The 55,764-nt window shown below is 66.6% G+C and carries 53 protein-coding genes (2 of these 53 only partly in view); 25 read left to right on the forward strand and 28 right to left on the reverse strand.

Annotated elements, in window-relative coordinates; translation table 11 throughout:
• Together AB4Z46_RS21435 and AB4Z46_RS21440 are read left to right on the forward strand one after the other, a co-directional pair.
• On the forward strand, positions 1-1,480 hold the 3' portion of the coding sequence (locus AB4Z46_RS21435) for an arylsulfatase (protein WP_442285553.1). Its footprint begins 899 nt before the window's first position; 1,480 of the gene's 2,379 nt are visible here — the last part of the coding sequence; its start codon lies beyond the left edge, outside the window; its stop codon occupies positions 1,478-1,480.
• A 125-nt stretch (positions 1,481-1,605) separates the two neighbouring features.
• On the forward strand, positions 1,606-3,807 hold the full coding sequence (locus AB4Z46_RS21440; RefSeq protein ID WP_442285554.1) for an Ig-like domain-containing protein: 2,202 nt from the start codon (positions 1,606-1,608) through the stop codon (positions 3,805-3,807).
• Positions 3,808-3,844: 37 nt separating this feature from the next.
• Here the strand turns inward: AB4Z46_RS21440 and AB4Z46_RS21445 are convergent, their stop codons facing one another.
• Positions 3,845-4,432 carry a molybdopterin-dependent oxidoreductase gene (locus AB4Z46_RS21445; RefSeq protein WP_442285555.1) on the reverse strand — a complete coding sequence of 196 codons (588 nt, stop codon included), beginning with the start codon at positions 4,430-4,432 and terminating at the stop codon, positions 3,845-3,847.
• 92 nt (positions 4,433-4,524) lie between these two features.
• On the opposite strand from AB4Z46_RS21445, the gene AB4Z46_RS21450 reads away from it, so the two are divergent.
• Positions 4,525-5,289, forward strand: coding sequence for a bestrophin-like domain (locus AB4Z46_RS21450; RefSeq protein ID WP_442285556.1), 765 nt, complete (start codon positions 4,525-4,527; stop codon positions 5,287-5,289).
• Positions 5,290-5,440: 151 nt separating this feature from the next.
• Here the strand turns inward: AB4Z46_RS21450 and AB4Z46_RS21455 are convergent, their stop codons facing one another.
• Positions 5,441-5,728, reverse strand: a complete 288-nt coding sequence (locus AB4Z46_RS21455; RefSeq protein WP_442285557.1) for a hypothetical protein — start codon at positions 5,726-5,728, stop codon at positions 5,441-5,443.
• Positions 5,729-6,014: 286 nt separating this feature from the next.
• On the opposite strand from AB4Z46_RS21455, the gene AB4Z46_RS21460 reads away from it, so the two are divergent.
• Entirely contained in the window at positions 6,015-6,821 is an 807-nt protein-coding gene (locus tag AB4Z46_RS21460) for a hypothetical protein (protein WP_442285558.1), read from the forward strand.
• Positions 6,822-6,840: 19 nt separating this feature from the next.
• Here AB4Z46_RS21460 and AB4Z46_RS21465 read toward each other — a convergent pair whose 3' ends face one another.
• From AB4Z46_RS21465 to AB4Z46_RS21475, 3 genes are all read right to left on the reverse strand, one after another.
• Complete coding sequence (locus AB4Z46_RS21465; RefSeq protein WP_442285559.1) at positions 6,841-7,128, reverse strand: hypothetical protein; 288 nt, start codon at positions 7,126-7,128, stop codon at positions 6,841-6,843.
• Positions 7,129-7,287: 159 nt separating this feature from the next.
• Positions 7,288-9,630 (reverse strand): phosphocholine-specific phospholipase C, encoded by a 2,343-nt coding sequence (locus AB4Z46_RS21470; protein WP_442285560.1) that lies wholly within the window; start codon positions 9,628-9,630, stop codon positions 7,288-7,290.
• Between the two features lie 32 nt (positions 9,631-9,662).
• Complete coding sequence (locus AB4Z46_RS21475) at positions 9,663-9,878, reverse strand: hypothetical protein (RefSeq protein WP_442285561.1); 216 nt, start codon at positions 9,876-9,878, stop codon at positions 9,663-9,665.
• Between the two features lie 319 nt (positions 9,879-10,197).
• Between AB4Z46_RS21475 and AB4Z46_RS21480 the strand changes: the two genes are divergently transcribed.
• Positions 10,198-10,590 (forward strand): hypothetical protein, encoded by a 393-nt coding sequence (locus AB4Z46_RS21480; protein ID WP_442285562.1) that lies wholly within the window; start codon positions 10,198-10,200, stop codon positions 10,588-10,590.
• Positions 10,591-10,677: 87 nt separating this feature from the next.
• Positions 10,678-11,139, forward strand: coding sequence for a hypothetical protein (locus AB4Z46_RS21485; protein ID WP_442285563.1), 462 nt, complete (start codon positions 10,678-10,680; stop codon positions 11,137-11,139).
• Between the two features lie 28 nt (positions 11,140-11,167).
• Here AB4Z46_RS21485 and AB4Z46_RS21490 read toward each other — a convergent pair whose 3' ends face one another.
• Positions 11,168-12,811, reverse strand: coding sequence for a flavin-containing monooxygenase (locus tag AB4Z46_RS21490; protein WP_442285564.1), 1,644 nt, complete (start codon positions 12,809-12,811; stop codon positions 11,168-11,170).
• Positions 12,812-12,999: 188 nt separating this feature from the next.
• On the opposite strand from AB4Z46_RS21490, the gene AB4Z46_RS21495 reads away from it, so the two are divergent.
• Positions 13,000-13,824, forward strand: coding sequence for a YihY family inner membrane protein (locus AB4Z46_RS21495; RefSeq protein WP_442285565.1), 825 nt, complete (start codon positions 13,000-13,002; stop codon positions 13,822-13,824).
• Between the two features lie 4 nt (positions 13,825-13,828).
• Complete coding sequence (locus tag AB4Z46_RS21500; RefSeq protein WP_442285566.1) at positions 13,829-14,179, forward strand: hypothetical protein; 351 nt, start codon at positions 13,829-13,831, stop codon at positions 14,177-14,179.
• A 27-nt stretch (positions 14,180-14,206) separates the two neighbouring features.
• On the opposite strand, the gene AB4Z46_RS21505 is transcribed toward AB4Z46_RS21500, so the two are convergent.
• The 4 genes from AB4Z46_RS21505 to AB4Z46_RS21520 all read right to left on the reverse strand — a co-directional run bounded on the left by AB4Z46_RS21505 (position 14,207) and on the right by AB4Z46_RS21520 (position 17,811).
• Positions 14,207-15,010 carry an ABC transporter permease gene (locus AB4Z46_RS21505; RefSeq protein WP_442285567.1) on the reverse strand — a complete coding sequence of 268 codons (804 nt, stop codon included), beginning with the start codon at positions 15,008-15,010 and terminating at the stop codon, positions 14,207-14,209.
• Between the two features lie 5 nt (positions 15,011-15,015).
• Entirely contained in the window at positions 15,016-15,852 is an 837-nt protein-coding gene (locus tag AB4Z46_RS21510) for an ABC transporter permease (protein WP_442285568.1), read from the reverse strand.
• Positions 15,853-15,858: 6 nt separating this feature from the next.
• A complete protein-coding gene (locus tag AB4Z46_RS21515) occupies positions 15,859-16,716 on the reverse strand; it encodes an ABC transporter ATP-binding protein (protein ID WP_442285569.1) in 858 nt (285 codons plus the stop codon).
• Between the two features lie 66 nt (positions 16,717-16,782).
• Complete coding sequence (locus tag AB4Z46_RS21520) at positions 16,783-17,811, reverse strand: RNA methyltransferase (RefSeq protein WP_442285570.1); 1,029 nt, start codon at positions 17,809-17,811, stop codon at positions 16,783-16,785.
• A 279-nt stretch (positions 17,812-18,090) separates the two neighbouring features.
• Between AB4Z46_RS21520 and AB4Z46_RS21525 the strand changes: the two genes are divergently transcribed.
• Positions 18,091-18,582 carry a hypothetical protein gene (locus AB4Z46_RS21525; protein ID WP_442285571.1) on the forward strand — a complete coding sequence of 164 codons (492 nt, stop codon included), beginning with the start codon at positions 18,091-18,093 and terminating at the stop codon, positions 18,580-18,582.
• Here the strand turns inward: AB4Z46_RS21525 and AB4Z46_RS21530 are convergent.
• The 8 genes from AB4Z46_RS21530 to AB4Z46_RS21565 all read right to left on the reverse strand — a co-directional run bounded on the left by AB4Z46_RS21530 (position 18,579) and on the right by AB4Z46_RS21565 (position 26,139).
• A complete protein-coding gene (locus AB4Z46_RS21530; protein WP_442285572.1) occupies positions 18,579-18,935 on the reverse strand; it encodes a hypothetical protein in 357 nt (118 codons plus the stop codon). The genes AB4Z46_RS21525 and AB4Z46_RS21530 overlap by 4 nt on opposite strands.
• Positions 18,936-19,004: 69 nt before the next feature.
• Complete coding sequence (locus tag AB4Z46_RS21535) at positions 19,005-19,214, reverse strand: hypothetical protein (protein ID WP_442285573.1); 210 nt, start codon at positions 19,212-19,214, stop codon at positions 19,005-19,007.
• A gap of 47 nt (positions 19,215-19,261) precedes the next feature.
• Positions 19,262-19,660, reverse strand: a complete 399-nt coding sequence (locus tag AB4Z46_RS21540; protein WP_442285574.1) for a nuclear transport factor 2 family protein — start codon at positions 19,658-19,660, stop codon at positions 19,262-19,264.
• A gap of 194 nt (positions 19,661-19,854) precedes the next feature.
• Entirely contained in the window at positions 19,855-21,015 is a 1,161-nt protein-coding gene (locus tag AB4Z46_RS21545) for an acyl-CoA dehydrogenase family protein (protein ID WP_442285575.1), read from the reverse strand.
• Positions 21,012-22,190 (reverse strand): acyl-CoA dehydrogenase family protein, encoded by a 1,179-nt coding sequence (locus AB4Z46_RS21550; RefSeq protein WP_442285576.1) that lies wholly within the window; start codon positions 22,188-22,190, stop codon positions 21,012-21,014. The genes AB4Z46_RS21545 and AB4Z46_RS21550 overlap by 4 nt, the downstream gene beginning before the upstream one ends.
• Positions 22,191-22,221: 31 nt before the next feature.
• Positions 22,222-23,205, reverse strand: coding sequence for a tripartite tricarboxylate transporter substrate binding protein (locus AB4Z46_RS21555; protein ID WP_442285577.1), 984 nt, complete (start codon positions 23,203-23,205; stop codon positions 22,222-22,224).
• A gap of 25 nt (positions 23,206-23,230) precedes the next feature.
• On the reverse strand, positions 23,231-25,348 hold the full coding sequence (locus AB4Z46_RS21560) for an acetate--CoA ligase family protein (protein ID WP_442285578.1): 2,118 nt from the start codon (positions 25,346-25,348) through the stop codon (positions 23,231-23,233).
• Complete coding sequence (locus AB4Z46_RS21565; RefSeq protein WP_442285579.1) at positions 25,345-26,139, reverse strand: enoyl-CoA hydratase; 795 nt, start codon at positions 26,137-26,139, stop codon at positions 25,345-25,347. The genes AB4Z46_RS21560 and AB4Z46_RS21565 overlap by 4 nt, the downstream gene beginning before the upstream one ends.
• An 84-nt stretch (positions 26,140-26,223) precedes the next feature.
• Here AB4Z46_RS21565 and AB4Z46_RS21570 point away from each other — a divergent pair, with 84 nt between their 5' ends.
• Positions 26,224-26,976 carry an IclR family transcriptional regulator gene (locus tag AB4Z46_RS21570; protein ID WP_442285580.1) on the forward strand — a complete coding sequence of 251 codons (753 nt, stop codon included), beginning with the start codon at positions 26,224-26,226 and terminating at the stop codon, positions 26,974-26,976.
• Positions 26,977-27,136: 160 nt separating this feature from the next.
• Positions 27,137-29,092 (forward strand): kelch repeat-containing protein, encoded by a 1,956-nt coding sequence (locus AB4Z46_RS21575; RefSeq protein ID WP_442285581.1) that lies wholly within the window; start codon positions 27,137-27,139, stop codon positions 29,090-29,092.
• 23 nt (positions 29,093-29,115) lie between these two features.
• Here the strand turns inward: AB4Z46_RS21575 and AB4Z46_RS21580 are convergent, their stop codons facing one another.
• The 6 genes from AB4Z46_RS21580 to AB4Z46_RS21605 all read right to left on the reverse strand — a co-directional run bounded on the left by AB4Z46_RS21580 (position 29,116) and on the right by AB4Z46_RS21605 (position 34,161).
• Positions 29,116-30,162: an Ldh family oxidoreductase gene (locus tag AB4Z46_RS21580; RefSeq protein ID WP_442285582.1), complete on the reverse strand. Its 1,047-nt coding sequence runs from the start codon at positions 30,160-30,162 to the stop codon at positions 29,116-29,118.
• On the reverse strand, positions 30,159-31,349 hold the full coding sequence (locus tag AB4Z46_RS21585; RefSeq protein ID WP_442285583.1) for a UxaA family hydrolase: 1,191 nt from the start codon (positions 31,347-31,349) through the stop codon (positions 30,159-30,161). Before AB4Z46_RS21585 ends, AB4Z46_RS21580 begins: the two co-directional genes overlap by 4 nt.
• Positions 31,346-31,639 carry a UxaA family hydrolase gene (locus AB4Z46_RS21590; RefSeq protein ID WP_442285584.1) on the reverse strand — a complete coding sequence of 98 codons (294 nt, stop codon included), beginning with the start codon at positions 31,637-31,639 and terminating at the stop codon, positions 31,346-31,348. The genes AB4Z46_RS21585 and AB4Z46_RS21590 overlap by 4 nt, the downstream gene beginning before the upstream one ends.
• A complete protein-coding gene (locus tag AB4Z46_RS21595) occupies positions 31,639-32,625 on the reverse strand; it encodes a Bug family tripartite tricarboxylate transporter substrate binding protein (RefSeq protein ID WP_442285585.1) in 987 nt (328 codons plus the stop codon). Before AB4Z46_RS21595 ends, AB4Z46_RS21590 begins: the two co-directional genes overlap by 1 nt.
• Before the next feature lie 11 nt (positions 32,626-32,636).
• On the reverse strand, positions 32,637-33,665 hold the full coding sequence (locus tag AB4Z46_RS21600; RefSeq protein ID WP_442285586.1) for a tripartite tricarboxylate transporter substrate binding protein: 1,029 nt from the start codon (positions 33,663-33,665) through the stop codon (positions 32,637-32,639).
• A gap of 61 nt (positions 33,666-33,726) precedes the next feature.
• On the reverse strand, positions 33,727-34,161 hold the full coding sequence (locus tag AB4Z46_RS21605) for a nuclear transport factor 2 family protein (RefSeq protein ID WP_442285587.1): 435 nt from the start codon (positions 34,159-34,161) through the stop codon (positions 33,727-33,729).
• Between the two features lie 142 nt (positions 34,162-34,303).
• Between AB4Z46_RS21605 and AB4Z46_RS21610 the strand changes: the two genes are divergently transcribed.
• The 5 genes from AB4Z46_RS21610 (at position 34,304) to AB4Z46_RS21630 (ending at position 40,294) form a co-directional block, all read left to right on the forward strand.
• Positions 34,304-35,206, forward strand: coding sequence for a LysR substrate-binding domain-containing protein (locus tag AB4Z46_RS21610; protein ID WP_442285588.1), 903 nt, complete (start codon positions 34,304-34,306; stop codon positions 35,204-35,206).
• A gap of 245 nt (positions 35,207-35,451) precedes the next feature.
• Entirely contained in the window at positions 35,452-37,500 is a 2,049-nt protein-coding gene (locus AB4Z46_RS21615) for a kelch repeat-containing protein (RefSeq protein WP_442285589.1), read from the forward strand.
• A 63-nt stretch (positions 37,501-37,563) separates the two neighbouring features.
• The gene (locus AB4Z46_RS21620) at positions 37,564-38,394 is read left to right on the forward strand and encodes a hypothetical protein (RefSeq protein ID WP_442285590.1); all 831 of its coding nucleotides are present in this window, start codon (positions 37,564-37,566) and stop codon (positions 38,392-38,394) included.
• A 63-nt stretch (positions 38,395-38,457) separates the two neighbouring features.
• A complete protein-coding gene (locus tag AB4Z46_RS21625) occupies positions 38,458-38,925 on the forward strand; it encodes a MerR family DNA-binding protein (protein WP_442285591.1) in 468 nt (155 codons plus the stop codon).
• Positions 38,926-39,016: 91 nt separating this feature from the next.
• Positions 39,017-40,294 (forward strand): phospholipase D-like domain-containing protein, encoded by a 1,278-nt coding sequence (locus tag AB4Z46_RS21630; protein ID WP_442285592.1) that lies wholly within the window; start codon positions 39,017-39,019, stop codon positions 40,292-40,294.
• Between the two features lie 123 nt (positions 40,295-40,417).
• Here the strand turns inward: AB4Z46_RS21630 and AB4Z46_RS21635 are convergent, their stop codons facing one another.
• Positions 40,418-41,026, reverse strand: a complete 609-nt coding sequence (locus AB4Z46_RS21635; protein ID WP_442285593.1) for a GyrI-like domain-containing protein — start codon at positions 41,024-41,026, stop codon at positions 40,418-40,420.
• Between the two features lie 311 nt (positions 41,027-41,337).
• Between AB4Z46_RS21635 and AB4Z46_RS21640 the strand changes: the two genes are divergently transcribed.
• The 7 genes from AB4Z46_RS21640 to AB4Z46_RS21670 all read left to right on the forward strand — a co-directional run bounded on the left by AB4Z46_RS21640 (position 41,338) and on the right by AB4Z46_RS21670 (position 47,843).
• Positions 41,338-42,474 carry an ABC transporter substrate-binding protein gene (locus AB4Z46_RS21640; protein ID WP_442285594.1) on the forward strand — a complete coding sequence of 379 codons (1,137 nt, stop codon included), beginning with the start codon at positions 41,338-41,340 and terminating at the stop codon, positions 42,472-42,474.
• Positions 42,475-42,492: 18 nt separating this feature from the next.
• Entirely contained in the window at positions 42,493-43,362 is an 870-nt protein-coding gene (locus tag AB4Z46_RS21645) for a branched-chain amino acid ABC transporter permease (RefSeq protein WP_442285595.1), read from the forward strand.
• A gap of 8 nt (positions 43,363-43,370) precedes the next feature.
• Positions 43,371-44,249: a branched-chain amino acid ABC transporter permease gene (locus AB4Z46_RS21650; protein WP_442285596.1), complete on the forward strand. Its 879-nt coding sequence runs from the start codon at positions 43,371-43,373 to the stop codon at positions 44,247-44,249.
• Complete coding sequence (locus AB4Z46_RS21655; RefSeq protein WP_442285597.1) at positions 44,246-45,007, forward strand: ABC transporter ATP-binding protein; 762 nt, start codon at positions 44,246-44,248, stop codon at positions 45,005-45,007. The genes AB4Z46_RS21650 and AB4Z46_RS21655 overlap by 4 nt, the downstream gene beginning before the upstream one ends.
• Complete coding sequence (locus AB4Z46_RS21660) at positions 45,004-45,717, forward strand: ABC transporter ATP-binding protein (RefSeq protein WP_442285598.1); 714 nt, start codon at positions 45,004-45,006, stop codon at positions 45,715-45,717. The genes AB4Z46_RS21655 and AB4Z46_RS21660 overlap by 4 nt, the downstream gene beginning before the upstream one ends.
• A gap of 1 nt (position 45,718) precedes the next feature.
• Entirely contained in the window at positions 45,719-47,326 is a 1,608-nt protein-coding gene (locus tag AB4Z46_RS21665; protein WP_442285599.1) for an AMP-binding protein, read from the forward strand.
• A gap of 61 nt (positions 47,327-47,387) precedes the next feature.
• Positions 47,388-47,843, forward strand: a complete 456-nt coding sequence (locus AB4Z46_RS21670) for a GNAT family N-acetyltransferase (protein WP_442285600.1) — start codon at positions 47,388-47,390, stop codon at positions 47,841-47,843.
• Positions 47,844-47,881: 38 nt separating this feature from the next.
• Here the strand turns inward: AB4Z46_RS21670 and AB4Z46_RS21675 are convergent, their stop codons facing one another.
• Positions 47,882-48,340, reverse strand: a complete 459-nt coding sequence (locus AB4Z46_RS21675; RefSeq protein ID WP_442285601.1) for a hypothetical protein — start codon at positions 48,338-48,340, stop codon at positions 47,882-47,884.
• A gap of 420 nt (positions 48,341-48,760) precedes the next feature.
• Entirely contained in the window at positions 48,761-49,096 is a 336-nt protein-coding gene (locus AB4Z46_RS21680) for a hypothetical protein (RefSeq protein WP_442285602.1), read from the reverse strand.
• Between the two features lie 137 nt (positions 49,097-49,233).
• Here AB4Z46_RS21680 and AB4Z46_RS21685 point away from each other — a divergent pair, with 137 nt between their 5' ends.
• Both AB4Z46_RS21685 and AB4Z46_RS21690 read left to right on the forward strand, forming a co-directional pair.
• Positions 49,234-50,550 (forward strand): M16 family metallopeptidase, encoded by a 1,317-nt coding sequence (locus AB4Z46_RS21685; protein ID WP_442285603.1) that lies wholly within the window; start codon positions 49,234-49,236, stop codon positions 50,548-50,550.
• Between the two features lie 432 nt (positions 50,551-50,982).
• Positions 50,983-53,613 carry a galactose oxidase-like domain-containing protein gene (locus AB4Z46_RS21690; RefSeq protein WP_442285604.1) on the forward strand — a complete coding sequence of 877 codons (2,631 nt, stop codon included), beginning with the start codon at positions 50,983-50,985 and terminating at the stop codon, positions 53,611-53,613.
• A gap of 131 nt (positions 53,614-53,744) precedes the next feature.
• Here AB4Z46_RS21690 and AB4Z46_RS21695 read toward each other — a convergent pair whose 3' ends face one another.
• Positions 53,745-55,764 carry the 3' portion of a beta strand repeat-containing protein gene (locus AB4Z46_RS21695; RefSeq protein ID WP_442285605.1) on the reverse strand. It continues 647 nt past the right edge of the window, so 2,020 of the gene's 2,667 nt are visible here — the last part of the coding sequence; its start codon lies beyond the right edge, outside the window; it ends in the stop codon at positions 53,745-53,747.

The following is a 55,764-nucleotide window of genomic DNA, read 5'->3' on the forward strand; positions in this document are numbered from 1 at the left end:
CGCCTGGGACGCCATGCCCGATGCGCTCAAGCCGATCCTGCGCCGACAGATGGAGGTCTATGCGGGCTTCATGGAGTTCACGGACCATCACGTCGGCCGACTGCTCGACTTCCTCAAGCGACTGGGTCTTCTCGAAGAGACGCTGGTGTACTACATCGTCGGCGACAACGGGGCTTCCGCCGAAGGCACGTTGAACGGCGCGTACAACGAGATGGCCAATTTCAACGGGCTGGCCGGCCTCGAGACGCCCGAGTTCCTCATGGAGCGGTACGACAAGCTGGGCGGGCCCGAGTCGTACAACCACTACGCGGTGGGCTGGGCCCATGCCATGAACACGCCCTACCAATGGACCAAGCAGGTCGCCTCCCATTGGGGCGGGACGCGCAACGGCACCATCGTCCATTGGCCGAAAGGCATCGATGCCGCGGGCGAGATGCGCTGGCAGTTCCATCACGTGATCGACATCGCACCGACGATTCTCGAGGCGGCGGGCTTGCCCGAACCGGCCTCGGTCAACGGCGTGGCGCAGGACCCGCTCGAGGGCGTCAGCATGCTCTACACGTTCAATGACGCGAATGCGGCGGAGCGGCACGAGACCCAGTACTTCGAGATGTTCGGCAACCGCGGCATCTATCACAAGGGCTGGACCGCGGTCACCAAGCACGGGACGCCATGGATCCTCGTGGGCCGCAAGACCGTCCCCTTCGACGACGACGTCTGGGAGCTCTACGACACGACCAAGGACTGGAGCCAGGCGAGGGACCTGTCGAAGCAGATGCCCGAGAAGCTCCACGAGCTGCAGCGACTGTGGCTCATCGAGGCGACACGCTACAAGGTCCTGCCGCTGGACGACCGGGTCGTCGAGAAGATGAACCCGGACACCGCCGGGCGGCCGGTGCTGATCCGGGGAACCACCCAGCTCCTGTTCGGCGGCATGGGTCGCCTGTCGGAGAACTGCGTTCTCAATCTCAAGAACAAGTCGCATTCGGTCACCGCCGAGATCGAGGTGCCGGCCGCCGGAGCGCAAGGCGTGATCATTGCGCAAGGCGCGAACATCGGCGGCTGGAGCCTCTATGCGAACCACGGCAAGCTCAAGTACTGCTACAACGTGGCGGGCGTGAACCACTACTTCGTCGAATCCGCGGACGTGCTGCCTGCGGGCGAGCACCAGGTGCGCATGGAGTTCGCCTATGCCGGCGGCGGCCTCGGCAAGGGTGGCCAGGTGACGCTCTTCGTGGACGGCAAGAAGGTCGGCGAGGGGGCGGTCCCCTTGACCCAGGCCATGGTCTTCTCCGCCGACGACGGCTGCGACGTGGGCGAGGACAGCGGCGCGCCCGTGTCGCCGGACTACGGCCCCAAGAGCAACGCCTTCAACGGGCGGGTCAAGGGGGTGCAGCTTGCGATTGCCGACGCTGCGCAGAGCGTGGACCACCTGGTCTCGCCGGACGATGCCCTCCGCATCGCGATGGCGCGGCAGTAGGGCCGAAGCCGGACTATCCCTAGCTGGTCGCGGGGCCGACAAGGGGCTATAAAGCCGACGGCGGGTCTCACGCAGCCGACTCGCTCCCAGCCACCCCAACAACAAGTACGGCAAGGAGACGTCCCATGCAGGCTCGACTCAAGGCGGATTCGGAACGCGCCTTCTCCACCCATGGCCGGTTCGTGATTCGCCATGTGGCGCTGGCCGCCTTGATCACGGCACCCGTCTTCGCTTTGGCCGCCGGGGTCAGCGTGAAGCTCGATTTCTCCAGTCCGGCGACCAGTCCGTTTCCGAGCGACCGGTTCACCCAGCCGGACTGGACCCAGAACACGTTCAAGCGCGTGAAGCTGCCGAAGCCGGATTGCGCAGTGATGGTGTCCGATTGCGCGGACATCGACATCATCAACACGCTCGACGGCTTCAATACGCAGCCGCGCATCAGCGTGCCGTTCACCGGTGACATCGACCTGAAAACCGTCAGCAGCGAGACGCTGTACCTGGTGAACCTGGGCGATACGCTCTCCGGCGCCGGCTTCGGCCAGAAGGTCGGCATCAACCAGGTGGCCTGGGACGTCGCCGGCAAGACGCTGGTGGTCGAATCGGATGAACTGTTGCAGGAACACTCGCGCTATGTGCTGGTGGTCACCAACGGCATTCGCGACAAGGCCGGTGATCCCATCGAGGGCGGGGCGTTCGCACGACTTCGCCAGCCGCCCGGCCGCGGCGAGGCGCAAGACCGCGACACGATGGACTATCGCGGGGCGCTGCAGAACGCGGACCGCTCGATCCCGCAGGGCCGGCACCGTGCGGTCGCGCTGAGCCTGTTCACCACGCAGAGCATCAGCGCCGACCTGCTGAAGATCCGGGAGCAGATCAGGCGCTCCACGCCGAGCCCCGTGAACTTCATGATCGGCAACGATGGCTCGGCGCGCGCCGTGTTTCCGGTCGCCAACCTGGCCGCAATCCAGTGGATGCAGCAGACCGGCACGGCACCCGTGTTCACCCCCTCGACCGTCCCGACGTCGGCACTGGGTGTCGTCCCGGGCGCGGTAGGGCGCGTGGCCTTCGGCAAGTTCCGATCGCCCGACTACCAGAACGCGGCCCGAGTCATCCCCGCCACCGGCACCTTGACCGGATATCCGCTGCCCCAGTCGAGCAACGAGCTGGTGGTCGAGCTGTTCCTGCCGAGCGGTGCGCGACCGCCGGGTGGATGGCCGGTCGCGATCTTCGGCCATGGATTCACCGACAGCATGTACGGCGCACCGTGGACCGTGGCGTCGATGTTCGCTTCAAGAGGCATCGCCACGATGGCGATCAGCGTCGTCGGGCACGGTGGCGGCGCCCTGGGGACGCTCAACGTGACGCCCCGGGTGGGCGCTCCGGTCGTCGTGCCGTCGGGTGGCCGCGGCTTCGATCAGGACGGCAACGGCGCGATCGACTCGACCGAAGGGGTCAGTGCGGTCGGGTCGTCGACGATCGTGTCCAGCCGCGACGGCCTGCGCCAGACCGTGGTCGACCTGATGCAGCTCGTCCGGCAGATTCAGGTCGGCATCGATGTCGACGGCGACGGCTCGGTCGACATCGACAAGAACCGCATCTACTACGCCGGGCAATCCTTCGGCGGCATCTACGGCACGATCTTCCTCGGCGTGGAGGGCGCCGTCAGGGCCGGCGTTCCCAACGTGCCGGGCGGCTCGATTCCCGAGGTCGCGCGCCTGGGCGGCTTCCGCGTCCTGACGGCGATCGCGTTGGCAACGCGCCAGCCGCAACTGCTCAACCTGCCGCCGACGCCGAACGTGCCGCCGCCTTTCAATCTGAACTTCAACGAGAACATGCCGCTGCGCGACTTGCCGCCACTGGTGAACAACGTCGCGGGCGCCACCGCGATCCAGCAGGTGCTCGAAAACAATACGTGGGTGCAGCAGTCCGGCAATCCGGTGTCCTATGCCCCGTACATCCGCCGGCAGCCCCTGCGCGGCAACGGCGCCAAGCCGGTGATCGTGCAGTTCGCCAAGGGCGACGGCACGGTTCCGAATCCGACGACCACCGCGATCCTTCGCGCGGGACAGCTGGCGGACCGCGCCATGTACTACCGCAACGACCTGGCGTACGCCGCGACGGATGGGGCCATTCCCAAGAACCCGCACACCTTTCTCACCAATATCGGCAACCCGGCGGCCGCGCCGATGGCTGTCGCGGCACAGGCGCAGATCGCGGTGTTCTTCGCGACGGACGGCGCGCAGGTCATCGACCCGGACGGTGCCGGCCCGCTGTTCGAGATGCCGGCCAGCTTGCCGTTGCCCGAATCGCTCAACTATCTGCCCTGAGCCTGACGGGGACCGCGGTGCATTCCCGCGCCAGCGATCAGCCGCGCGTGACCTCGATGCTGTACAGCCCCCAGGGGCACAGGGCGAACCGCTCCTTGAGCGGCTTGTCCTTGAATGCGGCGAGCGTGTCGGCCTCGTAGATGGCCCACTGCGGGCCCAAGCCGCCCAGCGCGAGCGGCGCGCCGTCCATCTCGGTGGCCACGATCATGCGGTAGCTGCGCGCGTCGGCCATGCGCAGCGGCACGACATAGCCGTCCACCGCCCGAAGGCCGAGCATCACCTCGCCGCCGGCGGGCGCCACGCCCACCGACTCGAGCACGCTGGTCAGCAAGGGGCCCGCGAGCGAATGCACCTTGGCGTCGTACTCGAGCGTCGCCTTGATTCGAACGACCGGCAGGCGGCGCAAGGCCTCGGCGTCGAGCACGTACGCCTTGTCGAACTTGACTCCGTGCTTGACCAGCAGCTGATCGAGCGCCGGATCGACGGGGCCGCGGTTGGTCTTGCCTACCGCCCCGCTGACGGTCAGGAGGCCGGGACCCTGACGCGGTGGGTCAGCGGCCAGGGCGCCAGCCGCGGGCCATAGGCCGGCGAGGGTCGCGGTCCCCAGAAAGCGTCGTTTGTTCATCACGGGATTGTGGAGCGGTACGCTTGCGATCGTCCACTGCCCACGGCGTCGACGCCGGACTTGCCCGCCAACCAGCCCAGGAGACCGAACCCATGAGCCCCATCCTCGTCGGCCTGATCGTATTCGCCTGCACCTTTTGCGGGGCGCTCGCGGGCATCACGCTCCACCGCAAGCTGCCCTTGCATCACAAGGAAGCCGACTCCAACGACGTCATCAAGCTGGTGCTGGGCTTGATAGCGACGATCTCTGCGCTTGTCATGAGCCTGCTCATCGCCTCGGCCCATACGGCGTATGCCACGCAGGACTCCGAGGTGCAGGCGCTCGGTGTCCACATCGTGCAGCTCGACCGCGTCTTTGCCAGCTATGGGCCGGACGCGGCGCAAGCACGCCAGATCTTCCGCCAACTCGTTGCCGCCAGACTCGAACAGGCGTGGCCGGACCGTGGTGGCGCAAAGCCCGGCTCCAGGCCCCTTCGCTTGACGCGCGAAACGGACGAGGAACTGATCGAGCATGTGGTCAACCTGCAGCCGACGACAGACAGCCAGCGCTTCGCAAGGACCCGGGCCTTGCAGCTCCTCACCGACATCGGGGACGCGCGTCAGCTCCTGTACGAACAGGCCGGCGGCTCCATTTCCTGGCCCTTCCTCGTCGTGCTGGTGTTCTGGCTGGTCGTCCTCTTCATCGGCTTCGGCTTTCTCACGCGCAGCAACGGCACCGTGCTGGTGGCGCTCTTCATCGGCTCGCTCTCGGTCGCGGGAGCGATCTTCCTCGTCCTGGACATGAACCAACCCTTCAGCGGGCTGATGCATATCTCCAACGCACCGATTCGCCTCGCCCTGGAAGCGATCAGCCAATAGCGGTGATGCGCAGCTGCAGCCGCCGGCGCGCACGATGGACGACGAGATGGCTTGCTGTCTTACATGACAGCGGCCCAGGATGGAGGAAAAAGCCTCTCTAACCGGAAGGCGACAGTGGTCCGCCCTGTATGACCAAATTTTGCGAATCGTGTCACGCGGCAAACAAGGACGGCGCCAGATACTGCTGCGGCTGCAAGGGCCGGTTCTCGGGCATCCGGTTCGGCGCGCATACCTCCGCCGCCAGTTTCGAGAATTCGCGCACGACGCACTCGGCCAGACCTCCGTCGGCGAGGCCGCGCATGCGCCTGCCGGTCAGACGCATCAGGCGCACCGGACTGGCGGCGATTGCCACCATGGTCCTGATCGGAGCGCTCGTGTACGCGTACGTGAAGCCAGCGGTCCTCGGCTGGACCCCCATCCACGTGTCTGTCTCGTTCATGTGGAAGCCGCTCGGTGGCCGTGCGGCCGGGGCGGCGACATCGACCCGGCAACCGGCGCCGGTCCCGGTTCCCGCGGCGTCACCAGAACCCGCGACAGCGACCCTGCCGGCGCCCGCGCGTGACGGGGTGGATTCGGCGGAACGGAAAGAGTGCAGCGACGCGCGAGAGGCACTGGCGCTCTGCCCAAAAAGCTGAGGAAGAAGCTGCAGGGTAGGACGCTGCTGACATACAGCGCGCGACAGCGGTGCAAAGTTGAGCCTGCGTCTGTCCCGGAGGGTTGCGGCCATGTCGGTTGTTTGCGAAGTCTGCGGAAAGTCGAACCGCTCCAAGTCGAAGTACTGCACGGGTTGCGCCCACCCGTTGCCCGGCTCCGGCCTTTCCCGGGTCGACCCGGTGATGGCGTTCCGCCCGTCCGCCGCAGGTGCTCCGCGCGCCGACGATGGCGAGCGCGAAAGCACTTCCATCGTCGCCCTGCCGGCCGAAGCGGCCTCTTTCTGGCTGCGGGCCGGCTGCGTCGGCGTGGCGATGATTCTCGGCTTCACGCTGTGGTGGATGGATGTCACGCGCAAGCCGGGGGTGCCGCCGCTGCACACGCGGCTCCTGGCCATGCTGGCGCCGGCGCCGGGCAGATCGCCGACACCCCCGGCAACGCCCGAGCCTGCCGCCGGATCGACGAAGGCGGACGCACCGGAACAGGCGTCTCCGGCCCCGGCCGCCACGGCGCCCGTCGCGGAAAGGCCGTCCGCGCAGGTGCCCGCGAAGCCCGCCGAGACGAAGGCTTCGCCGGTGCCGGGTCCTCAAGCCAAGGCCAAGGCTGCGCCGCGGCCGGCGACCCGGTCTTCCTCCTTGCGCCGGAAATGGGTCGAGCCCTCGACCACCGCAGAAGAACGCGCAGTGGCGCGGGCCGAACGCGACCTGGGTCCGCCCATCGCGCCCGGACCCGGGCCGCAATACGGCGGCGCGCACTCGGCCACGCTGCCCTTCGCCGATCTGGGTCCTCCCATCGCCCCCGGCCCGGGGCCGCGGTACGACTACTCGCGCACGCCGGTGCAGGCGCCCTCATCGAGGGCGGCGGGGCCGCCCCCTCGTTGACCCGCGGTCCTGCAGACGCCTACGACGCCTTCGCCTGGCCGTCGAGCCGACGGTTGGCGTCCAGCGCATAGACGACCTGCTTGTCATCCGCCGCCTTTTGAGGAGCCCCGCTTTCTCCCGAAGGCAGCGCGGCCGAACCGTAGAGCTCGCGTTCGAGTCGCTTCGCGCGCTCCGCGTACATGCGGGCCAGGGCACCATGGTGCTCGGCGGCGGCCTGGTGCTCGATGCGCGCCATGTGTGCTTCCTCGAGCAATGTCATGACGCGCCGCAGATGGCCGTTTCGGCTGGGCTGAAAGATGCTGAACATCCGACCCTCCTTCATTGGGAGCCATTGAAGAACATGCTTTTTACTTCAATCGCGCCGGCTGCGCTTGCGCCTCGGGCCAAAGAGGTAGGCTGTCCGGACGATGGCGCGGCTGTTCGACCTTGGCGCTGGCACGTTGCGCACAAGGCCGATGCAGTTCGCTCAGAAGCGGTCTGCCAGCCCCATCGCCGGATCGCTCACCGAATGCCGGCCGGTCTCGACCCGGCCGGCGAAGCGCCGGTAGAAGGCAAGGTCGGCATCGCAGGTCACCACGAAGTCGTACCACTGGCCGCTGGCGTCCAGGCTCCAGCGGATGCTGGTCTGGTCGCCCCCCTTGACCCGGATGACCGAGGCGCCGTCGCGACCCTTGCCGCGGCCCTCCTGGTCGTCGCGATCCTGACGGTCGTCATGGCCGCCGCCGGCCCCGCGGGCATCGGGGCGCGGGTAGGCCTTGTTGGACTGTACGGTGAAGCGGCAGTCGCGCCGGCCGTCGTTGCGCAACTGAAGGTAGAGGTCGCCGCCGCGCTTCTCGTAGCCCACGCGGATCTCGGGCAGCGCCACACCCCCCGCCCGCAACCGGTTCAGGTCGCCCTTGAACTGGCGGTGGAAGCCGTTCGGCCCGAGCACCCACAGGTCGTACAGGCCGGCGTTGTCGGCCATGGCGGCCCAGTGGCCGTCGAGCTGCTTGCCGGGCTCGACCACGTAGCGGCGCGGCAGGCGGTCCGCCAGGTTCAGCTTGTCGTAGACGTGGAACACGGCGGCGGCTTGGCCGCTGTTGGCGAACAGCAGTTGCACGCGGCCGTTGAGCGAGTCGGTGCGCGCGCTGGTGTGGAGTTCGTAGGGCAGCGCGCGCGAGGGACGCACGCCGGTGGCCTGTACCGGCAGCGCCGCGTCGGCCGTCGGGACGATCTTCGGCAGCGCCTGCTGGGCGGCGGTCAGCGCATCGGCCTCGCCCTTGGTCGTGCGTCCGGCCAGCGTGGGCAGCGGCTCGTTGTTGGGGCGCTCGAAGTTGAAGGCGCTGGTGAGGTCGCCGCAGACGGCGCGACGGTACTTGCTGATCTGCGGCTCGGCCACGCCGAAGCACTTCTCGAGGAACAACAGCGTCGAGGTGTGGTCGCAGACCTGCGAGTTGACCCAGCCGCCGCGGCTCCAGGGCGAGACCACCCACATCGGCACGCGCGGGCCGGGGCCGTAGGGCCGGCCGTCGATCGCGGGCTGGCTCGAGGTCGCCGGCGCGTAGTTGTGATATTCGACCGCCACGTCGGCGTCCGCCAGCGTGCAGCCGCCGGCCAGCGTGCCGTCGGCATTGCGCGACGGCACCGCCGGCGACGGCAGGTGGTCGAAGAAGCCGTCGTTCTCGTCGAAGTTGATCAGCAGCACCGTCCTGCTCCAGACCTCCGGGTTGGAGGTCAGCGCGTCCAGCACTTCCTGCACGTACCAGCCGCCCTTGGCCGGGCTCGACGGTCCGGGGTGCTCGCTGTAGGCGGACGGCGAAATGATCCACGACACCGCGGGCAAGGTGCCGTTCTTGATGTCGTCGCGGAACGTTTCCAGGAAGCCTTGCGGCATGGTGTTGCCGAAGCCCTTGGCCAGCGGGCTGAGCGCGTCGTCGATGACCGGGTCATAGAGCGGGCCGGCGGCACCGACCGGCTGCGTGATGTCCGTGGCCGCGACATAGACCGGACGGCGCGCCGGGGGCATCTGCTCGATCTCCGCGCGCCAATGGCGGAAGCCCATCATCTCGTTGCAGCCGAAGTTGTCGATCAGGCTCTGGTAGACCTTCCACTTCACGCCGGCCTTCTCGAGCCGGTCGGCATAGGTGGTCCAGGTCCAGCCCTGGGTGGACGGGCCGATGTCGTTACCGCCGTTGAACTGGTTGTTCAAGGCCGCCACCTCGACCTTGCTGCCGTCGACCGGGCTCATGCCGTTCGGGCCGTTGGTGCCGCTCCAGTAGAACAGGCGGTTCGCGATGGTGCCCGTGTGCATGCCGCAGTGGTAGTGGTCGCACAGCGTGAAGGCCTCGGCCAGCGCGCGCTGGAACGGGACTTCGGCGGTGTCGTAGTAGCCCATCGACAACAGGTTCTTGGCGTCCGGCCACTTGAACATGCGGCCGTGATCCCACGCCGCCTGCGAATCGGACCAGCTGTGGGGTGTGCTGCCGGCGCGTTGCGCGTTGCCCTTGCTCTCGTCGAGGCGGTAGGGCACGTAGGTGCTGGGCGGCGTCGTCTTGGTGTAGGTCTGATGGAAGATGTTCTTGCCGTTGGGCGCAGGGACGGTGAAGCGGTCGCCGTAGCCGCGCACGCCCTTGAAGGTGCCGAAGTAGCTGTCGAAGGAGCGGTTCTCCTGCATCAGCAGCACCACGTGCTTGACGTCCTTGATGGTGCCGGTGTCGTGGTGGGCGGGGATCGCCAGCGCGCGGCGGATGCTGGGGGGAAAGGCGGCCAGCGTGGCGGCGGCGATGCCGGTGCCGGTGGAGCTCTGGAGGAACTTGCGACGTGTGGTCATGGCGGGGTCGGTGTCGAGGATTGGAACAGGCGTCAGGGCGCGTAGCTCACGCTGGGCTCGCTGCTCGCGTCGGACGATGCCGATGCCGATGCGGCACCGGTCGTCTTGCTGGCCGTGCCGGTACCGGCGGTGCCGTTGACGGCGGTGGCCCCACCGAAGCCGCCGCCGTCGCTGCCACCACAGGCGGCCAAGGCACAGGCAAGGATCGACAGCGCGACCGGCGCGCGCATGATGGACCAGGGATACATAGAGGGAACACTCCATTTCTTGGAATCGTGGGTGCTCGACGAACGGCGCGCTCGTCGTCGCCGTGCATCGAGGAATTCCAAGCGTAGGCAGCCGCCGTGACGTCGCGATGAAGCGACGATGACATCGAAAGCCCGGACCGCCCTTCACGCGCCGATCCGCCAGCGCCTGCTGGCTCGGCTTCGCGACAGGTGCGGGCAGGAGACCGGCTCGAACAAGGCCGGCCTGCGAGTTCGCGCAGTGGGCGATGGGTTCGGAGTGTTGACAAGGCACGCAACGACGCCTTACGGTCGCAGCTTGAAGCACCAAGGACGGACGCTCATGCTTGAACGAAAGCCGGATTTCCTGGATCTCCCACACCAGCGCCAGCGCGAAAAGGCGCTTTCGAGATCGGAAAGCAAGGGCGGCGCCGCGCCCGACCGCCGTCAAGAGGGCTTGATCCCTGGCGAAGCACAGGCCGATGTTCCACCGTTGACCAACGCCGAGTTGGTACAGCTTCAGGTCCGCGTGATCGCGCTGGAGAACTTGGTCATCGCGCTCCTGGCAGAGGCGTCTGATCGGCAACTGGCCCTTGCTCGCGAAATGGCGGCCTATATCGCTCCGAGACCAGGCTTCACTCGTCACCATCTCACGGTCGTTGGCGCAGCACAGATGATCAGTCTTGTCGAACGAGCCCGACATTTCCAGGGCCAGCCGGGGACATTTGCCCCCTGATACCCGGGCTTTTGGGGGCGTCAATAAACTCCGTGCCGACGCGCCCCCTGCCAAGACTTGCTCACTTCGCCCAACCCGTGATCCCCTATGCCCGAGATTGATTTGTCCACGCAGACAGCAGCGGTTCGCAACGTTCTTGCCACCCATGGGATTCGCCCTGCGCTGGCGCTGCTCAATGACAGGACGGAGTACCGATACACGGCCATCTACAAGTTGAGCGGCGACGCGATGCGCGCGGAGCACGTCTTCGACCGCAGCTCCGAGTACCGCACCTGGTTGAAAGCAGTTCCTCTGGACAAGAGCTTTTGCAAGCACGCGATGGAACTGGGCGAATTCGTGACCGGCCACGTCTCCCAGGACGAGGCCCTGATGAGCTACCGCCCCTACGTCGGTCTCGTCGAGTCGTACTACGGGCGGCTGCTGACCCGCGAGTGCGGGACGCCCTATGGCACGTTCATTCATTTCGATCTGGAACCCCGAAGCATCGCCGCGACGGAGATTTCGTTTCTCCAGGAAGTGACGCCGCTGTTTCTCGACTACCTGGACTGACTTGCGAATTCGCGGCGGCCGGAACGCCTCAGCGAGTGCCCAGCGCAAAGCCCTCGTAGCCCCGGCCGGCCACCGCCGCGCACCGTTCCGCATAGGCCGGGAAGCCACCGGCCAGCGGCATGAACATGCGCGGCTTGCCCGGGATGTTGGCGCCCAGGTACCAGGAGTTGCAGCTCAGAAACACCGTGTGCGCAGCGACCATGTTGACATGAGCGACCCATGCGCTTTCGGCCTCCTCGGTGGCCTCGATCGTGGCGTGGCCCTGCGCGTCGAGCCAGGCGATGCACTCGGCGATCCAGTCCACGTGGTGCTCGATCGAGAGGATCACGCTCGTGAAGGCCGCGGGGCTGCCCGCGCCGGCGATGTGGAACAGATTCGGGAAGCCGGCCACCGTCATGCCCAGGTAGTTCAGCGGCCCGCCGCGCCACTTGTCCTGGATGCGCAGGCCGCCCCGGCCGCGCAGGTCCAGCCGCATCAGCGTGCCGGTGACGGCGTCGAAGCCGGTGGCCAGCACCAGCGTGTCGAAGGCGTGCTCACGCCCGCCGGTCCGCAGCCCGCCCGGGGTGATGGCCTCGATCGGCTGCTCGCTGACATCCACCAGGTGCACGTTCGGCCGGTTGAAGGTCTCGTAGTAGTCGTCGGCTACGCACATCCGCTTGCAGCCGATCGGCTGGTGCGGCGAGAGCAGCGCCGCGGTTGCCGGGTCGCGGACCTGCTGGCGGATCTTGCCGCGCACGAACTCGGCCCCCAGCGCGTTGGCCTGCAGATCCGTCATCAGGTCGCCGAAGGTCCCGAGCAGGCTGAACCCCCCGACGCGCCAGCGCTCCTCGAACGCCGCGGCTCGCTCCTCGGCGCTCGCAGCCAGCGCCGAGGCCGGGTTCAACGGCAGTTCGCAGCCGAAGCCGGTACGCATCAGGCGGTTGCGGGCCCGAAAGCCCGGGTAGTCGGCCTTCACGCGGGCCTCCTGTGCCGGATCGAGCGGACCGTTGTGGGCCGGCACCACATAGGCCGCGGTACGCTGGAACACGGTCACCGACGCCGCCTGCTGCGCGATGCGCGGAATCACCTGGACCGCCGAGGAACCCGTTCCGATGACGCCCACATGGCAGCCGCCGAAATCGACCGGCACTTCCGGCCAGTCGGCCGTGTGCAGGACCGGCCCGGCGAAAGTCTCCAGGCCGGGAAAGGCCGGCGTGTTCGGTGCCGACAGCGGCCCGCTGGCCAGCACGACGAAGCGCGCGCGCCAGGTTTGCGCAGCGCCATCCTCGCCGACGCTGCCGATCTGCCAGCGCTGCGCGTCGTCGTCGAAGCGGACCGTCGTCACGCGGGAGTTCAGGCGGATGCTGCCGCGCAGGTCGAAGCGGTCCGCCACATGGTTGGCGTAGCGCAGCAGTTCGGGCTGCGAGGCATAACGCTCGGTCCACTGCCATTCCTGCTGCAGGGCCTCGCTGAACGAGAACGAGTACTCCAGGCTCTGGATGTCGACGCGGGCACCCGGATAGCGGTTGGCGTACCAGGTGCCACCCACGCTGGGCGCGGCCTCGAGCACCAGCGCCGACAGACCCATCGCGCGCGCCTTGTGCAGCATGCAAAGGCCGCCGAAGCCAGCGCCGACGATCAGCAGGTCCAGCGCGTCCGGCGCATGAGGTTCGGTGAAGCCTTGCGTGGTCATGCGAATCTCCAGGAAAGGGTCGGTGACGACCCCGGTGTTGCCACCGGAACGGACCCCCTGAGGCGATGGCCAGGCCCGCAGCAGTATGCAGCGCGGTCGAACGGCTGTCGATGGGTCGTGCCGATAATGCAGCGGCCGCAGTCCTTTCGCCCGCGAAGCCTGTCGGCTCCCTTCCCTTTCAGCCATCCATGTTCACCCTGACCCGCTTGACATTCCAACGCGCCAAGAAAGAGCGCTTGCCCCAGGTCGCCGGGAGCCTGACCTTCACGACCTTGCTCTCCATCGTGCCCCTGCTGGCAGCGAGCTTCGCGCTGTTCACGCACTTCCCCATCTTCAGGCGCTTCAAGGACGCGCTTCAGGAAATCCTGCTGAGCCGGCTGCTTCCGGCGGACATCGCGCGCACGGTCCTGAAGTACCTCAACCAGTTCGCCGCGAACGCCAGCGGCCTGACCTGGATCGGCTCGCTGTTCCTGCTGGGCGCGGCCATCGCGATGCTGCTGACCGTGGAGAACGCACTGAACCAGATGTGGCAGGTCCGAAAGAACCGGCCGTTGTTCAGGAGGGTCGGCCTGTACCTGCTCATGCTGGCGGTCGGCCCCCCCGTGCTGGGCCTGAGCCTGTGGGCCACGTCATATGTGCTGGGCAGCTCCATGGGCCTGATCGGCGCGCTGCCGCGATCGCTCGCGTTCGTGCTCGACCTCGGGCCGTTCATGCTCGGCGTGATGGCGCTGACGAGCATGTTCTACCTCGTTCCGAACACCCACGTACGGCTGCGCGACGCCGTCGCGGGCGGCTTGATCGCCAGCGTGGCTTTCGAACTCGGCAAGCGCGGCTTCACCGCCTACCTTGCCAAGGTGCCCACGTACAAGGCGCTGTACGGGGCGTTCGCCGCGCTCCCCATGTTCCTGCTGTGGGTGTACTTCTCGTGGCTGGTCACGCTGGTCGCGGCCATGATGACGGCCAACCTGGCGCTCGCCCGGCGGCGGCCGGGAGGCAAGCCCGCACGGGCCTAGCGCGATGAGCCCGCCCGAACCTCGCCCCGCCTCCGTCTGGAATCGCTTCTGGTCGCCGAAGAGTTTCCTGGAGCAGGCTGCGCCCGAGGCGTCCGCGGAAGAGGCCGACGCCGTCGCGCGCAGGAACAACGTCTGGCTCAAGACCTACATGGACATGTACATCCTGAGGTGGGGCGGACTGTGGGCGGCCTCGCTGGCAGTGGCTCTTCTGATGATGGAGGTGGCGGGCCTGCTTTTCGCGCTCGCCCTGGCGGCCAACCTGGCGGCTCTGGTCGGCCTGATCGCCATGATCTTCACCTACCGCCGCGCGTCCAGCGCCGTTCAGGATCAGACCCGGAAGAACGGCGGGCGATGACACCTTGGCCGGCGACCTGAACAAGCCCTAGCTGCCGGTCGAGGCATAGCGGCGCAGCCCGATGCGCCATGCCCCGAAGGCCGCCGCGAGGAACACGAAGCCCGCAAGCGGCGACACCATCCCCACCCACGCCGGCGCACCGAGCGGGTCGACCTTGCCCAGTATCGCCAGCACCGGATAGTAGGCCACGCAGGCCAGGGGCACCGCGAACGTCAGCACGAGCCGGAACCACCGCGCATACAAGGCCAGCGGATACTGCGCCGCCTGCACGCCGCCATAGGTCAGCACGTTGGCGACCTCGAGGCTCTCGACGGTCCAGAACGCCAGCGTGCCCTGCAGCACCAGGATGCCGAGGAACAGCGCCACGCCGCCGGCGAGCGCAAACAGCGCGGCGGCGATCGATGCCGGTGTCCAAGCGATGTCCGCCTGCACAGTCGCGAAGGCCAGCACCAACAGCCCCTGCATCAATCGCCCGAGCCGGCTGATGCGGAAGTCGTGTCCCATCAATTGCAGCGCGAGCGGACGCGGGCGCAGCAGCAGCCGGTCGAACGCGCCGGTGCGCAGGAACTCGGTGCCCAGCACGTCGAATCCCCGCCCCAACGCGTCGGCGATGGCGAACATGCAGTTGACCAGTCCGTAGAACAGCGCCACCTCGCCAATGTGCCAACCCTGCACCTCGCCGAAGCGATGGAACAGCGCCCAGACCGCGACCACCTCGATGCCGGTGCCAAGGAACTGGCCGAGGGTGAGCATCAGCGCCGAGGCCGGGTAGCGTGCCTGTCCGGCGAGCGAAGCCCTCACGAGGCGGGTGAACAAGACGAGCGAGCCCATGCGTCTCAACCGCCCTGCACTTCGAGCCGGCGCATGGTTCGCCCCATGGCCGCGTGGCCGAACGCGACCCACAGCGCGATCCAGAAGAGCTGCAGGCCGAGCCCCGCCAGCGCCTGCGCGCCGCCGAGCTGCCCGAAATAGATGCGGGCCGGGATGTCCATCACGCCGGCCAGCGGCTGCAGCAGCAACGCCGTCTGCCAGGCGTCGGGCAGCAGCGCCAGCGGCAGCAGGTTGCCCGAGAACACGACGACGATCGGCCCGGCCAGCGCGTTGATGCCGCGCTCGTTGAGCGATGCGGCCGCCGCGATGTTGAGCAGCATCACGAGCGCGGTCGACAGCAGCAGCGCCAGCAGCGCCGATGCGACGAACCCCGCGCCTGCCGCGACACTGGCCGGCGGCTGCCAGGCCCATTCGCCGAGTCCGGCCAACGGCAGCGCGACGCCGGCAAACGCCACCATCAGCGCCAGGCGCGGCAGCACGCGTGCCGCGATCCAGCCGGCAGAGCGCGCGAACCACAGCGCGTAGGCATCGACCGGCCGCAGCCGGTCGTACGCGACGGCGCCGGTGCGCACGGCCTGCGCCACTTCCGGGTCGCCGAGCCACGGCAGCAGTGCGAGCAGGCCTTGCACGAGCCATGTGTAGGTGATGACCTGCGCGAGCGACATCGGCGTGTCCGCCGCCGCCGCGCCGCCGTAGAACGCCGCAAACACCATGACCTTGATGCCGCCCCACCAGCACTGCGTGGCAAAGCCCGCGTACGCCGCCGTCCGGTACTGCAGCATCTGCAGGAAGCGCGACGCGAAGGCCGCGACATAGGGTCGCACGAGTTCGCGCGGCGCCATCGGCGATCAGGCCTCGGCCGCGCCGTGCATCGCGTAGAAGCGCGCGATGACGGCCTCGATGGTCATGCCCTCGTCCTCCGCGTCCTCGGGCAGGCCGTCGTTGAGCCGGCGCGCGGCCACGACCTGGGCCCGCAGCCCCTCGACCGCGCAGTCGGCCAGCACGCGGCCATGCCCGATCACGATCACGCGTTCGGCCAGCGCCTCGACGTCGTGCATGTCATGCGTGGTCAGCAGTACCGTGGTGCCGCGTTCGCGGTTGGCGCGCCGAACGAAGTCGCGCACCGCGAGCTTGGAGGGCGCGTCGAGGCCGATGGTCGGTTCGTCGAGGAACAGGATGTCGGGCTCGTGCAGCAGCGCCGCCGCGATCTCGGCGCGCATGCGCTGGCCCAGCGACAGCTGGCGCACCGGCTGGTCGAGCAGGCGCTCCAGATGCAGCAGCGCCACCAGCTCGTCGCGCGTGCGCGCAAAACGCACGGGGTCGACGCGGTAGATGTCACGCAGCAGCGCGAAGCCGTCGCCCACCGGCAGGTCCCACCAGAGCTGCGTGCGCTGGCCGAACACCACGCCGATGCGCGCCACGTGGCGCTCGCGATCGACGAACGGGTCGCGCCCGTCGATCTCGACGCGACCGCCGTCGGGCCGCAGGATGCCGGCGAGGATCTTGATGGTGGTCGACTTGCCCGCGCCGTTCGGGCCGATGAAGCCCAGCAACTCTCCGCGCTCGAGTTCGAACGACAGGCCGGAAAGCGCGTCCACCGTGCGATGGCGTCGCCGCACGAGCCCGCGCAGCGCGCCGAGCACGCCCGGGTCGCGCTCGGAGATGCGGTAGGTCTTGCGGAGGTGGGAGACGGCGATCTGGGGCATGGCATGGCGCGGCGGAGGGCGGATGCTACATGAACCGCGTGCGCCGATTCCCGCGTGAACAGGCCCCTAGTCCTGGCCCCTTCGAAACGTCACCGGCACTTCGGCTGCGCGCGCCCGCAGTTGACCGCACCCGCCGTCGACATCCTGGCCGGCCGAATAGCGCAGCTTGGTCAGGATGCCCCGCTGGTGCAGCGTGCCGGCCATCTCTTTGCAGCGCTCCCACGACGGGCGGCTGAACGCCGCGCCATCCACCGCGTTGAAGGGGATCAGGTTCAGCACGCCGTACTTGCCGGAGAGCAGCCGGACGATGCCCTCGATCTCGTCTTCCCCGTCGTTGACACCTTCGAGCAGCGTCCACTGGTACTGGATCGGGTAGCCGGTCGCGCGGGCATAGCGTTCGCATGCGGCGACCAGTTCCTCGGGCGCCATGTTCGGCGCGCGCGGAAGGAGTTCTCTGCGCAGCCCGGCCTTGGTCGTGTGCAACGAGAGCGCCAGCGCAGGCCTGACGCGTTGCTGCTGCAGTCGCTCGAACGCGCGCGGATCRCCCACGGTGGAGAACACCAGGTTCTTGTGGCCGATGTTGCCCGCCGTGCCGAGCAGGTCGATCGCCTCCATCACGTTGTCCAGGTTGTGGGCCGGTTCGCCCATGCCCATGAACACCACCTTGCGCACCGGCCGGCGCGCGCGCGCGAGGGCGACCTGGGCAATGATCTCGCCACTTCCCACCTGGCGCAGCAGGCCGTCGCGGCCCGTCATGCAGAACTGGCATCCGACGGCGCACCCGACCTGCGACGAGACGCAGAGACCGTCCCGAGGCAGCAGCACGCTCTCCACGGTCTGGCCGTCCGCCAGCGCGACGAGCAGCCGCTCGGAACCATCGGCGCCCGGATGGACCGCGTGGATGCGCGCCAGTCCCGCAAGCTCGGCCTCGATGGACGGCAGGGCGGCCAGCAGCGACGACGGAAAAAAGGTCGCGGGCCGACGCCTGCCACTGTCCCGGGGCAGCGCATGGGACCACAGGCGCAGGATGCGGTGCTCGTGGAGGGGGCCCGCTCCGGCATCCCGCAGGCGCCGCTTCAGTTCATGGATTCGCATGCGCGGCCCAGGGCAAATGGACTCGGGAACACGTCAGCGATCCAGCCGAGCGGGTGCCCCGAAGTACAGAGTGATGGTCGACATGCGGCAGATTGTGCACGGCGGCCACTGCACGGCGCACAAGGCTCTGTCTCTGAGCCGCAAGGTCGCTCGACTGAAAAGCATAATGCGGACGGCACCAGGGTGCCGTCCCAGTCTTGCGGTCCAGCCCCGTCCATGGAATCTCAGGTCATTCATATCTCCGGCCCCGGCGGCGCCCCGTACCAACTGGGCCAGCCCATGCTGATGTTCACCGGTCGCTTGTTCCTCGGCCGGCTGGATCCTGTGCGCGTGTGCAATCGCGGCACGGAGGTGCACTTCGGTAGCTTCTCGCCGACCTCATTGGCTCAGGACGAGCCGCGAAACGTCGGCGCCTTGCTGTTCTACGAAGCATGCGCCCATGTCGCTCGCCACCATCCGCAGGTTCAACTCATCAGCTTCGCGTCCTCGCGGCCCATGCCGGGCGTTGGAGATCCGGCCCACCAGGCGGCCGCTCGCGTCGAAGCCGTGGAGCGCATCGGTGCCACGAACGTCCAGGTCACGCCCATGCCGTCAGGACTGATCACCGTCTCCGGAACCTGGGCCTACAACGAGCGCAATCTGCACGATCTCCACCTTGCCCTGGAAGAGCATCGCGCCATCTATCGGGCGGTCGCCATCGGCAGAAGCGTCGATTGGCCCCACTGGCTCGCGCGGCTCTGGCGCATCCTGCTGCGGCCTACCCGCAGCTAGAGCCGGGTGCCGAGGTCGAAACGCCGGCGGTTGGCCCAGAGATTGACCAGCGCGTCGAGTTCCGTGGCATAGATCGCCACCTGGGGCCGACCCAAGGCCCCATCGTCGCGAGCCCCGCTGCGCATGGACGCGTGCCAGAGGCCATCCGAAACCTGCCGGTACTGACCCAGCAATTCGCAGCTGAGCGGCGCGGCCAGCGAGAAGACACATCGGCGCAGGAGGATGCCATCGCTCCTGGAGCCTTCCACGCCTTTGGTCGACACGAGCATGTGCTCCCCGTCGTCCTGCAGGACGCTTTCTCTCGGGAGCTGGGTCAGCAGCTCCGGCGATCGGCGTGAATGTGGCTTGTCCATGGCTGCCTTTTTATCGGCAGCCACGAGCCAAGTTGTAGGCAGCGTGTCATGAAAAATGTGTAAGCAATCCTAGCCGTCCAGCGGCACGCCGCCCCCGAAGTGGGCCACCCACAGGTCCCACAGTTCCTGGTTGACTGCGGCGAGGGGCTGCTGAGAGGCGCTCAGGATCCGGAGCTGGAGGCTCTGTGCCTGCAGCAGGCTCTCGATCCATGCCGCCTGCCAATCGAGGAGCGGCTGAAAGCCGCCGTCGAGGGTCGGAGTCGGGCTTGGGATGGTCATTGCGGGCGCTCGATGGCTTTCACTTCCAGGTGGCTCGCCGGCGACGGCTACTTCACGGCCGCCTGCCGGGCGGCCGTGTCCGCGGTGCCGATCCAGCGGCTGATCTTGCCCCCCTTCAGCGTGAACACGTGGACCCACTCGCTGTCGAACACGGTCCCGTTGGGAAGCGGCCTCCCGCGCTCCCAGCCGAGCACCGTCACGTGATCCGGCCCTTCGAGAAATTCGCGCGGTTCGAACTGCTGGATGTCGTCGTTCTGGGCCAGGGTGGCGAACCAGCCTTCCACAGCTTTCTTGCCGGTGTACTTGCCCCCGTACGGGATACCGGTGCTGGGGCTGGCGTGGAAGCGCCAGTCCACATCGTCGGTGAGCGTGGCCAGAATTCCCGGGATGTCGCGGCGTCCGAAAGCGGCGTAGGCCTGCTGGACGACTTCGGTCGGGGTGCTCATGTCGTGTCCTCCGTGCTGAACAGGGGACCTCGAAGTTTAGTCACGCGATGCTTCAATTCAACCCATGCAGGCCGGTGCGCGCCGGATCTGCAACAAGCCTTGGCACACCTTGTTGCACGACCTCGCCCAGGCCGGCAAGCACTTCAATGGCTTCACAGCCTTGATCTCCGTCTCTCCGTGCCTCCCGCTCGGGCCTAGGCATTCATGACGGTGCGTGCAATGAGGCCCAGTTGAACCTCCGCCGCGCCGCCGAAGATGGTGTAGGCGCGGCTGTTGCAGTACTCCGGCACCAGCGTCGCCGTGGCGTTGCGGCCATCGGCGGGATCGCTGCGCCAGCGCAGGCTGTCACCACCGAGGGCTTCCACGCCAAGTTCGCCGATCGCCTGCTTGAGCCGGCTGGCCCGGAGCTTCAGGATCGACGACACCGGTCCGGGGTTGGCGCCCGGCGCCAGGCCGCCCATGGTGCGCAGTTCCAGCCACTCGAAGGTGTCGACGTCGGACGCCACCTCGCCGAATCGGCGCAGCAGTTCGTCGTTGGCAGCGCCGGGCACGCGCAGCGCCTCGGCCACGCGCTTCAACTGCGAACGCAGCCGGGGGCTGAAGATGCCGGCGCCGCGCTCGAACTCGAGCAGGTACTTGGCGCAATCCCAGCCCGCGTTCTCCTCCCCGATGCGGTCGGCCTGCGGAACCCGGACGCCGTCGAAGTGCACCTCGTTCACCTCATGGTCGCCACCGATCGTGGCGATCGGCCGCACCGAGATGCCCGGCGAGTTCATGTCGACCAGCAGGAAACTGATGCCCTGCTGCTTCTTTCCCTCGGTGCTCGTGCGCACCAGCGCGAACATGCGGTTGGCCCGGTGTGCGTAGCTGGTCCAGATCTTGGTACCGTCGAGCACATAGTCGCTGCCGTCCGATCGCGCACTCAGCGAAAGCGACGCGAGGTCCGAGCCGGCATTCGGCTCCGAGAAGCCCTGGCACCAGTAGTCCTCGCTCGACAGGATGCGCGGCAGGTAGCGGCGCTTCTGTTCCTCGGTGCCGTAGCGCAGGATCACCGGCCCCACCAGGCGCACGCCCATCGGATGCACCAGCGGCGCGCCGGCCAGCGCGCATTCGGTCTCGAAGATGAAGCGCTGCAGCGCGCTCCAGCCGGTGCCGCCCCATTCCCTGGGCCAAAGCGGCACGAGCCAGCCTTTCGCCTGCAGCGATTTCTGCCACGGCGTCGAGACCTCCGGCTCCGGGTACATCGACGTGGTGCCGCGCTGTCCGTCCCGCAGGGCAGCGGTCAGGTTCGCGGCGAGAAAGTCGCGCACCTCTTCGCGGAAGGCCCGGTCGGCGGGTTCGAGTTCGAGATTCATGCGCGGTGTCCTTCCATCGTCGTCGCGCGATCGTGAAGCGTCTGGCTGCAGGCGAACGCATCGTTCGCCATGAGGTCCCGACCGTGTCGCAGCGCATGCGACGCCGCATCCCCACCCTGCTGCCCGAAGGCCAGCAGCAGCCGGAAGGTCGCGGCGATCGGCAGCTCCTCGCAGACGCCCATCGCGCCGTGCAGCTGCACCGCCTCCTGGGCGACGAAGCGTGCGGCGCGGCCGACCTTGTTCTTGACCAGCGCCGCCAGTTCGGGGCCGGCGTCGGGCAGCAGTGCAAGCCGCATCGATGCGAGCTCGCAGACCGCTTGCGCCTCCGCGCAGTGCACCGCCATCTCCGCCAGCCGATGCTGCACCACCTGGAACTGCGACAGGCTCTGGCCGAACTGCCTGCGTTGCTGCGTGTGCGCGGTGGTCTGCGCGAGCGCCGCCTGCATGGCACCCGTGGCCTCCCACCCGAGCGCGACCAGGCCTTCGGCCAGTACCCGGCTCAGCAGCGCATCCGCATCGCTGTCGCGTCGGTCGCCCAGCAGGACCGCCGACGTGCCGGCGAAGACGACGTCGGCAGCGCGTCCACCGGCGCTCGTGTCGTAGGCATCCGTCTGCACGCCGTCGGCGCAAGGGGCGACCATGAACAGCCGCGTGCCGCCATCGACGGTGGCCGAGACGATCCAGCCCGCAGCGCCGGGCGCGGCCATCGCTTGGCGCTTTGCACCGTCGAGGCGCCAGCCGGACGACGTCCGCGCTGCAGTCGTTCGACGCTGCGCCCATGGCAGCCGATCGCCGGGCTCGGCGTGCGCCAGGGCCAGCCGTCGCTCGCCAGCCATGAGCGACGGCAGCCATTCGGCTTGCTGTGCCGCCGTGCCCGCGAGGGCCAGGAGCCGCGCGGCCTGCAGCACGCAGGCATGCCACGGCTCGACCACCAGGTGCCGGCCGAAGGCCTGCATCAGCAAGCCCGCCTCGAGCGGGCCCAGGCCCAGCCCGCCGGCCTCTTCCGGAATCGGCAGGCCGAGCCAGCCCAACTCCGCAAACGCAGCCCAGGCCGCGGGCGAGCCGCCATCGCGATGCACGCCGGCCTCGCGTTGGCGGAAGTCGTATCGGCCCGCCAGCCAGTCGAGCGCGCTGGATTGGATCAGCGCCTGTTCTTCGGTCAGCGCGAGCCTCATGCGCGGCGCTCCGCTTCGCAACACCGCTGCATCAGTCGGCCTTGATCTTGGCGCTGGAGATCACGCGCGCCCACTGGTCGATGTCGCGACGCAGGAAGCTCGCGAACTCGGCGGGCGTGTTGCCGATGATGTCCAGCCCCCAGCCCTTGAAGCGCTCGCGCAGCTCGGGCTCTTTCAGGACTTCGACGATCTCGCGATGGAGCCGATCGATCACCGGCTGGGGCGTGCCGGCCGGCGCCATCAGGCCCAGCCAGGGCATTGCCTCGTAGCCCGGCAGGCCGGATTCGGCAACGGTCGGAAGGTCGGGAATCGATTGCGAGCGCTTCGCCGTCGTCACCGCCAGCGCGCGCAACTTGCCGGACTTGATGAACGGCCCCGAGGAACCGAGCGCATCGATCATGACGCTGACCTGGCCGCCCACCACATCGGTCAGCGCCGGGCCGCTGCCCTTGTACGGGATGTGCACCATGTAGGCCTTGGCCATGCTCTTGAAGAGCTCGCCTTCGAGATGGGTGGAGGTGCCCGTGCCCGTCGACGCGTAGTTGAGCTTGCCGGGGTTCTGCTTCGCGTATGCCACCAGCTCGGCCACCGACTTGACCGGAAGCTCCTGGTTGACGACGAGCACGTGCACCACGGACGCGACTTGCGTCACGGGAGCGAAGCTCTTGATGGCGTCATAGCCGACCTTGTCGTAGAGCAGCGGCGCCGTGCCGAGCGACGAGGCGGCCAGCAGCAGCGTGTAGCCGTCGGCGGGCGCACGCGCGACGAAGTCGGACGCCAGCACCGTGCCGGCACCGGGCTTGTTGTCGACGATGACCGGCTGGCCCAGGCGCGGCGAAAGCTTCTCGGCGAGCGCGCGCGCCAGGATGTCGGTCACGCCGCCGGGCGGGAACGGCAGCACCATGCGGATCGGTTTTTCGGGATAGGCCTGCGCCAGGGCGGCCGCCGGCGCAAGCAGCGATGCCGCAACGGCCAGCACCGTGGCGGACACGGTCTTCATCAAGAACGTTTTCATTGGGGGGTCTCCTGGAGAGTGATTTTCAAAGAGCGGGGCGAACCAGCACCAGCGCATCGAGCGCGACCGCGCCGGCGCCACGCCCGCGGACCTGCAACGGATTGATCTCGACATCCTCCGCCTGCCCACCGAGCGCCGTGGCGGCATCGGACAGCGCGGCAATGCCGGCGCAGGCGGCATCGACGTCGGCCAGGGGTCGACCGCGAAAGCCGTCGAGCAGCGGCCAGGCCTTCAGCGAGCGCAGCATGTCGCCGACCATGGCCGCGTCGACCGGCAGCAGCCGGTGGCTGGCGTCGCGGTAGAGCTCGGTCAGCACGCCGCCGAGTCCGACGGTGAGCGCGGGGCCGAAGACCGGATCGTGCGTGACGCCCGCGATCAGCTCGGCCACGCCGCCGCGCGCCATCGGCTGCACCAGCAGGCCGTCGATGCGCGCGGACGGGTCGTAGGCTTGGGCGGCGGCGAGCACCTCGGCGCACGCGGTGCGCAGCGTCGCCGCATCGCCGATGTCCAGGCGCACGCCGCCGGCTTCGGTCTTGTGTGCGATGTCGGCGCTGAGGATCTTCAGGGCCACCGGCCAGCCGATCTGTTCGGCCGCCCGCACGGCAGCGTCGGCATCGGCGCAGACTTGCTCCGGCAACGAGGGCACGCCGTAGCGCGCGAGCAGCGCCTTCGTGTCGTGCTCGTTGAGCCGGGCGGGCAGCGCCGGGGCGGCGTCGTGTCGCGGCGGTGCGGCGCGCAAGGCGGCCCAGCGCGCCACGGCCGGACGGCGCGCCAGCCAGAGGCAGTACGGCGCCAGCGCCTGCGTGGCGCGGCCGAGGTCGTCGAACACCGGCACGCCGGCCTCGGCCAGCCGCGCGCGGCATTGCGCGGCACCCGTGTCGATGGCGACGAACAGCCGCGGGAAGCGCGCGCAGACGTCGACCAGCGTGTCGGCCATGCGGTCGAGCAGATAGCCCGGCGCATAGACGATCACGGTGTCGATCGCGTCGCTCTCCGCCAGCGCCGTGAAGATGGTCCGCACGAAGTCGGGCTGGTTCACCACGTTGCCGGTGACGTCCACGGGATTCGACACCATTCCATAGTCGGGGATGCCGTCGCGCAGTGCCTGCTGCAGCGCGGGCGGCAGCGTCGGCACGTCCAGGCCCGCGCCGATCAGCTTGTCGGCCAGGATGGCGCCGAGCGCGCCCGACATCGTGACGATGGCGACGCGGCGGCCGCCCGCGCGCTGGCGGAAGCCGCTGAGGTAGGCCAGGTCGGCCATCTGCGCGAAGTCGGTGCCGCGGATCACGTTGAGCTGCTCGAAGCCCGCCTGGTAGAGCGCCAGGTCGCCGGCCAGCGCCGAGGTGTGCGAGCGGACGGCCTCCGAGCCCTTCTCGGTTTCGCCTGCCTTGTAGATCACCAGCGGCTTGCCCTGCGCCGCGAGGGACAGCGCAGCGTCGATGAAGCGCCGGCCGTTTCGCAACTGCTCGACGTAGCCGATCACGCAATCGGTCTCCGGGTCCTGCGCCAGGAACTCGAGGTACTCGGAAAACTCCAGCGTCGCCTCGTTGCCGGTGTTGATGAAGTGGCTGACCGGCACGCCGAGCCGCCTGATCAGCGCGAACACGGCCGAGCAGACATTGCCGCTCTGCGTGAGCACGCTCACCCGGCCGGGCTGCGTTTGCGGCGGCACGTTCCGGAAGACCGAGGCGAAGGCCGTGTGCGCCTGCAGGTTCAGGTTGGCGAAACCCATGCAGTTGGGCCCGGCGACCACCATCCCGCTGCGCTCGACGAAGTCCTCGAGCGTGCGCTGCAGAAGTTCCCCGCTCTCGCCCGCCTCGGCAAAGCCGGCCGCGTAGACGATGGCGGCCGGAATGCCCTTGGCGTGGCAGCGCTCGAGCATGGCGGTGACATCCTCCGCGCCGATGGCCAGCACGACCAGGTCGGGTGCCTCGGGCAAGGATTCGATGTCGGGATAGCAGACGTAGCCGAAGACCTCCTGGTACTTGGGATTGACCGGGAACACCTTGCCCGCATAGCCGAAGTGGCGCAGCAGGTCGAGCGGCATGCCGCCGATCCGGCCGGCCTGGTTGCTGGCGCCGACCATGGCGATCGAACGCGGCTGAAGCAGCGGGCCGAGGCGGTGGCGCAGGGGAATGCTCATGCCTGCGCTCCCTTGAGGATGGCGTTGGCCAGGCCCGCGTCCTTGGTCCGCCGGTACTCCTCGCTCACATGGCTCAGCTGGTGGACGTCGAAATGCGCCGACAGTGCGTGGCGCATGCCCTGCACGTCCACCGAACGGTTGAGCGACTTCTTCAGGATCTGCAGCGCGAAGGGCGGCGCCTTGGCAATGCGCTGGGCCAGCGCCATCGTCTCTTCGTCCAGGCGGTCATTGGCAGCCACCCGGTTCACCATGCCGAGTGCCTTGGCCTCTGCCGCCGACAGGCGCTCGCCGGTGAAGAGCAGTTCCTTCGCCTGGCGCAAGCCCAGCACCCAGGGATGAATCAGGACTTCCGTCGCCGCCGCGCCCATGGTGTGCGTCACCGGGTCCGAGAAGAAGGCGTCTTCCGAGGCGACCATGAGGTCGCACATGTTGGCCAGCATGAAGCCCGCCGCCACGCAGGCGCCCTGCACCTGCGCGACGGTCGGCTTGGGGAAGTCCCAGATGCGCATGCAGTAGTTGAAGTAGCGCTGTTCCTCGTAGGCCCAGCGTTCTTCGACCGTGAACTCAGCACGCTCCGCCTGCGCCTGCTTCAGGTCGTGACCGGCCGAGAAATGCGCGCCCTTGGCGGCGAGCACCACCACGCGGGTTGCGCCATCGGTGCGCGCGGACTCGAAGGCGCCGTCGAGTTCGTCCAGCATCTGCTGGCTCTGGGCGTTGCGTGCCTGCGGGCGATTGAGCCAGATGCGGCGCACCGCGCCGATCTGCTCGATCAGGAGAAGGGGTTCAGTCATCGAAGGGTCCTGCATACGGGGGAGCACCGATGCTCGGACGGTTATGCTCATCCAGCGATCAACAACTGAAAGAAATCCCACATCGTGAGCAAACCTATGGAAACCCCGGGGGCCCAGAACATGCGCCGCTCGCTCCAGGTCCTGCGGGTGCTGGGCGCGCACCACGAGGAAGGGCTGGCGGTGAACGAAGTGGTCGCCCTCACCCAGCTCGAGCGATCGACCGCGCACCGCCTGCTCACCTGCCTGGTCGAGGAACAGTTCGCCGAGCGCGACGCGGCCACGCGCCGCTATCGGCTCGGTCTCGAAGCGATGCGCCTGGGCTTCGCGTCGCTCAAGCGCGCGCCGCTGCTGGCCTCATACCAGCCGGTGCTGCAGCGCCTGGCGCGCATCTCCGAAGACACCGTGTTCCTGCTGGCGCGCCAGGGCGACTACACCGTCTGCCTCGCGCGCGAGGACGGCGCCTTCCCGGTGAAGATCTTCAGCACCCGCGTCGGCGACATCCGCCCCCTGGGCATTGGCGTGGGGGGACTGGCGATGCTGTCGGGCGCGCCGGACGACGAGATCGCGCGGATCCGGACCCAGCACGCGCCGGCCTTCGATGCCGCGGGGCTGACCCCGTCGCAGATCAGCAAGGTGATCGCGCGCACGCGCCGAACCGGCTACGCGGAGCTTGTGGATACCGTGACGCAGGGCGTGGGCGGCGTGGGCGCGGTGATTCCCACCACGGGCGCGCCCTTCGCCGCCATATCGATTGCGGCGATCAAGCCGCGCATGGGCGCGGCGCGGCGCGCCGAATTGGGGCAGCTGCTGGTGAGTACCCTCAACGGCGGCGGTTGAACGCAGACCGACGAATCTGCCGGGACCTCGAAGTTCACTCGATGCTTCAATTCAACCCGGTCCGCGAGGCGCGCCCGACCAGGTGAGCATGCCTGGTCACTTGCCCTCGTGGACGACAGGGATACATACTGCAGGCCCTCTGGTGAGGGAAGGAGCCGGCATGAAAGCGACATCGTGGCCAGGCGCCTTGCGCCTCTTGGCGTGGGGCCTGGGCATCCTTGCCTTGCTGAGCGTGAATGCATGCGGCGGCAGCGACAGTGGCTTCTTCGTCCCGGGCGCAGCCTCGCCGCCCGCGGGCTTGCACTACGAGCGCAATGCAGTCGTCTACGCGCTGGGCCGTCAGATCAAGCCGAACGCCCCGAGCAACAGCGGCGGCCGGATCCTCCGCTATGTCGTCCGTCCGGCATTGCCCGACGGGCTCCAGATCGACCCCGCGACCGGCATCATCAGCGGCACACCGCAGGTGGTGGCCGCCCCGGCCCTCTACGCCGTCACCGGCAGCAACCTGGCGGGCGCTGTCACGACCGGCCTGCTGATCGCGGTCAAGTCCAAGGCGGAGCCCCCTGCGAACCTGAGTTTCGAGAACCAGGACGCGATCTACACCATCGACCAGCCCATCCCGCCGAACCACCCCTCCGTGGAGGGCGGCGATGCCAGCAGCTTCACGGTGCAGCCCGCGCTGCCCGACGGCCTGGTGATCGACGCCGTCACCGGCGTCATCTCCGGCACGCCCAGCCGGCTCGCTGCATCGGCGGGCTTCACGGTGACCGCCAGCAACAGCGCCGGCTCGACCAGCACCGTGCTGCGGATCGAGGTCCGCGCCCCGCCGCGCGTGGCGCCCACCTCGCTGAGCTACCAGGAACCGAAGGCCCTGTACGCCACGGGCCGGCCCATCATGCCCAACCTGCCGCGCAGCACCGGCGGCCCGATCAACGCCTTCGTCGTGACGCCGGCGCTGCCCCTCGGACTGAGCATCGACGCCGTCACCGGCGTCATCTCCGGCACGCCGCAAGGTACCAGCGCTGCCGCCGACTACACGGTGACGGGCAGCAACGAAGCGGGCGCGGTCTTCGCGACGGTCAACATCGCGGTATTGCTCCCCGGCACAGGGGTGCCGACCGGCTCCATGGGCGCTGCGCGCACCAACCACACCGCGACCCTGCTGACGGTTGGCAAGGTGCTTGTCGCCGGAGGGCACGACGACATCGGCACCCTGGCAACGGCGGTGCTGTACGAGCCTGGCACCGGCCTGTGGACGGCGACCGGATCCATGAGCACCACCCGCTTCTTCCATACCGCGACCCTGCTGCCGGATGGCCGGGTGCTCGTCGCGGGGGGAGAGGACCTCGCCGGCGCCTTTCGCGCCTCGGCGGAGCTCTACAACCCCGCCACCGGCCAGTGGTCGTCAACCGGCGCCATGGGCGTGGCCCGCAGCGGCCACGCGGCGACCCTGTTGCCGGATGGCAAGGTGCTGGTCGCAGGAGGGACCAACGGCAGCTTTCTCGCCACGGCAGAGTTGTACGACCCCGCCACCGGCCAGTGGACGGCAACCGGCACCATGAACACCGCTCGCAGCGTGTTCACCGCGACCCTGCTGACGGATGGCCGGGTGCTGGCCGCGGGAGGAACGAGCGGCAGCCCGATCGCCGCGGCGGAGCTCTACGACCCGGCCATCGGCCAGTGGGCGCCCACCGGGTCCATGGTCGCTGCGCGCTTGACCGAAACCGCGACCCTGCTGCCCGACGGCAAGGTGCTGGTGGCGGGAGGAAACGGCGGAGCCTCTGGCGGTGGCTCTCTCGCTACGGCGGAGCGCTACCACCCCGCCACCGGCGCCTGGACGGCCACCGGCGCCATGAGCACCGGCCGCACCGCCGCCACCGCGACCGTGCTGTCCGATGGCAAGGTCCTGGCAACGGGCGGCTACGCGAGCAGCGGCATCACGCTGGCCTCGGCCGAGCTCTACGACCCTGCCAGCGGCCTGTGGACGGCCACCGGCGCCATGATCGATGCTCGCTACTTCCACACCGCGACCCTGTTGCCGAACGGCAATGTGCTGCTCGTGGGGGGCGCCAACGACTTCAGCTCCCTGGCCACGGCGGAGTTGCATGTGCCGTAGTGCGATCGGCGCGGGCCCTCCGTTCAGGAAGGGCTATCCCAAACCAGCGCCTGCCGTTCTGCGCTGCCCACCGAATCGAGCTCGCGAGCCAGTTCGGCCGAGAGGGTCAACCCTTTCGCAAGACCGCTGAGTTCAAGCGCTGCCGCGCGTTCACCCGGAAGACGTCCCGACTCGCCTGCGCGGGCCCGGAAGGCCTGCGCCCATTCGCGCAGGTACTCTCCGAAGCCGTCGTCCGCGGCGAGCGCCGGATTGACGAGCCAGATCAACGTGCTTTGTCCCCCCGCCGCGCCGCTGCGAGGTGCGGACGACATCTTGTGCCGGGACTCGGGTTCGCCGCCCGCCAGTGCGCCCGCCAGGCATTCGGCCATCATGGCCAGGCCCAGCCCCTTGTGATCGGCCATCGGCATCAGTGCGCCGTCGAGTGCGGCGTCGGCGTCCGTGGTGGGCCGGCCCTCGGCATCGAGCGCCCAACCCTCGGGAATCGGTCGCTTTTCGCGGGCAGCCACCAGGATGTGCCCACGCGCGGCCACGCTGCACGCCATATCGAAGACCAGGGGGGCCTGGCCCGGAATGGGGCAGCCGAACGCGATCGGATTGTTGCCGACCGCAGGGCCGGCGAAGCCGGGCAAGGCCATCAGGGGCGGCGTGCGCTGGAACACCATGGCCAGGTGGCCGTTCTCGGCGGCCTGGAGCGCATAGAGACCGAGCGCACCGAGATGGCCGCAGTTGCGGATGCGGCAGATGACCGAGGGCGAGGACGACAGCATGGCCATGCCCTCTCGCACCGCCAGCGTCGCTGCCACCTGGCCGAGTGCGCCATCGGCGTCCACGGTGCAGATGCCGGGCTTGCGATCGACACGGATATCGGGCCGTGGATTGACCTCGCCCGATCGGATCTTCTCGAGGTAGGAGGCGATGCGCGTCAGCCCGTGCGTGCGGACGCCGCGCAGTTCGGTGCGAACGATGGCTTCGGCGGCCAGGCAGGCCTCATCGCCGGCCATGCCCGCGCCTTCGAGGAGGGTGGCGACCCAATGGGTCGCGGCTGCCGCGGAAACGGTACGCGCGGTCATGGAAGCACCTCGGGCCCGTGTTGGCGCAGATGCCGTGCATAGCCCAGCTCGATGCGCGAGATCGAGATCTCGGTGTCTCCCAGCACTTCGCTTTGCGTCATCCGCCCGTTCGCAATCGACAGCATGGCCGCTCGAAGCTGCACCGCGGCGTCGTCGAGGGTCTGGGCGCCGCCGAGGATGCCGCTGACATCGACGTCGATGTTGTCCGCGAAATGGCGGGCCGTTCGCGCATTCCCCGTGATCTTGACGGTCGGTGACAGCGGATGCCCGACAGGGTTGCCGACCCCGGTGTTGAAAAGGATGAGGTGCGCGCCCCCGGCCGCGAGTGCGGCGATGTTCTCGACGCCGGGCGCGGGTGCGTCCATGAACACCAGGCCCTTTCGGCTGGGTGCCTGCCCGTAGCCGACGACTTCCTGGAGGGCGGTTGTTCCGCCCTTGCGAACCGCGCCGAGCGACTTTTCCTCGACGGTCGTCAGGCCACCCGCGATGTTGTCCTCGCCCAGGGGCCAGAGCTGCAGCCCCTGGAACCGCGACAAGCCTTCGAGCCGCGCGACCGCCGCCAGCACCTGGGCGGCAACCTCGGGACTGCTTGCGCGCTCGGCGAGCGAGACTTCGGCGCCGACGATCTCGTCGGTCTCCGACAGGATGACCGTGCCGCCCGCGGAAACGAGCCAGTCGGCAACCTTGCCGGTGGTCGCATTGGCGGTGAGTCCCGAGGTCGCGTCGGACGCCCCGCACTCGACGCCGATCGTCAGGTCGCCCAGGGGCACCGGCTCGCGCGGCGTCGCCGAGGCCCCGATCACCAGCGCCGCTGCGGCACGCACGCCGGCAGACACCGCGTTGACGGTGCCCCCCGCACCTTGCACGTCGACACAGCGCACCGGCCGCCCGGTGGCCGCAACCGCATCGACGAAGCGTTGCGTCGTGACGGGCTCCAGGCCGACGATCAGCGCCGCCGCCACGTTGGGGTGGGTGGCGTAGCCCAGCAGCACGCGGTCGTGCTGTTCGAGATCGACGCCGGACTGGCCGCGTCCATAGGCGACGCAGATCGGCACCGTGCCCTTCACTGCATCGCAGATGCGGCGCACGACGGGGTTGACGTTGTCCATGACGCCGATCACCACGACATGGTTGCGAATACCGAAGCTGCCGTCCGCTCGACGGAACCCCTGAATGGAATCGCTCATGACTTGTCTCCTCTGCCGCGCAGGCTCTCAAGGTTGTGAAGATGCACGTGATCGCCCGCGCGGATGGCCTGCGACGCGCGCCCGATCGACGCGGCGTACTTCATGACCTGGGCGCCGCTGGCGATGTCGACGACCGCGAACTTGTGCCCCGGGGCGATGGCCTCGCGCAGCACGACGTCGTGGCAGGCGTCGCCTGCCTGGATGCGCAGGGAGCTGCCAGCGGCCAGCGGCACGAAGGCCGTGGCGACGTGGTCGCGCTCGTCGATGAGAATGGCTTGAGTAGGTTGCATCATTGGACCTTGTAGGCGACGAGGGCCTTTCGGTAGTAGTCGGATTCCGCCTGAAGCTCGCGCCCGAACGCGGCCGGCGAGAGCGCGGTGACCTGGATCCCCAGCTCCTGCAGCCGCTTGCGCACGGCTTCATCCTTCATGACGGCCGCGAGTGCCTGTTCGATCTTTCGCAACTCGTCCGGCGGGGTCTTCGCCGCGGCAAAAAGGCCATACCAGACCTGCACGACATCGTTGCCCAGGGGGATCTTCTCGGCGACCGCGGGAACGCCCGCGACCAGGCTCGACCGCGTCTGGCTCAGGACCGAGACGGCCACCAGTCGTCCGCTCTCGATCAGGTTGCGAGCGGCCGGGTAGCCCACTGCGCCGTAGGGGGTCGACCCGGCCAGTACGCCGGCCAGCACGTCCGGCGCGCCCTTGTAGGGCACATGGAGAAACCTGGCCCGTGACTGCTGGGCGATCTCTTCCAGCGCGATATGCATCGGCGTGCCGAGCCCGGGCGTGCCGATGGCGACGCCGGCACTGCTGCCGAGCGCCTGCAGGAGCCGGTCCTGGGTGGCTTCGGGGCCGGGCCGCGCAACCACCACGGAGGGGACCGTGCCGACTTGCACGAGGGGACGCAGGGACTCCAGCGGCCGGTACGCAGCGTCGTTCAGCAGGTGGGGCGCGATCGTGATTTCCTGGTTGCCGCCCGCGAGCAGCGTGGTCTGGCCTCGAACGGGGTTGAGCACGGCCTTGGCCGCGATGGTTCCGCTGCCACCGGGCCGGTTCTCGACCACCACGGTGCGCTGCATGGTTTGCCCCAACTGCTGGCCAAGGTAGCGCGCCATGGCGTCCACGCCGCCGCCGGCCGGGAGCGAAACAATGATGCGGATCTGCGCCTCTTCGGCCTGTGCCATCCCCAGGTGGAGCAGGCCGGCCATTGCGGCGCCAAGCAGGCGGCGGCGCAGGCGGCATGGCCGCGCCGTCACGGTAAATGTCTGGTTCATCGGTATCTCCATCAACGTTCGGCGAAAGGACGTGCGGCGCGCTCGAAGAACGCGGATTCGCGCTTGAGTTCTTGCGCGAAGGGCGCGCCGGCCAGCGGCTTGGGTTCCAGTCCGGCACGGCGAAGCGCATCCTGGACCCCGGTGTCCTGCATGACCGCGGCCAGCTCGCTGGACAGTCGCGTGCGCAATGCTGGCGGCGCGTGCGCCGGCATGAACCACCCGAACCAGATGGTCGGCAGATCCGCGATGTCCACGCCGCTGGCTTCCTTCCAGGTGGGTACGTCGGGCAGCAACGCGCTGCGCTCGGCCTGCAGCACGGCCAGTGCCTTCAGCGCGCCTGTCCGCAAGGGTCCGGCCACAGTGGGCAGCGTAATGGCGAGCGCATCCACCTGACCGCCCATGAGGTCGACCATGGCTCGCGCGCCACCGTTGTACGGCACATGGTTGAAGCGCACGCCCGATTCCTTGGCGATGCCTTCCATGATCAGGTGCATGGGCGTGCCCATGCCGGGCGTGGCGTAGGCGATGCGGTCCGGCGCCGCGCGGGCGCGTTCGAGCAGGGCACGGGCGCTGCCGTTGACCTCGTCCCCGCCGCGCACCACGAGCACCATCGGCGCCTGCGCGGTTCTCAGCAGCGGCACCAGGTCGGTGTCGGGATCGTAGGGCAGGGACTTGCGCAAATGCCGAACGATCGTCAGCTCCGGGTTGGTGGCGGCCAGCAAGGTGTAGCCGTCCGGCGCCGCGCGCGCGACGAAGCTGGCGGCGATGGTGCCGAGCGCGCCGGGTTGGTTGTCTGCCACGACCGGCTGGCCCAGACGGATGGCCAGGCGCTGGCCGACGACGCGTGCCGCGAGGTCGACGCCGCCGGCTGGCGGGTATGCGATCACCACGCGCAGGGGCCTGGAAGGCCAGCCCGACGGCTGGGTGAGGTCGGCCGCGAGCACGGCCGTCGCGCTGAATGCCGCCGCCGCGGCCAGGCAGGTGCGGACCCATACTTGCAGGGCCGCGGCCTTGCCGCGGCCGAAGATGAAGCGTGTCATCGGATCTCCTTGGGGGTGGGGGCGTCTGCCGCGCTGCCTGGTGCCTCGTGGCGACAGCGGCTCAGAACGTGTCGAAGACCGGTCGAACCGTGCGACGGCCGATGAGCCATGCCCCGTCGACCCGCACCAGTTCGTCGATGTACTCGGCCAGCGTCTCCGGAATGCGTGCCTGGACGGGCAGGCGCACAGGCTCCCCGGGTGTGCCGAGATGGCGGAAGACGCACACGTAGCTCAGCGCGCGAACGGTGTTGTCGTCGACGGGATCGAGCACCAGATTGCTGAGGACATGGCGCGTCAGCCGGTGCGCGGGGCGCGACTGGAACGACTGACGCAGCGCATCGCGCCCTTCGATGCGTTCCTGCGGGCGCTGCATCACGCCGTCCTGGGCAAAGAGTGCGGCCGCTTCGTCGTAGCGGCCTGCATCCACGTAGGCCGAGAAGCGCTGGATGGCCGCCGTGCACGCGATATGGTCCTGTTGCGAAATGCCGTAGTTCATCGAAAAGCCCGTCCATTCAAGCGTGAGTCTTCGTCGAATTCTTGCAGCTGAAAATCTATCGTCACAGCTATCTATGATTAGAATTTCTAAGGCCTGACCCAGCTTCTCTTGGCCCCGGGGCCACCCACTCATCCATCCATCCATGCAACTCAACCGGACGCTGCCGCCCCTGCGGGCGCTTCGAAGCTTCGAGTCCGCAGCGCGGCTGCGCAGCTTTGCGCGCGCGGCGGAGGAATTGCACGTCACGCCGGCAGCGATCAGCCAGCAGGTGAAGAGCCTGGAAGCCTGGCTCGGCTGCGATGTGTTCAGGCGTGCGCGGTCCGGCCTCGAACTGACCCAGCAGGGGCGAACCTTGCTGCCTGCGCTGAAAAGTGCATTCGACACGATCCAGACGGCGACGGACGACCTCCGCGGCCCCGGTGCCGGCACCACGTTGACCTTGGCCGTCCAGCCCAGTTTCGCGATGCGCTGGCTCGCGCCGCGCCTGCCGGATTTCGCCCTGAGGCATCCCTGGATCGACCTGAATATCCTCTCGGTGACCCCCACGAAGGCGACCCTGTACGAGAGCTGCGACATGGCGATCCGTGCCTACGAGCACGATCCGCAGTACCACTTCGAGCCGATCACGACCGCCGACATGGTCCCCATGCTGCATCCGCGGCTGCTCAAGCGCGGTTCGCTGAAGCAGCCCGACGAGTTGTTGCGCTTCCGCCTGCTGCACAGCACCGTGTCGCCCGAAGACTGGCCGCGCTGGTTCAGGGAGACGCGCCAGCCGGGCGAGCGCGAGCCCTCCTTGGAGCTGATGGCGCGCGGGCACCAGTTCGATTCCCACGTCGTGGCGATCGAGGCCGCCTGCGCAGGCATGGGCGTGGTGCTCGGGCGCCCCTCGATGAGCATGGACCTGTTGCGCAGCAAGGAGCTGGTGATTCCTTTTCCCCGGCCGATTCCCAGCAATATCACCTGGTACCTGGTTTATCCGCGCGCCGAGCTCCCGCCCAAGTGCGAAGCGTTCAGGGACTGGGTCAAGACGCAGGCAACGGGCTGATTGGGGAAGGCGATGCGGTAGCGGTCGCTTTGTTCGAGCGGCGCACGGTCGACGCATGGCGTTCAAACCGTGATGCTTCGACCCGGACGAATGGGGCAGATTGCGTGCAGGCGGCCTGCCGTTTGTCAAAAACTAATACTTTTGTTGCCAAATAATGCGACGGCCTGTATCTTTGCGCACGGTCGAGCAGCGACCCCGCCGTTGAGGGACGGTGGAAACACAACACGAAGAACTCGAGGAGACTCATGAAGGGCTTGAGACTTGTATCCGCCGTCGCCATCCTTGCGCTGGCGATCGTCGGATGTGGAGGAGGCGGCGGCGGCGGTGGCAGCGGCTATTTGCCGGCAGTCCAACCCGCTGCTGCACCTGCTGCACATCCCGCACCGGCGGCGGGCTCCACAACAGACAGCACCCCGCAAACCCCGAAGGACGTCCCCTCACCGCCTGAGGGACTTCACTACGCGCGTGACTCGGTGGTTTATCCGGTCGGCGCGGCGATCGCGCCCAACACGCCGGCTCACAGCGGCGGGGCCATCGACCGCTACACCATCGAGCCCGCACTGCCGGCCGGACTGGCGATCAATGCGACGAGCGGCGTCATCAGCGGCACGCCACAGGCACCCTCGAATGCCATTCTTTTCACCGTCACCGGCCGCAACGCCTCCGGCTCGGCCACGGCCGGGGTGCGAATCGAGATCTCGCAGCGCGTGATGGCGCCTGCCAATCTGCACTATGCGGACGAAGCGCCCATCTATCGCATCGGGCAGGCCATGGTGCCCAATGTGCCCACTGCCGACGGTGGCGCCTTCACCCAAATCACAGTGACGCCGAGCCTGCCGAGCGGCATCAAACTCGATCCGGTCACGGGCGTCATCAGCGGCACTCCCACGCTGCTGAGCCCGCGCACGAACTACACCGTGACTGTCAGCAACAGCGCCGGCTCGAGCAGTGTTGTTCTCGGCCTCTCGGTGGAGTCGACAACGCCGGCGCCAGCATCACTTGGTTACCGCGAGCAGCGTGCCCTGTACGGCGTCGGCCAGACGATCATGCCCAACCTGCCGGTGAGTACCGGAGGAGCCATCACCCGCTTTGGCGTGGTGCCCGCTTTGCCGTCCGGACTGAGCCTGAATGCGATCAGCGGCGCCATCAGCGGGACGCCTCAATCCGTCCAGGCTGCCACCAGCTACGTCGTCACGGGTAGCAATGCGGCGGGCTCTGCCTCTTCGACCGTGTACATCACGGTGGTGGCGACTGGGTCGATCGTGCCTACCGGTTCGATGAACCTCCTTCGAACGGCCTCCGTCAGTGCCCTGCTTTCAGACGGCAGGGTCATGGTTGTGGGAGGTGGCTATACGAACACGTCCTATGGCCCGCCCACGAATACCGCAGAGTTGTACGACATGGCTACCGGCCAATGGACGGCGACGGGATCCATGCGCGACCCCCGCTCCAGCCACGCCTTGACGCCGCTCGCTGACGGAAGGGTGYTTGTCGTAGGCGGCATCTATACCAATCCAGTGGCTCCGAGAGCCTTGAGCACCGCGGAGTTGTACGACCCGGTCACCGGCCAGTGGACAGTCACAGGCTCGACAAACGTCGCTCGCTATGGCCATACGGCAACATTGCTGCTCAATGGCAAGGTGCTTGTCACCAGTGGCGACCAATCCGGTTCAGGCGCAAGCACGGCTGAACTCTACGACCCATCGACAGGCCAGTGGACGGTCACCGGTTCGTTGAGCGATGCACGCGCAGGTCACATGGCAACGCTGTTGCCGAACGGCAAGGTTCTCGTTTTCGGGGGGGCGACTGGTCACGCTCTGGCAACGGCGGAACTCTACGATCCTGTCTCTGGCAGTTGGTCGGCGACCGGATCAATGATCGACAAGCGCAGTGGGCACAGTGCAACGCTACTGCCCAACGGCAAGGTTCTGACCGCAGGAGGATCCTCTCAGGTTCTCCAATCACTGAATACCGCAGAACTCTACGACCCATCGACAGGCCAATGGACGGCTACCGGGGCAATGAGCGGAACTCGATTTCTTCACTCCGCGACGCTGCTATCCAACGGCATGGTTCTTTTCGCGGGTGGAACCAACGACGGTGGCGGCAGCTACTTGAGTACCTTGGAACTCTACGACTCCACCACTGGCCAATGGACAGCCGGAGGTTCGATGGGCGAGGCACGCCTCGGCCATATTGCGACGCGACTTACGGATGGCAAGGTTCTGATCGCAGGCGGCGTCGCTTCAGGCGGCCTCCTGAACTCGGCGGAACTTTATGTTCCGGCTCCATGATGTCAAAGCGATGCATCGAAGGCCCCTTGACGACTATATTGATGAAGACATCCCGGTGCCCGCATGAACGAACCCTCCGACTGTGCGCCATTTGCGCCGATCAACGAGCGCCGCGGCCTGTTGCGCCGCATGTGGACGTTCGCGGCGGCCAGCATGGCATCCGGGAGTGCAACGCTCGCGGCCTGTGACGCAGGCTCGGGCGTCCAGACAGCACGCGCTGCTTCTCCACCTGCACCCGCACCTGCCGCAGCGGCGCCAGCCCTCGGCGCCCACGCGATCGCCTTCAACCGTGACGGCGTGTCGTCCTCATCGCTGTCCACGTCCGGCATGTCCACGCGCGCGACCGGAAGCACCCTGTTGGCCTGCGTGGGGCGGGGTTTGCTTTCTTCCATCGCGCCGACGGACAACGGGGGGAACTCCTTCGTCCAGCTCGATGTGGCGCATATCTACACCCTCTGGCCAAGCTCGGGGACGGCCTTGTTTGCCTGCAAGCAGGCCCGGGGCAGGGGCGGCCACGTGGTCACCACGGCAAAGCCCAAAGCCAGCGACGAGACGACCCTGAGCGTTGTCGAGATCACCGGTGGTGGCTTCGTGCGCGATGTGCAGTGGCGCGAGGTGCTGACGGATCAGCCCTCGACCAGCGCCAGTGTCACCACCACCGGCCCTGCCCTGCTCGTCGCATGGTGGTGGGGCGACGCGGGTGTCGAGCTGGACAAGACGGCCGTGCCCGACAACGGGTTCACGGTGGTCGATTCGGTACTGGAATCCGGTGCATTGGTGCAGTGCGCCGTTGCCGTCAGGCAGGTCGGCGCGGCCGGTACCTACAACGTGACCTGGGCCTCGACGCCACGGCAAGGCGCGCAGCTGTGGCTCGTGGCCGTGCAGGCGGCCTGAGCCCCTTGACTTTCCAATCGTGTGAACGTGGAGACTTTGCCCTTTAGCTGAAAGGAGATCTCCATGGAAGACGATATGGCGCCTGCCACGGCGGAGCGCTTGACCCTCGCCGAAGTCGTTGCGCGCTCCGGCGCATCTTCGCAACTGCTGCACGATTGCGAGTCTCTGGGGCTGCTTGGCGGCATGGCGAACATCGATGTGAGCAGCCGTCCCTATGACGCGCGAGCGGTATCCACATTGCGCTTTGCACGGAGGGCATACGCCCTGGGATTCGAAACCCCGGAGGTCGTCGAGCTGCTCGCACTGTGGAGGGACGGGCGTCGCGCGAGCTTCGATGTGAAGCGCGTCGCGCTCGCACGCGCAGACGACCTTGCCCAGCGGATCGAGGAGCTCGAGCGCATGAAGCACCTGCTGGAGCGCTTGGCCCACTGCTGCGGGGGTGACCACCGGCCGGAATGTCCGATCCTGGATGAATTGGCTGATCTCAAAGGGTTCGCCGGCTGTGCGTCGTTGGTCCCGGTCATCGCATAGTCGGTGACCGGGAAGTCCGGCTTCCTGCCTACATCCGATGGGTCGCATCGCCGACGGAATGCGCGCCTCGGAAGGGCCAAGCTCCCGGGTCATGAAGGGCCGCAATCTCAAGGCAGTGGGGTGGACATTTGCGCTGACCCTCGCTGGGACGTTCCTGCTGCTGAACCTCACCAGCGGCGAGAAGAAGCTCAGCGAGCAGGTGCGACGCGAATACGCGCTCCACGACCCGCAGTACCAGCGTGCGCTGGGGGTCATGCTCGGGCCTCCCATCACCGACGGCAACCGCTTCGAGGCGCTCTACAACGGGGACCAGATCTTTCCTCCGATGCTGGCCGCCATCCGCGGCGCACGAGAGAGCATCACTTTCGAGACCTACATCTACTGGTCCGGCGACATAGGCAAGGCGTTCGCCGATGCGTTGGCCGAAAGGGCTCGCGCCGGCGTCAAGGTGCATGTGCTGCTGGACTGGATGGGCAGCGCCAAGGTGGACGAGACTTTCATCCGGGAGATGGAGGCCGCTGGCGTGGAAATCCGCAAGTTCCACAAGCCCGACTGGTACGACTTCGCCCGCATGAACAACCGCACGCACCGCAAGCTGCTGGTGGTCGATGGTCGGATCGGGTTCACCGGCGGCGTCGGCATCGCGCCGGCATGGACCGGTCGGGCACAGGATGCCGAGCACTGGCGCGATTCCCATTTCAAGGTCGAAGGGCCGGTCGTCGCCCAGATGCAGGCCGTCTTCATGGACAACTGGATCAAGGTCACGGGCGATGTGCTCCATGGGAAACGCTACTTTCCAGCCATCGAAGCCTTGCCTGGCGGGCGCGCGCAGATGTTCAGCAGTTCGCCCTCGGGTGGCAGCGAAAGCATGCACCTGATGTACCTGCTGTCGATCGCGGCGGCGACTCGAACGATCGACCTGTCGAGCGCGTACTTCGTGCCGGACGACCTGACCGTCGATGCCTTGGTGGCCGCGCTGCAGCGCGGAGTCCGCGTGCGCATCATCACGCCCGGGCCCATCATGGACTCGCAGACCGTCCGAGGCGCCTCGCGGGCGGCATGGGGGCCCCTGCTCGAAGCGGGCGCGCAGATGAGCGAATACCAGCCGACGATGTTTCACTGCAAGGTGTTCACCGTGGACGGACTGCTCGTGTCGGTGGGCTCTACCAACTTCGACAACCGATCCTTCCGGCTCAATGACGAAGCCAACCTCAACATCTACGACGAGGCCTTCGCAAGGGCTCAAACCGCGCAGTTCGAGGTCGACCTCGGCCACTCCCGGCGCCTGACCCTGGAAGCCTGGCGCGATCGGCCGATGGGCGAGAAGCTGATGGAGCACCTCGCCAGCCTGCTTTCGGCGCAGCTCTAGGGGTCGCAATCCATCGCCGGTCACGCCGGCACCGGATTGGCCACGATGAGCCGCGAAGTCGCTCGCGTGGCGCCTAAAACAACTGCATCTCCTCCTACGGGTCGTTGGGCAATCGAGCGGTCATCATTTCATCGGCTGGCGAATGATCGTTCTCCACTTCCTGGGATCGGCTCGCCGAATGTCGCTCAAGTAGATCTCGTGATGCTTGCCGGCCCGACCGCTTCGCGCATCGATGAAATCGTGCAGTCGTTCCACCGTGGGGCCTTCCTCCGAGAACGGCCCGACGTGCAGGACCTGAGCGCACGTCCCCTCCGAAAGGCTCTCCAGCCGGAGCTTGTCGATCGCCGGCAACGCCTTCTTCCGTCGCACTTCGGCGATGGCCGCTTCGACGACTTCGTCCGCGACGAAGTCCGGCTGCATGATCATCATCGTCCAGCTCCATTTCGCCTTGTCATCGGCGACGAAGACGGACATGTCATCGGCCCACCAGAGGCCTTCGAGCGGCATGACGGCATAGTCGATCGCCTGCGGCCCCTTCTTGACCATGAACTTGGCGGTATAGGAGACGGAGAACAAGGCCTCTACGGCCTGCGCATGCGCCTGCGACGTGTTGGGGTCGCCCCGACCGTCGACCATGAGGAACCTGAAGCTCGGAACATCGACCTGAACCACCGCCTTGGCGGAAGGTAGGTAGAGATGCTTCAGTTCTTTCTTGAGATCGATCTTTTCCATGGGGGGCTCCCGGTGACGGGTCGCCATCATGCCGGATGCGCACGACCACCTGCAGCGTCTGGTGGCAGCCCTGCTCGATGGGGTGGGCACGCTCTTGGGACACCTGTGGATGCGCAGCATCCTCCCTGATGTCAATCCGTTAACAAAGCCCTGAAGTTCTCGAAATCATTTCACGGGGTTATCCCCGCTTTCTGGATTTCGAATGCTCTCCTTCAAGAAGACTGATTGCGCCGCGAAAACGGTGCGGCCAATCTACCGACGTTGTCGCAAGAGTGATTCACATTTTTGCGACGTTTTCTTGAGGGAGAGAAATGAAAAAACTCAATTGCCTGATCGGCAGAGGCTTGCTGTGCATCGCATTCTTGACGGGCGCAGCGACCCATGCGCAGGACATCAAGATCGGTGCCATCTTTCCACTCAGCGGACCCAACGCCAGCTACGGGGATCTTTTTTCTTCGGGCGCCAATCTCGCGGTTGAGCATGTCAATGCCGACCAGATGCTGAAAGGCAAACTGTCCATCGTCTATGAAGACAGCCAGGCGTTGCCGCAGCGGGGCGTGATCGCGATGAACAAGCTGGTCAGCGTCGACAAGGTTCCTTATGTCTTGAGCGCGTTCACCGGCGTCTCCAAGGCAATCTCCACGGTGGGCCAACGCACCAGGACAGTCTCGGTCAATGGCGGTGGCGTCGGCCCTGACCTTGCAGAACTCGGTCCCTACTTCTGGAATGTGATCCCACTGGCCAACTTCGAAGTGCGCGCCAGCGTTCCTCACATGGTCAAGGTTCGAGGTCTCAAGCGGATCGCGCTGATCTACGTCGACGACCCATTGGGCCAGTCGGTTCGCAAGGAGCTCGAAGCCGCGCTGCCCGCCAGCGGCGGCACGCTGACCGAGGCGCTGTCAGTACCGGCCTCGCTGCAGCAGTTCGGAGGCATCGCCGCAAAGGTGCGCGAGACCAGGTCCGATGCCATCTATCTGGCGTCCTACGGATCGCAGCAGTACCAACTCATCAAGCAGCTGCGCGACAACGGCGTCACCCAGCCCATTGCCAGCTACTCGTCCTTCTCCGTACCCGAGATTCAGACCTTGCCCGAAGCGAAGGGCTCTCTCTACACCAGCCAACACATCGACTGGAACTCCAACGACCCGGCGACCAAGCGCTTCTTCGACGACTACAGGAAGAAATACGGAAAGGCTCCCAGCGGCTATGCGGCCAACTACTACAACGCGGTACGACTGTTCGCCCAACTCGCCGCAAACCTGCAAAAGCAGGGGAAGCCGTTGAGCGGCGAGAACCTGCAAGCTGATCGCCTTGCCGTCAAGACTTTCGATTTCGTAGGGGGCAAGGTTTCGTTCGAACCCAACGGCACCGTGGTCACGCCGATTCAGATCAACGAAATGGATGGCATCGGCGTCGGCAAGCAGGTCGAGATCGTGCGCGCGAAATAGCGCGAACAGGGCCTCCCGATGTTTCTCCAGCTCTTCGCCAACGGACTTCAGCTCGGGGCCTTGTACGCGCTGACCGCGGTCGGCTTTTCGTTGATCTTCGGCTCGACCCGGATCTTCCACTTCGCGCACGGCGCCACCCTCACCATTGCGGGGTACGTCTTCCATTTCCTGTACACCACCGCCGACTTGCACTGGGCGCCAGCCGTCGCTGGTTCCACAGCGGCTGCCGTTGTCTTCGGCGTCCTGCTGGACCGCCTGGTCTACGCGCCCATCCAGCGACACGAAGGCTCGTTCTTCACGGTCTTCGTGGCCGCATTCGGCGTAGGGATCGTGGTGCAGAACGTCATCGGCATGATCTTCGGCCGGGCATTCATTTCCGTCTCGACGCCGCTGAGTCGTGGCGTCGACATCGGCGCTGGCCTGATCGTGTCGCCGCTGACAGGCCTGTCCATACTCTGCGGCATCGGTTTCTTCGTCGGCCTGCAGTTGTTCCTCATGCGCACCCATGTCGGCATGGCGCTGCGCGCGCTGTCGGACAACCCGGATCTGGTGCGTGCCTATGGAATGAGCCCTCGCCGGTTGTCGACCATCGTGTTCGCGCTGGGCTCCTTGCTGGTGGTACCTGCGGCCATCCTCACGGCGGCCTCTTCGGGGCTGAACCCGGCGATGGGGCATCACCTGATGCTCATCAGCCTCGCAGCCACCATCGTCGGCGGCATCGGGAGCCTGCGCGGCGCCGCGTGCGCAGGCCTCCTGCTCGGATTGGCCGAAAGCCTGGCCCTATGGCTGTTCGCCCCCCAATGGAGCGAGGCCGTGACCTTCATCGTGCTGTTCCTCTTCATCATGTTCCGGCCATCCGGATTCTTCGGCCGCGCCATCACTTCCTGAGGTCAAACGTGCTCAACTACCTGTTGAATCTGGCCATCCTGGTCTGTATCAACGCAGCCCTGGCCATCACGCTGAACTTCATCATGGGGTACGCGGGGATCTTCTCGCTCGCGCACGCGATCTTCTTCGGCGTGGGGGGATATGCCGCTGCGTACTGCGCGCTGCATGTCAGTTCTTCGCTGTTGGTGGCCCTGCCGGTGGCGATGCTGATCGCGGGGGTGTTGTCGCTGGCGCTCGCGCTGCCCGCCCTGCGGGTGCGCGGAGAGTATTTTGTCGCCGCATCGCTCGGACTCCAGGTGCTGGGCGCCACCGTCTTCTCCGAATGGAAATCGGTCACGGGCGGCATCGGTGGCATGATCGGCATACCGCCCGCAAGCCTGTTCGGCCACGAACTCACCGGTCAGGCCGAGTTCCTGACGGTGACGGTGCTCATTCTTGCCCTCATCATCGCGGCGACCAGCACGCTGTTGCGATCAAGTTTCGGACGCAACCTCAAAGCGATTCGGGACAGCGAATCGGCAGCCTGCGCCTTTGGAAAGAACGTGGCCGCCATCAAGACACTGGCGGTTGCCGTGTCGTCGTCCTTGGCCGCCGTGGCGGGCGTGCTGTATGCGTTCTATCTCAGCTTCATCAATGTCGAGAGCTTCACGCTCGACACCTCGGTGCTGCTGATGGCGATGGTGATCATCGGTGGGACCGGAACCGTGCTCGGGCCCATCGTCGGTGCCCTGTTGCTGATGCTGATACCCAGCTTTTCGAGCTACATCTCCTTTCTGCCCCAGACCGAAATCGGTTCGATCCAGCAGATCATCTATGGCATGGCGATGGTCCTGCTGATGATCTTTCGGCCGGGTGGCATCGTTGGCAGTCACGGAGCCAAGCAATGAGTGCGGCGGATGGGCGCGTGCTGCTCGAGATTCGTCATCTCAGGAAGAGTTTTGGCGGCCTCCACGTCACCAACGATGTCAGCCTCGACTTGCGTGCGGGGATCGTCACGACCTTGGTGGGACCCAACGGCGCGGGCAAGACCACCTTGTTCAATCTCATCACCGGCCACCTGGCGCCGGACAGTGGCGACATCCGCTGGATCGGGCAATCGATCATCGGAAGAAAGCACTGGCAAATTGCCCGGCTGGGCATTGCGCGTACGTTTCAGGACCTGCGCCTGTTCGATCACATGAGCGTCGAAGAAAACGTACAGGTGGTCATGGAGCGTAGCGCGTGGCTGTGGCAACCCGGCGATGCCGCCATGCGTCGCGATCGAAAGGACAGGGTGGGGGCGATTCTCGAAAGGGTCGGCCTCAGCGACAAGGCGCGGACACGCGCCATCGACCTCTCCTACGCCGAGCGCAAGTTCTTGAGCATGGCGCGTGTCATGGCGTCCGACGCGCAGATCTGGCTGCTCGACGAACCCGCCTCGGGTCTCGACCGTGGTTCCTACGAGCGCTTCCTGGAACTGCTGCGCAGCGAGGTTTCAAAGGGCGTCACTGTGTGCATCATCGAGCACAACCTCGACATCGTGGTTGGCATCTCGGACCGCATCGCATTCCTGGATCAGGGGCGTCTACTGGCCGATGGTGAACCTGCCGCCGTGCTTGGAGATCCACAACTCGCTGCCATCTACTTCGGCGAACAAACCACATGAACAGCTATTTCTGGCTCGCCCAAGGCCTGGTCGTCGGCTATGGCGGAAGACCCGTGCTCGACGGTCTCGATTTTCAACTGCGCAGGAATGAAGTGCTGTGCCTGATAGGCCACAACGGCGCCGGCAAGTCGACGTTGCTCAAATCGCTGTTCGGCCTCGTGCCCTGCCAGGCCGGGCGGTTCCTGGTCGATGGCCGCCTCGTCTCGTCTCCTGAGCCGCGGGCACTGGCTGCCGCAGGCATCTCCCTGATGCCGGAAGGGCGTGGCATATTTCCGGGGCTCACGGTCGCCGAGACACTGAAGCTCGGGATGTGGGCCGCCGGCGTTCCGAAGAGCCAGCGCGCCGAGCGCCTCGATTGGGTGCTGTCGATCCTGCCGGCGGTGCGCGACTTCTACCACCGCCGAGCCGGCACGCTCTCGGGCGGACAACAGCAAATGGTGTCGATCTGTCGCGCCCTGTTGAGCCGGCCGCGTTGCCTGCTGATGGACGAGCCCTCCATCGGCCTGGCACCCAAGCTGTTTCAGGATCTGATGCGCCCCATTCGCCAGTTGCAACAGCAAACGGGCATGTCGATCCTCTTGGTGGAACAGAACGTCAAGGAAGCGCTCAAGATTTCGGATCGCGTCATCGTCATGAAGTCCGGTGCCATCATCCGCCAGACGCGTCCGGAGGAACTGACCGACAACGCCACATTGATGGAGCTGTACTGAGGTGACCCCGTTGCTGACATTTTCGGAGCTGCTGGCGAGCCATGTGGCCACGCGGCCGAACGCGATCGCCTTCATCGAGGACGGCAGGGAGATCCGGTTTTCCGACTTCGATGGCTTGTGCCGCCAAACCGCTTCGTGGCTTTCTGCACAAGGCATCGGCAAGGGCGATCGAATCGCGGTCTGGCTGGTCAATCGCGTCGAGTGGCTCGCGCTGGTGTTTGCCGCAGCGCGCGTGGGCGCGAGCTTGGTGGCCGTCAACACGCGCTACCGCGCCAGCGAACTCGAGCACATCCTGCAGAAGTCCGGCGCGCGCATGTTGGTGCTCGAGCTCGGCTTCAGAAAGATTGACTTCCCCGAGGTGCTTCGGGACGTCAATCCCGACGCCGTCCGCTCGCTGCAACGCGTTGCCGTTCTGGGGGACGCCAGCGAGCTGCCGCCGCTGATTCTCGGCAAACCGACCGTCGCCTTCGACCCTGCGCGGCACACCGGTGCGGCACCGCCCGCACCACTCGACCCCGATGCACTGGCCATGCTCTTCACCACCTCGGGGACAACCAGTGGCCCGAAGCTCGTCATGCACACGCAGCGCACCATCCTGCTGCACAGCCGGCGCGCTGCAGGCGCCTACGGGTTCGAGGAACAGGGCGCTCGACTGCTGGGCGCCCTGCCCTTTTGCGGCGTGTTCGGTTTCAACGCGGCCATGGCGGCATTTGCCGCCGGCGCTCCAACCTGCTTCATGGATACATTCGACGCCCCCCTTGCCGTCGAGCTGATCCGGCGACATGGGTTGACGCATGTGTTCGGCAGCGACGAGATGTACGCGCGCCTCTTCGATCACGTGTCCGACCATCGCTCGTTGCCGTCGATCCGGACGCTCGGATTCAGTTCATTCAGCTACAGCGCCGAGGAGTTCGCGCTGCCGGCCCGGGAGCGGGGATTTCCGCTGACCGGCCTGTATGGATCGAGCGAAGTGCAGGCACTCTTTGCCATGCAGCCAACCACATTGCCGCCGGAGCAGCTGATACAAGGCGGGGGCCGTCCGGCTTCCGGCGAGTGGGCACAGATCCGGATCCGCGATGTCGACACCTCCGAGTTGTTGGCACCGCAAGCCAGCGGCGAGATTGAGATACGCGCGGACACCAGCTTTGTCGGCTATTTCAACGACGACGAGGCGACCCGCAGCGCAGTCGACGCAGATGGCTTCTTCCGCACGGGGGACATCGGTTGCTTGCGTACAGACGGAACATTCGTCTACCAAACGCGAAGGGGCGATGCCATCCGATTGGCGGGCTTCCTTGTCAGTCCGACCGAGATCGAAACGACACTGGCAGCGTGCCCGGGCGTGGCTGAGGCGCAGGTTGTCGCCGCTCGCATCGATGGCCAGATCCGCTGCGTCGCCTTCGTGCTCGCGCAAACAGGAGCGGCGGTGACCGAAGCCGATGTCATCGCCCACGCGGCGGGCTGCATGGCCGCGTTCAAGGTTCCTGCTCGCGTGTGGGTGATCGATGAATTTCCGACCACTCAGGGAGCCAACGGAACGAAGATTCAACGCGCGGTGCTGAGGGCGATGGCTGAAGAGCGCTTTGCTGAAACGGCACGGCTTGGCTGACACCAATCGTCAACTCCGGCCTCATTTCAAAATCTGCATTCGCGATAGAGAGGAAGTGCCCATGCGTTCCAGGCATTTCAATAAACATGATTTCGATGAATATCACACCTGGTTCGACGATCCTTGGCTGAACAAGCAACTCGGCCCAATGGATGACGTGTGGTTGCACCATGTGTTGACGGATACCGCCGGGCATCAGATCAGCTTTCTCGCGGGCGAGGAACTGGTCGCCGTGGTTGGCCTCTGTTCACCGACGGCGGAACATCCATTCCATGTGATCACCGACATCGCCGTCAAGCCTGGACTGAAGCGGCGAGGAATCGGGTTGCAGGTCATTGATGCCCTTCTTCGGGATTCACTCTTCACGGGCGTCTCCTGCTGGCGAGCCTACGTGATGCCGGACAACGAACCCGCCAGACGATTCTTCGAGCGCATGCGCTGGCGCTGCATCGCGGGGCCGACCGAGGCAGACGGCATGTACTCCTTCGAATTTCGCCGCGACGAGGCGGGCGCCTGATGGAGGGGGTCTTCGCGCGTCAAGCGTAGACCCTATGCTCAATGCCGCCAAGCAGTGCTTCGACGAACTGCGTGCTCACCAAGGTTCATCGGCTTTTTTTGGTCGAGCCCATGGCAGGCGAGGTCAACCACTGGACGTTCGTCCGGCTTTCGGTACGCGCTGGCAAGAATGAGCGGCCCACAAAGAAACAAGCTGGTCCCTGCCGCGGTGAGCGGCATGCTGCTTGAAAAGTAGGCTGCCACGGAGATCGAAGCTCCGACGAGTAGACACCCGAGGGCGACGATCTGCGCCCTCGCGCCAAAGAAGTATTCCTCAAGCCCTGCTTCCTTCGCTCGGCCGATTTCCATGATTGGGATCACGATGAAAACCCACACAGCGAAGGTCACAGTTCCCGCCGCAAAGGTCACCGCAAGATCACTACGTGGCAACGCAAACAGAGCAACGGAGATTGACGCGACGCCCAGAAACAGGATCAATCTGAAGACCATAGAGCTCATTGGCACTCCCCGTGTCGGTCGGATGCGACGGACTGAGCAGTGTGTCACGGCTCCGAGGCGAGGGGGTGAAGGCCAGCCAAGGTTCGCGCCTGGAACGCGCCTGGAAACTTCCGAGCGATGAGGAATCCTGCGGCCGCAGACAAGCCCAGGTCAATGCTTCGCAGCGTTGACCACAATCAACCGCGAAATCGCCCGCGTCGTTGCCGCCTTGCTCTTCTCATAGCCGGCACGAATTTCTCGCTCGCACTCAGGCGACTTGGTGATCTCTTCATCGCTGGCCGCTCGCTACCGAAGCCGATGCTGAATATCAACCTCGCCGATGTGGATCTTCCCGTCTCTGCCCCGGCCAAGTTCGTAGGTCAAGCACGAAGACCCGGCCGCGTGAGTCTTTCGGCATGACAGCGTGCTGCAGCGCGTCACTCATTGGAGCACCCTGCAGTTGCCGAACTCGCAACGGATCGAGATGGAGCGGCCATTGCTGCAGGGCACGGTGTAGGTCTCGAAGCCGGGGCCCTTGGCACTGAGGCTTGCCAAGGGCTGGGCCGCGCAGGCTCGGTTCTTGGCGAGCTTCTCGGCGTTGTAGGTGTCCCGACCGGTAGGCCTGGAAGCAGGCATGTATGCGACCGGCGCAGCTTGCGTTTGCGCTGGCGCAGCGCCGGTCACAACTTGCGGGCTGTACCCGGCCTCCGGCGTGTTGGGTGCTGCGCATCCTGCAAGCAGGGCGATCGCGGCAAATGAACAATTGATCATCCGCATCGTCGACTCCTCGTTGCCAGTGCGCATCGTAGGGCAAAGTGACCCGCGGGCCCAGCGACAATGCACCCATGACTCACGACAAGCGCATCTCGGCAGACATCGGCCTCAGCCTGCAACAGCCGGAAGGCCACTGAGCCATGGTCCAACTGCAGGCGGAGCGCACCACCACGGCCCTCCACACGCTTCCCAACGGGGTGAGGCTGCTCGCCATTCACCTTCCCCATGTGCAGAGCGCCAGTGTGGGCGTGTTCCTGCGCGTCGGCTCCCGGGACGAGACGCCGGCCACCAACGGCATCGGCCATGTGCTGGAGCACATGGCGTTCAAGGGGACCACCACCCGCTCCGTCCAGGCCATCAACATGGATGCGGAGCGGCTGGGCGCGGACGTCAACGCGTTCACCGGCAAGGACACCACCGGCTACTTCATGACCGGCCTGGGCCGGCACGCGGAGCAGCTGCTGCGCATGACGGCCGACATCGTCTTGAACAGCACATTTCCCGACAATGAATTGCAGCGCGAGCTGGAAGTGATCCGCCAGGAGGCCATCGAGTACGAGGAGGATCCGGAGGACAGCTCCAGCGAATTGCTCGACCGCGCGATCTGGGGCGACGACCCGATGGGCATGCCCGTGATCGGCACCGTCGGCAACATCGAAGGCTTTACCCGGCACGACCTGGTTCGCCACGTGCAGTCCCACTACGTCGCGGAAAAGACCGTCGTCGCGGCGGCCGGGAACTTCGACGTCGAAGCCTGGGTGGCGCTCGCCGGGGAACTCTTTGCAGCGATGCCCCCGTCGGCCGACCTGGCCGTGTCGCGACAGCCGGCGCCCGCGAAGTATGTCGGTCAGGCCATGGCCCGGCGCTTCACGCAGGTGTCGCAGGTGTTCCTGAACATGGCCTACCCGCTGGCGCCCGCGCGGCAGGAGGAGATGTCGCAGCAGCGCTGGCGCCTTGCGGCAACGATTGCGGCCAACCTGTTTGGAGGCGGGATGTCGGCGCCCCTGGTCGACACCGTCCGGGAGCGGCTCGGCCTGGCCTACACGGCCGATTCCACGATGGACAGCGGGGACGTCTGGGCCAACTTCGTGGTGCATGCGGTCACGACTCCGGACAAGCTGGACGCGCTCGTGACGGCGACGGGCGGCCTGCTGCGTGCGCAGGCCACCACCATCGATCCGGTGCACCTGGAGCGGGCGAAGAACCAGCTGATCGTGTCCCGCGTGCGCGCAGGGGAGCGGACCTACGCAGCGATGGAGCAGGCCGTCGAAGAGCTCTTCGCCAGCGGCACCGTGACGCCGATGGCCGATGCGATGGCAATGATCGATGACATCGGCGCGGAAGAAGTGCGGGCGGTCTTCGAGCGGATGCTGGCCCACCCCCCGGCGCTGGCGATGACCGGCAAGGGCGCCAGCGCGCGAACCGCGCGGCAGCTGGCAGCGCGCCTGGCTGCTTGACGAAGGTGCCGGCCTAGTCATCGGTCTTGCTGGGCCACGGCAGCGGTCTGCCTGCGGCCACCTGAACGGCATCGCATCCACAGAATTGGGGATTCGGGCACCCGTTTCACGACCGCCGCCTTGTGCGCAAAGCTGGACTCATTGCGATAATGCTAAGAGCCTCAAGGAGGTCATGCCATGCGCAATCATCCGGTCGATCTCCCTGAGTTCAGGTGGGTTGCCGTGTGCGTCCCCTTGGTATTGGCAGCTTGCGGCGGCGACGGCAGCGGGGTCACCGGCACCGCGGCTGTCGGTACGGGCCCCCAAGGATCCGCGTCCGCTACGGGTACCGGCGCGGCAGCCGGCGCCCCCGACGCCGCGGCGTCAATCACTGGGGCAGGAGCAGCCTCCCCGTTGCCGCCCATCGAGCCAGCGCCCCCACCGAAGAGCGCATTGCACAAGGTCACGACGCCCGCCGAGATCGCCGCGCAAAGAGCGAACGAAAAAGACCATCCGGCGCCCATCGACCGCGGAAGCACGACCGGCAGCCTGCGGCCCAGCACGGCGAGCGGCAGCGTGCAGCCCAGCGGGGCAGCGGCCGGCGCGCCCGCGCCCGCCCCCGCGCCCGCGCCCGCGCCCAACACTGTCGGCCAATGGTCGATGTCCACGACCTGGCCGATCAACGCCATCCATATGGTGTTGACGCCCGACGGCAAGGTGATGAGCTATGGCAGCGACCAGAGCGGTGCGCAGGGTGCTCTGTGTCAGGGTGCCATGTGTTATGACGTGTGGACGCCGGCCACCAACGCGCACAGCCTGCTTCTGAAGACGGTCTCCCCCGTCACCGACATGTTTTGCTCGGCGCAAACGGTGCTGCCTGCGGGACGGGTGCTGCTGGCCGGTGGCGACAGCCGGGGGGTCGACCCGAACCGGGTCAACTTTGGAGTGCCGGACGTCAATCTCTTCGATCCGTCCAACAGCCAGATCACTGCCGGTCCGCCGATGTCTTTTGCGCGCTGGTACGCCACGGTAGTCCCCCTGGCCAACGGGCGGGTACTGACGCTCGCCGGCATCGACATCACGGGCTCGGGCTCGCCCATCCCCGAGATCTACACGCCGGCGCAGGGGCCGGGAAGCTGGACGCGCCTCGCGGGGATCACGAGCTGGCCGGCCGACTTCGTATATCCGCGCGCCTTCCTGGCCCCGAATGGAAAGGTGCTGGTCGCCAGTGCAGACAAGCTGTACAGCATCGACATCGGCAGCCAAAGCATGACGCAGATCGGAACGCTGCCGAAGACGATCAACTGGATGTTGCCGTGGGCCGTCTACGACCGCGGCAAGGTTCTCCTGATAGCGGACGACGGCAACGCGGTGGTGCTCAACGTCAACGGCGACACGCCCGTGGCTACGGCCGTGACAGGGCCGGGAGCGAACCGCGTCTGGGGCAACGCAACCGTGCTGCCGGACGGCAAGGTGCTGGTCACCGGCGGCTCCGCGACGGACAACCAACTGGTCGACACCGCCTTCAAAGCCATGATCTGGGATCCGGGCACGAATCAGTGGACTGTCGGCGCGGCGGCGCAGAAGCCGCGCCTCTACCACTCGAACGCGCTGCTGCTTCCTGACGCCACGGTGCTATCGGCGGGCGGCGGCTCGCCCGGCCCCGTCGTGAACCTCAACGCAGAAGTCTATTCGCCGCCCTATCTGTTCGACAGTACCGGCCAACCCGCTACGCGCCCGATCATCAACACGGCGCCGGCCGTGGTGAATCTGGGCTCCAGCGTCGGAATCACGGTTGCGTCGTCCCTGCCGATCCAGCGCGTCACGCTGGTGCATACCGGCTCCGTGACGCACTCGATCAACTTCGGGCAGAGTTTCCTGGAACTGCCGTTCACGCAGGCGCCCGGCGACACGAACGTCAACATCCAGTTCAATGAGAGCCCGAACGCCCTTCCCAACGGTTACTACATGCTGTTTGTGATCGACAGTGCCGGCGTGCCTTCGGTTGCCAAGATCCTGAACGTGAACTCCAGTTGGACCCAAGTCGCGCAGCAAGGCCAGTCGCTGATGCTGCCGTCGGCAACGCTCGTTCAGTACGGCAGCGGCAGCGACGTGGTGACCAAGACCTTCTCAGGCACCGTGAGTTGCAGGAACGAGTTCTTCGGCGCCAACCCGGCTCCGAGCATCGCCAAGGGCTGCTATGTTCTTTCGCCCCTGGCTTCCGGCGTCACGTTGGGGCCCCAGACTCCGACCAGCGACAAGACGGTGGCCGCTGAGGGCAATAGCTTCAACATGGCCAACGCGACGCTGGTCAGCTACGGTGCCGGTTTGCGCTGGATCACGAAGATGGTGACCGGCACCGGCACCTGCAGCAACGCGTTCTTCGGCACCGACCCGGCACCGTTCGTTTACAAGTCCTGTGTTGCGGACACCGGGACTGTGACCCCGCCACCACCCGGGGTGACCTTGGCCGTGGAAGGGGGCACCTTCACGGTGGCGACTGCGACCGTCGTCAGCTACGGCGCCGATACGCGCTGGGTGCAGAAGACAGTCACGGGGACGGCGTCCTGCACGAACGCCTTCTTCGGCACGGACCCGGCGCCGGGCACGCTGAAATCCTGCATGGCGCCGGCAGGCACTCCGCCGCCGCCGCCGCCTCCTCCGCCGCCGCCTCCGCCCACAGGGCCAACGCTGGCCGTCGAAGGAGGTACTTTCACCGTGGCGACCGCCATCATGGTCAGCTATGGCGCCGACACGCGCTGGGTGCAGAAGACAGTCACGGGGACGGCGTCCTGCACGAACGCCTTCTTCGGCACGGACCCGGCGCCGGGCACGCTGAAATCCTGCGTGGCGCCGGCAGGCACTCCGCCACCGCCGCCACCGCCGCCACCGCCTCCGCCCACAGGGCCAACTCTGGCCGTCGAAGGAGGTACTTTCACTGTGTCGACCGCCACCATGGTCAGCTACGGCGCCGATACGCGCTGGGTGCAGCGGACAGTCACGGGGACGGTGGCTTGCACGAACGCCTTCTTCGGCACGGACCCGGCGCCGTTCGTCGTCAAACAGTGCGTCGCCACATCGTGAGTTCCCCACCCAGACCACGAAGACCGACGCCTTGAGTCGAGGATTCGGTGACCATGAGTTCGCTAATTTCCTCGAGCACCTCGTCGCCGGGGCGGGGAGGAGCTTGGCTGCGCCAGCTCTTGGGCCCTGGTTTACGGGATCAAATTGCCGTTTGTGATCGTTCCAACGGTGCCAGTCAGCTGCACGAAAAAGTCAGCATTGTCGAATTGACTGGTGTCGCTCCCTGTGTTCTGGAACAAGTAGGTACCAGCAGCCGAGCCCGTCTGGATGGTGATGAGGTAGCTTTGCCCAGTATTGTTCAGCACGATCGACAGTCCGCTGCCAATGGTGCTCAGATAATCGGCAGTGGCCGCATAGCCGATGATAAAAGTTCCTACGGTGGCCGCAGCAACCCCGGTCTTGAAGTAGTCGGTGCCCGTCGCGTTGAAGTTCCCCACCAAGTCCACGCTGGTCCTGTTTGACATATCAGGACCCATCGCGATGATGGTTTCTGACCCCAAACCACTGGTCTGAAGGTTGATCTGGTCGACGCCGGGACTGCCGGTGATGGTCGTACTTGCGCTGCTGGAGCCGAGCAAATTCAAGGTCTGGCCGCCTGATCCCAACTTGATGGTGTTATCGCCCATGGACTTTGTGTAGTTCAGGATGACGCCCGCCCCATCGACATTGGTAAAGGCCGCGGTTCCGGTGCTGCCCGCCACATTGATGATTTCAATGTTGCTGACCTTGGTGCGGAGGTCGATCGACTGCGTTGCAGTCGTACCGATACTCAGTGTGTCCGTGCCATTGCCACCATCGACCGAGTTCAGGAAGTTGACGAATTGGTTCGCAGTGAAATTGAAAGTGTCAGCGCCGGTGCCGCCCATGACCGACACGGCGAAATCCGCCGATGTGAAGTTATTCGTCCCGTTGGCCAGGTTGTAATTCTCGATGGACGGGAGCGCAGTGAAAGCACCAGCTGACGCCAAATTGACGGTTTCAATGCCCGCCGCAGCGACGGAGCCAGTGAACTGCGAAATCTGAGCCGGCGTCATGGTGACCGTCGCATTGTTGGCAAGCACCAGGTTCTCGAAGCCTGTCACGGTCGCACCAGCGATATGGGTGCCGTTGAACATATACAGCGTGTCGTTGACGCCAGTGCCCGACGTGAAAGCTCCCGTGTAGGTCTTGTTTTCCAGCGTCAAGCTGTTGTTGCCCGTGCCCAGGTTGACGGTGCCAGCCAGAAAAGTATTGCCTGTGTTGGCCAAGCTGACCGCATCATCACCGGTGCCGCCAACCACCGTGGTGATGCCCGAGGTCGCATTGGAAAACCCGATGGCGTTGGAGCCATTGGCAAGATTCAGCGCCTTGATATTGGAGAGCGTGCCGCCTGTCGTGCCATTGTTGATGCTGACGGTACCGGCAGTGGTGAGGGTCATCACGTCGTGGTCGGCCGCGTTGCCATTGAAGGTCGAACCGCTCAGGCCGGCGATGGGGCCCGTGAACACGTCACCGGCCCCGAAGGTCCCGTTGTAAGTATTGCCGGCGGAGAAGATTGAAGTCGCACATGCCAGCGTGACATCGGTGATATTGCTTGCGCCCATCGTCCCGGCGCCATTGGTCACGGTGCAAGTCTGGTTGAGGGGCTGTGTACTGATCGTGACAGCGTATGGGGAGCCAAATGCCACTGAAACGGGAAACGCGAAGGAGCCATCGGCGCTGATCGTCAACAAGTCAACGCCGTTGTCGAGCAGCTCCAAGGTGCCCGCAAGGCCAGAGACCGTCCCCCCAACCTTGTAAGCGTTGATTGCACACACGACCGCCACGTTGCCCACAGGGCCCCCTATGGTCCCGGTGCCATTGCTGACCGAGCAGGTCTTGCCGATCGGCTGGGTGCGGACGGTGACGGCATAGCCAGAGCCATAGGCCACGGGCGCAGGGAAGGTAAAGGCCCCATTGGCGTTGATCGTCAACAAGTCACCACCGTTGTTGAGCAACTCCACGACACCCGTCAAGCCCGACACCATACCCCCGACCTGGTGGGCATCGAACGCACAAACGACGACCACCTTGTCCACGGGGGCGGTGTTCACCACCCCGCTGCCACTGCTCACCGAGCAGGTCTGACCAACCGGCTGGGTGGCCACTGTGACGGCATAGGCACTGCCCGGA

The organism is Variovorax sp. M-6 (assembly GCF_052114385.1).
Classification (GTDB): domain Bacteria; phylum Pseudomonadota; class Gammaproteobacteria; order Burkholderiales; family Burkholderiaceae_C; genus Variovorax.

Bases quoted from the DNA above. Each gene is read 5' to 3' on its own strand.
- AB4Z46_RS21500 (WP_442285566.1), top strand. From the start codon at position 13,829: ATGAGCCCGCCCGAACCTCGCCCCGCCTCCGTCTGGAATCGCTTCTGG.
- AB4Z46_RS21505 (WP_442285567.1), bottom strand. From the start codon at position 15,010: ATGGGCTCGCTCGTCTTGTTCACCCGCCTCGTGAGGGCTTCGCTCGCC.
- AB4Z46_RS21580 (WP_442285582.1), bottom strand. From the start codon at position 30,162: ATGACCGCGCGTACCGTTTCCGCGGCAGCCGCGACCCATTGGGTCGCC.
- AB4Z46_RS21480 (WP_442285562.1), top strand. From the start codon at position 10,198: ATGCTTGAACGAAAGCCGGATTTCCTGGATCTCCCACACCAGCGCCAG.
- AB4Z46_RS21630 (WP_442285592.1), top strand. From the start codon at position 39,017: ATGAAGGGCCGCAATCTCAAGGCAGTGGGGTGGACATTTGCGCTGACC.
- AB4Z46_RS21605 (WP_442285587.1), bottom strand. From the start codon at position 34,161: ATGAACTACGGCATTTCGCAACAGGACCATATCGCGTGCACGGCGGCC.
- AB4Z46_RS21545 (WP_442285575.1), bottom strand. From the start codon at position 21,015: ATGAATCTCGAACTCGAACCCGCCGACCGGGCCTTCCGCGAAGAGGTG.
- AB4Z46_RS21450 (WP_442285556.1), top strand. From the start codon at position 4,525: ATGAGCCCCATCCTCGTCGGCCTGATCGTATTCGCCTGCACCTTTTGC.
- AB4Z46_RS21610 (WP_442285588.1), top strand. From the start codon at position 34,304: ATGCAACTCAACCGGACGCTGCCGCCCCTGCGGGCGCTTCGAAGCTTC.
- AB4Z46_RS21685 (WP_442285603.1), top strand. From the start codon at position 49,234: ATGGTCCAACTGCAGGCGGAGCGCACCACCACGGCCCTCCACACGCTT.
- AB4Z46_RS21680 (WP_442285602.1), bottom strand. From the start codon at position 49,096: ATGCGGATGATCAATTGTTCATTTGCCGCGATCGCCCTGCTTGCAGGA.
- AB4Z46_RS21585 (WP_442285583.1), bottom strand. From the start codon at position 31,349: ATGAGCGATTCCATTCAGGGGTTCCGTCGAGCGGACGGCAGCTTCGGT.
- AB4Z46_RS21530 (WP_442285572.1), bottom strand. From the start codon at position 18,935: ATGGACAAGCCACATTCACGCCGATCGCCGGAGCTGCTGACCCAGCTC.
- AB4Z46_RS21540 (WP_442285574.1), bottom strand. From the start codon at position 19,660: ATGAGCACCCCGACCGAAGTCGTCCAGCAGGCCTACGCCGCTTTCGGA.
- AB4Z46_RS21470 (WP_442285560.1), bottom strand. From the start codon at position 9,630: ATGACCACACGTCGCAAGTTCCTCCAGAGCTCCACCGGCACCGGCATC.
- AB4Z46_RS21620 (WP_442285590.1), top strand. From the start codon at position 37,564: ATGAACGAACCCTCCGACTGTGCGCCATTTGCGCCGATCAACGAGCGC.
- AB4Z46_RS21595 (WP_442285585.1), bottom strand. From the start codon at position 32,625: ATGAACCAGACATTTACCGTGACGGCGCGGCCATGCCGCCTGCGCCGC.
- AB4Z46_RS21465 (WP_442285559.1), bottom strand. From the start codon at position 7,128: ATGTTCAGCATCTTTCAGCCCAGCCGAAACGGCCATCTGCGGCGCGTC.
- AB4Z46_RS21560 (WP_442285578.1), bottom strand. From the start codon at position 25,348: ATGAGCATTCCCCTGCGCCACCGCCTCGGCCCGCTGCTTCAGCCGCGT.
- AB4Z46_RS21440 (WP_442285554.1), top strand. From the start codon at position 1,606: ATGCAGGCTCGACTCAAGGCGGATTCGGAACGCGCCTTCTCCACCCAT.
- AB4Z46_RS21660 (WP_442285598.1), top strand. From the start codon at position 45,004: ATGAACAGCTATTTCTGGCTCGCCCAAGGCCTGGTCGTCGGCTATGGC.
- AB4Z46_RS21485 (WP_442285563.1), top strand. From the start codon at position 10,678: ATGCCCGAGATTGATTTGTCCACGCAGACAGCAGCGGTTCGCAACGTT.
- AB4Z46_RS21675 (WP_442285601.1), bottom strand. From the start codon at position 48,340: ATGAGCTCTATGGTCTTCAGATTGATCCTGTTTCTGGGCGTCGCGTCA.
- AB4Z46_RS21635 (WP_442285593.1), bottom strand. From the start codon at position 41,026: ATGGAAAAGATCGATCTCAAGAAAGAACTGAAGCATCTCTACCTACCT.
- AB4Z46_RS21515 (WP_442285569.1), bottom strand. From the start codon at position 16,716: ATGCCCCAGATCGCCGTCTCCCACCTCCGCAAGACCTACCGCATCTCC.
- AB4Z46_RS21455 (WP_442285557.1), bottom strand. From the start codon at position 5,728: ATGAACGAGACAGACACGTGGATGGGGGTCCAGCCGAGGACCGCTGGC.
- AB4Z46_RS21535 (WP_442285573.1), bottom strand. From the start codon at position 19,214: ATGACCATCCCAAGCCCGACTCCGACCCTCGACGGCGGCTTTCAGCCG.
- AB4Z46_RS21525 (WP_442285571.1), top strand. From the start codon at position 18,091: ATGCTGATGTTCACCGGTCGCTTGTTCCTCGGCCGGCTGGATCCTGTG.
- AB4Z46_RS21460 (WP_442285558.1), top strand. From the start codon at position 6,015: ATGTCGGTTGTTTGCGAAGTCTGCGGAAAGTCGAACCGCTCCAAGTCG.
- AB4Z46_RS21600 (WP_442285586.1), bottom strand. From the start codon at position 33,665: ATGACACGCTTCATCTTCGGCCGCGGCAAGGCCGCGGCCCTGCAAGTA.
- AB4Z46_RS21655 (WP_442285597.1), top strand. From the start codon at position 44,246: ATGAGTGCGGCGGATGGGCGCGTGCTGCTCGAGATTCGTCATCTCAGG.
- AB4Z46_RS21495 (WP_442285565.1), top strand. From the start codon at position 13,000: ATGTTCACCCTGACCCGCTTGACATTCCAACGCGCCAAGAAAGAGCGC.
- AB4Z46_RS21565 (WP_442285579.1), bottom strand. From the start codon at position 26,139: ATGACTGAACCCCTTCTCCTGATCGAGCAGATCGGCGCGGTGCGCCGC.
- AB4Z46_RS21575 (WP_442285581.1), top strand. From the start codon at position 27,137: ATGAAAGCGACATCGTGGCCAGGCGCCTTGCGCCTCTTGGCGTGGGGC.
- AB4Z46_RS21550 (WP_442285576.1), bottom strand. From the start codon at position 22,190: ATGAGGCTCGCGCTGACCGAAGAACAGGCGCTGATCCAATCCAGCGCG.
- AB4Z46_RS21510 (WP_442285568.1), bottom strand. From the start codon at position 15,852: ATGGCGCCGCGCGAACTCGTGCGACCCTATGTCGCGGCCTTCGCGTCG.
- AB4Z46_RS21590 (WP_442285584.1), bottom strand. From the start codon at position 31,639: ATGCAACCTACTCAAGCCATTCTCATCGACGAGCGCGACCACGTCGCC.
- AB4Z46_RS21555 (WP_442285577.1), bottom strand. From the start codon at position 23,205: ATGAAAACGTTCTTGATGAAGACCGTGTCCGCCACGGTGCTGGCCGTT.
- AB4Z46_RS21640 (WP_442285594.1), top strand. From the start codon at position 41,338: ATGAAAAAACTCAATTGCCTGATCGGCAGAGGCTTGCTGTGCATCGCA.
- AB4Z46_RS21445 (WP_442285555.1), bottom strand. From the start codon at position 4,432: ATGAACAAACGACGCTTTCTGGGGACCGCGACCCTCGCCGGCCTATGG.
- AB4Z46_RS21670 (WP_442285600.1), top strand. From the start codon at position 47,388: ATGCGTTCCAGGCATTTCAATAAACATGATTTCGATGAATATCACACC.
- AB4Z46_RS21645 (WP_442285595.1), top strand. From the start codon at position 42,493: ATGTTTCTCCAGCTCTTCGCCAACGGACTTCAGCTCGGGGCCTTGTAC.
- AB4Z46_RS21625 (WP_442285591.1), top strand. From the start codon at position 38,458: ATGGAAGACGATATGGCGCCTGCCACGGCGGAGCGCTTGACCCTCGCC.
- AB4Z46_RS21475 (WP_442285561.1), bottom strand. From the start codon at position 9,878: ATGTATCCCTGGTCCATCATGCGCGCGCCGGTCGCGCTGTCGATCCTT.
- AB4Z46_RS21490 (WP_442285564.1), bottom strand. From the start codon at position 12,811: ATGACCACGCAAGGCTTCACCGAACCTCATGCGCCGGACGCGCTGGAC.